Raw genomic sequence first — 57,322 nt, forward strand, 5'->3', positions numbered from 1 at the left:
TCTAGGGAGCACGCGAGCGTGCGCTCATGATCGACGTTGCGCCAGATGTCGCGGTGGTTGGTGATCTCGAGCCCCGGCTCGGTGAGTATCGCGTAGCCGATGTGCGAGCTGCCGTTGCCGTAGGCCAGCAGGGGGAGCTCCTGCCGCGCGGCGCGATCGTTCACCTCCGTCAGGATGCGTCGAGCACCCGAATTGAGACGCTCGAACGCTGCCTCGTCCATCTGGGTCATGCACGCGTACCCCGCGGCGATCGAGAGCGGATGCGCGTGATGCGTCCCAGAGATGCTGACGGTGCCATCAGACAGCAGAGCCATGACGTCGGCGCGTCCGCCCACGGCACCCAGGGGCAGGCCGCCGCCGATCATCTTCCCCATGACGGTGAGGTCGGGAGTGACGGCGTACCGGCCCTGTACACCGGCGATGCCCCGCGCGCAGACTGATGGTCTCGTCGGCGATCAGAAGGATGCCGAGATCGCTCGTGATCTGCCGCAGGGCTGCAACGAAGTCCCGGTCGAGCGCGACAAGCCGACCGGAGCCGGACTGGAACTCGGAGATCAGGCACGCGATGTCGTCGGCGGACTCGGTGAGGAGTCGGCGCGTTGCGGACAGATCGTTCTGCGGCAGCAGGACCACATTGTCGACGTCGGACGCGGGGATTCCTGCGGAGTCGGCGACCGCTGAAGCTGCGGAGTCGCTGCCGACCGCATGCTCGGGCTCCGAGTGCGACGACACCATCAGTTGGTCGCTGAAGCCGTGATATCCCCCCTCGAACTTGGCGATCTTCGTACGCCCGGTGAACGCGCGCGCGAGCCGCACGGCGCTCATGCACGATTCGGTCGATGAACACGAGAACTGCACCTGCTCGATCGACGGGATGCGTTCGATGAGCAGCTCGGCCAGCGCTGCCTCACCGGCCCTGGGATTGCCGTGTGAGCTCGTGGAGCGTGCGCACCCGATCATGCTCAACACAGGGAGGCTCGCCGATCTGGGCGCGCATGAGGTGATGACCGCTGTTCCCGCGGAGCGTGGTTCTGCGCGCATTCGGGTCACGGTGGGGGTCGACATGTAGCCCCGGGGAGCTTACATGTCGAACAGGGAATATATGCGAGCCTTCACTTGAACCGGATGCAACCCATCCTCTGTGTGACAAATGTGACCGCTGGACATCGACGCGAATCGCGTGGTTGAGTGTGCCTCCGTGCGGCCGCTCGGCCGTCGATCCGCGACGAGTTCATTGGAGGGACATCGTGCGCAAGTTCATATTTCTCATCGCCAGAATCCTGGATGCGACAGAGAGGAGTGCCGGATGAGCGGCTCCGCACCTTCGTCATCCCCGCGTGCGCTCGCCGGCCGCGTCGTGGTTGTGACGGGCGGTGGGCAGGGTCTCGGCCGCGCATATGCGCGCGCCATCGCCGATGACGGCGGAGTTGCGGTGATCGCCGATGTCAACGAGCAGACGGGGCGGTCTGTCGAGCGAGAGATACATGAAGCAGGCGGGCAGGCGGTCTTCCACCCCCTCGACGTCGGTTCGCAGGAGAGCTGCCGGGCGTTGGGGTCGTTCGTGCTCGATCGGTTCGGTCGAGCGGACGGCCTCGTCAACAACGCCGCGGTCTTCTCGACCATCCGAATGAAGCCGTTCTGGGAGATATCGATCGAGGAATGGGATCGTCTCATGGCTATCAACCTGCGCGGACCCTGGCTGTTGACTGGCGCTATGCGGGACGCTCTTCGCGCCTCACCGTCGGCCTCGATCGTCAACGTTGCCTCCGATGCGGCCTGGCTCGGTCGGCCGGGGTATCTGCACTATGTCGCGAGTAAGGGCGGCGTCGCTGCGCTGAGCTATGCGATGTCGCACGAGCTCGGTTCGGACGGCATCCGAGTGAACACGATCTCGCCCGGTCCGACCTATACCGAAGTCGAGCGCGAGACGGTTTCTCCCGCGCAGAAGGAGGCGATGCTCGCTCGCCAGGCGCTGCCGCGCGAGGCGCACGCCGAGGACATGGTGGGCTCCGTGCTTTTCCTCCTTAGCGAGTCGAGTTCCTTTGTCACAGGCCAGACGCTGCACGTCAATGGAGGGATGCTCCATGTTTAGCGGTTGACAAAATCTGCCTAACAGAATTAGCCTCTTCGAATCAGCTACGCGCGTAGATATTGCAGCTACGCGCGTAGCCTCACCCCCACAGAGGATTTGTCGATGAGGATGTCCCCGCCCCCCAGCCCGTGCGCAGAGGTGCAGCGATGAGCTACGTCACTCGGGCGGACGTGGCGGCGCGGGCGGGGACATCCGTCGCAGTCGTGAGCTACGTCGTAAACGATGGGCCGAGAGCCGTCGCGCCCGCGACGCGACAGCGCGTGCTCCGTGCGATCGAGGAACTGGGCTATGTGCCCAATCGCAGCGCACAGGCCCTCGCAGGGTCTCGACCGTTTTCGTGCGGGCTTCTGCTGCCCGACATCTCGAACCCCTTCTTCGCCGCGCTTGCCCACGCGCTGCAGGACGAGGCGTTGGGACACGGCATCGCGCTGCTGCTCGGCGACTCCGCGGGTGACAAGGGCCGTGAGGAACGACTCCTCACCGCCTTTCTCGAGCAGCGAGTGCACGCTCTGATCGTGGCGGGCGTGGACGACGCGCCCCATCTCGAAGCCGCCGGCCGCTACGGTGTTCCGGTCGTGATGCTCGACCGCGTCACCGAAGCGCCGGGATTCTCGTCGGTCTGCATTGACAACGTCGCAGCCGCGCGGACCGGAACTGAGGTACTGATCGCCGCTGGATATGAGCGCATCGGCCACGTCGGCGGGCCTCATGATCTCGGGATCGCTGATCAGCGCCGTGCGGGATTCGTCGAAGCACTCGACGCCGGAGGTGGGCAGACCCGCCCCGAGTGGGACTTCGCGGCGGATTTCACCAAGGCCGGAGGCTACGGCGTCGGCCGCCGTATCGCGGCATCGACCAATCGCCCGGATGCGCTCTTCGTCGCGAGCGATCAGCAGGCCATCGGTCTTCTCGCGGCCTTCGCCGAGGAAGGCATACGGGTACCTGAGCACATCTCGGTCGTTTCGATGGACGGGACCGATGATGGCCGCTACACGGTTCCTCCGCTCACCTCCGTCGAACAGCCCGTTGACGAGATCGCTCGACAGACCCTCGAGATGCTCACGCACGGCCCGCGCGGTCAACCTCACCGCATCACGGTTGCTCACCGGGTCATAGAGGGCCGCTCGGTCAGGCCCGTGAGCGATGGCCCCGGCGGGGTCAGCTGACCGAGTATCACCATCCGAAACACCACTGCAAAGGAAACTGACATGAGAAGAACTGCGCGCTGGAGCGCCGTTGTCGTCGTCGCAGCCGTCGCGGCGCTGGTGACGTCCTGCTCCTCCGGGGTAGATGGCGGCTCCGGAGATGACGAGAACGTCACGATCACCTTCGTCCACATCTTCGGTGAGGGCTTCGACGACGCCATCGCCGCCTTCGAGGAGGCGAATCCGGGCATCACCGTCGAATCGGAATCCGTCCCGTTCGATCAGCTGATCTCTCAGACGCAGGCCCGCCTGGGCTCTGGCGACAGCTCGATCGACGTCATCGCGGTCGATCCCCCCCGGCTGCCGTCCATGGTCGACAACGGCTACCTCCTCGACGTCAGCGAGGACTTCGCCGACGCAGCCGTCACTCTCTCGGGACCCGGCATCCAGTCAGCCACCTGGGAGGGGGCACAGTACTCGTACCCGTTGTGGTCCTCGGACGGCTTCCTCCTCTACAACAAGGCGCTTCTGGAGTCTGCCGGCATCGCAGCCCCGTCGGGTGAGAACGATGCGCGGATGACGTGGGAGGAGGTGCTCGTAGATGCGCAGACGGCTCAGGACGCCGGTGCAGCGTACGGGCTCGGATTCGAACAGGTCGACCGGTATTACCAGCTGCAGCCGCTCATCGAATCGTTCGGCGCATCCAGTGGCCTGACCGGTGAAGGCAACCTCACTCCCGACGTGAATTCCGACGAGTGGAAGCAGTGGGGTCAGTGGTATCAAGACCTCCACACCACCGGCCTCGCACCCGTCGGTGTGGATGCAACGCAGATGCCAGAGATGTTCACCGGCGGTCAGGTCGCCTACTTCGTGGCATCCTCCACCCGGGTCCGGCAGTTCCAGGACTCACCAATCGCGGATGGGTGGGGTGTCGCACCGCTGCCGTACTTCGCAGGCGGAGAGGTCTACACCCCGACCGACAGCTGGGCGGTCGGCGTGAGCGCGTACAGCGAGCACCAGGACGCAGCCCGCGAGTTCGGTCGATTCCTCGCCATGTCGGTGGACGGTGGAAACCAGATCAGCCAGATCTACACCCTTCCCCCGGTCAACGAGGACGTCTATCCGGACTTCGTCGCGACCCTCGAAGGTGTAGCCCCGGAGCAGGCGCCGGTCATGGATGCCCTGTTCGTCGTGGACTCGCAGGATCACGCGCTGCACCGCCCATCGAGCATCGGATATGTCGAGTTCGAGACGATCATGAACAAGGCGTTCTCCGATATCCGCAACGGCGGTGACGTGAGCGGCATTCTCGACTCTGCGCAGCAGCAGCTCGAGTCCCAGCTCGCGCAGTACCGCTGAACCCGCGGGGCCAGCTCTTGACGAGCTGGCCCCGCTCACTTCAAGGAGCCTGGAATGTCCGCCGCACTCGACACTCACACACGTCACCGTGCGCGCCTACGCGCGCGCAGATCCGCCGCGACCGCCCTCGCGTTCCTGGCACCGGCAATCGTCGGCGTCGTGGTGCTCCGACTCTGGCCGGCGGCAGAGGCACTCCTCACCTCGTTCACCGACAGGCACGGCGACTTCACGTTCGGCACGTTCGAGAGACTATTCACCGATCCGACGTTCCTCGGCTCGCTGCGGGTCACTCTGCTGTTCTCGTTGATCATCAATCCGCTGCAGATCGCGCTCGCACTGTTCCTTGCAGTGCTCTTGACGCAGCGGGTTCCACTCGTCGGTCTCTGGCGCACACTCATCCTGTTGCCGGTGGCGATACCGCAGATCGTCTCTGCCATCATCTGGGGAGTGCTGTTCCGACCTGACGGTCCGTTCAACAGTGTCCTGGTGGCTCTGGGCCTTCCTGCGATTCCGTGGCTGACGAGCCCTGACATGGCGCTGTGGTCGATCATGATCATCTGCAGCTGGGTCGGGGTGGGCTACTGGATGACCTTCCTGGTCGCGGGCATCAAGGACATCCCGGAGTCTCTCTATGAAGCGGCGCAACTAGACGGCGCCGGCCCCTGGCAGCGGTTCACGAACATCACCCTGCCGGGGCTGCGTCGTCCACTGCTGTTCGTGCTCGTCGCCGACACCGTCGCCAACTTCCTCGTCTTCGCCCCGGTTCGCCAGCTCACGCGCGGCGGCCCGGAAGGATCCACGAACCTCATCATGAACACGATCTTCGAGCGCGCCTATCAGCTGGGAGACATGCCGGCAGCATCGGCCGGGACGATCGTCCTCGTGCTGATCGTCGTCGTGGTCGTCGGGATCCAGTTCCGCCTCCTGCCCGGAAAGGACTGACCATGTCCCTCGACGCATCCACGGCACGCGAGCGCCGCTACGGACGGTGGCTGCTCATCGCGGTGCTGCCCATCGTGCTGGTCTCACTCCTGCCGCTGTTCTACACGATCATCTCCTCGTTCCGTCCCGGCAGCGAGATCTTCCAGTTCCTGAGCCCGCTGTCGATAAACACGTTCTGGCCGCAGGAGATCACCCTCGACAATTACACGACCCTGCTCTCGGGTGACTTTCTGCGTGCGCTGCTGAACAGTGTGATCGTCACCAGCCTCACAGTGGTCCTTGGTCTGGCGGTCGCCTCGCTCGCTGCGTTCGGTCTGGCCGTCTTTGACTTCCCGTTCAAGAACACCCTGTTCGTCGTGCTCGTGCTGAGCTTCCTCATCCCCTTCGAGGCCGTCGCCATCCCGCTCTCGTCGATGTTCCGCGATTGGGGCCTCGCAAATACGTACGTCGGGCTGATCCTCCCTGGACTGGGGAACGGTCTCGCGATCTTCCTGCTCCGGCAGTTCTTCCTGGGTATCCCACCCTCTCTGGCGGAGGCCGCACGCATCGACGGTGCGTCATGGCTCCGCGTGTTCTGGACGATCTACCTGCCGCTGTCGCGGCCGTCGCTCGTGGGCGCGGGACTCATCCTCTTCGTGTTCCAGTGGCAGTCGTTCCTCTGGCCGCTCGTGATCGCGCCCAGTCCCGACATGAAGGTGTCGCCGATCGCGATCGCCGACCTCGCCGGCGAAGCGGAGATAGACTTCGGGGCCATGTTCGCCGGAGCGATTCTGACCGCTCTTCTCCCGCTCCTGATCCTGCTGGTGTTCCAGCGACAGTTCACGGCATCCCTCGCGTCCAGCGGGACGAAGGAGTGAGCGCCTCGATGAGACTGGTGATCGATGCGGACCCCGGGAACGGCGTTCCCTTCTCGGACGTCGATGACGGACTCGCCATCGCGCTCGCGCTCGCGCATCCTGCCATCACGCTAGAGGCGATCACGATCGTCGCGGGCAATACGGCGCGCGATGTGGGGTTCGCCGCCGCGGAGGCGCTCGTGGCGCGTGCGGGCACGGGAACTCCCGTCATCCCCGGTGCGTGCGGTCCCGGGGGGACCGCGGTCGACGCAGCGATCTGGCGCGATCGGCTGGATGCTCGACGGGATGCGCCTACGTGGCGTGAGCGGTACGGGGGTGACGAGCAGTTGCCGGACGCACATCCCGCCGGTGACGATACCGCGGCGGAGTACCTGTGCGACCTCGTATTCTCGGCGCCTGGAGAGATCACCATCGCGGCGATTGGTCCGCTCACGAACATCGCCGCGGCGATCCGTCGCGATCCGGGGTTCGCTCGCGGCGTCGCCCACATCGCGGTGATGGGAGGAGCGTTTCAGCACGACCGGATGCCGCAGGAGCTGAACTTCGGCTACGACCCAGACGCAGCGCATACCGTGCTCACGTCCGGCGCGAATGTGAGTCTCATCCCGTTCGACGTCACGGCGCGGACCCTGTTGACACACGAGCGGCTGTCTACCCTTGACGATCGGGATCCGTTCCAGGCTTATCTGAAGGCGACGACCGAACCGTGGCTGCGGTTCTCCGACGAACGCTTCGCGCTGGGCGGTTGCTTCCTCCACGATCCTCTGGTGGTGGCGGCGCTGATCGACCCGACGCTCGTACGCTGGTCGTCGGTCGTCGCGGACGTGGTGCTCGCCGACCCGATCGCGCGCGGACGCCCCGTGCGATGGGACCCGGACGGAGTCATCCTGGGCGGTGGTTCACTCGTGCTTCCGGATGTGCCAGCGATCAGGGTCGCCGAAGACGTGGATGCCGAGCGGTTCGCGACGATGCTGGTGGACGGCATCCGTGCGTTCAGGGTCGCATGAGGCCCGGGACGATGGACGCCGCGAGCCCCGATAGTCAGGAGCACACAATCGAGACCTCCCGGAGATCCGAGGTCGTCGTCGTCGGCTCGGCGAACACCGACTACGTCGTGTACGCCCATCGCCTACCTCGCCCCGGCGAAACCGTCCTCGGAGACGGGTTCGAGCGGCATGCGGGCGGCAAGGGACTGAATCAGGCGGTGGCCGCAGCGGGCATCGCTCGCACGGCTTTCGTAGGGACGATCGGGGACGACGCCGCCGGGGAGGAGTTGCGTTCGGCGCTGCGCGATGTCGGAGTGGACACGTCGCACCTGCGTGTCGGCACCGCTGCGACGGGGATCGCGGTGGTGCACGTGTCGGCAGACGCCGAGAACTCCATCACCGTGATCGCGGGCGCGAACGACGATGTCGACGGCGACCAGGTCTTCGCTGCGCTGGACGCGCTCACGCCTCGCGTCGTCGTCACGCAGCTCGAAACCCCCCTCGAGGTGGCGGTCGCCACGGCGAGGTGGGCCGAGAGCCGCGGGGCGCGATGGATGCTCAACCCCAGCCCGATCGACCGGCTCACCCGAGCTGCGCCCGATCATCCCCTCCGTGCGCTCGTGACGCGTGCGGACCCCCTCATCGTCAACGCAGGGGAGGCTCGAGCGATCTTGGACGCGGATGACCGGATGACCGCGGCGGACGCTGCGGTCGCGCTCTCCCGAACGGTCGCCTCGGTCGTCGTCACGGACGGCTCGCGCGGCTGCCACGCAGGGACCGTCGCCGAGATGACCGCAGTTGCTGCGGAGCGTGTCGCCGCCGTCGACACGACCGGTGCCGGCGACGCGTTCGCGGGAGTGCTCGCCGCGCGGCTGGCGACCGGTGCGACGCTCGCCGCCGCCGCCCGGGAGGCTTCTCACGCGGCAGCGCTGGTTGTTTCGGCGTCTCGCGGGGCGCGTCGCTGATCCTCGCAGGACGATACCGCTCCGGGAAGGCGTGAGGGGGCCGATTCGGCGGGCCGCACGGGGAATAGCGAAAAGAGGCACGATCCTCGCCCGCCGGCACGGTCAGCGCGGGTCAGCGTCAATCGCTGTCGGTGGCATGTGCGCGATGGGTCGCGCCGCGGCGCTGCTCCGCCTCGAGGCGCTCTGCCTCGTCACCTCCCACGGCTTCGCCACGCGCGACCAGACCCGCGACATCCGACAGGGGGATCTCTTTGAGGAAGAGGGAAAGGATGAACGCGAGCGCGATGAAGGGGATCAGGTACCAGAAGACCGGGGCGAGCGCGTCGGCGTAGGCCGTCACGACTCCCTCGCGGAGGGCATCGGGGAGAGTGTTGAGCACAGTCGGGTCGATCGTCGCGGTGGCCTGGCCGGCCTGGTCGGCAGTCGCTCCGGCGTCGGTGAACACAGTGGTGAGGTTCTCGGTGAGTCGAGTGGTGAACACGGTGCCGAAGATGGCGATGCCCAGCGCAGCGCCGACCTCTCGGAAGTAGTTGTTCGTGCTGGTGGCCGTCCCGATGTCGGATGCGGGCACCGCGTTCTGCACGACGAGTACGATGACCTGCATGATCAGTCCGAGCCCGGCGCCGAAGACGAACAGGTAGACGCCGATGAGCCAGATCGGTGTCGTGGCCGCGAGGGTCGTCATCGCGAGCATCGCGGCGCCCGTGATGAGGGTGCCGAGGATCGGGAAGATCTTGTAGCGACCGGTGCGCGTGATGAGCAATCCGGAGGCGATGGAGGTTCCCATGAGCCCGATCATCATGGGCAACATCAGCAGGCCGGATGCGGCAGCCGAGGTGCCGGAAGACATCTGCAGAAATGTCGGTACGAATCCGATCGCCGCGAACATCCCCAGACCCAGCGTCAGTCCGATCGCGGTCGCGTTGATGAAGATCGGTTTGCGGAACATCCCGAGAGGCATGATCGGGTCCTCGGCGCGCGACTCGGTGAACACGAACAGTGCGGCAGCCAGGAGGAAACCTGCACCCCACGCCCAGGTCGACCAGGAGTCCCAGCCGAACTCTGCCGAGCCGCCGAAGTCGGTGAAGAAGATGAGGCACGTCGTGGCAGCCGACAGGAACAGGACACCCGCCACGTCGATCCGTTTCGTGGCCTTCTTGTCGGGCAGGCGCAGCGCGACGATGGCGATGATCAGTGCGGCGATGCCGATCGGGATATTGATGTAGAACGCCCATTGCCAGCTGAGGTGATCGACGAAGAACCCGCCCAACAGGGGGCCGCCGACTGCCGCGAGACCGAAGATCGCGCCGAGCGGGCCGAGATACTTGCCGCGCTCGGATGCGGGCACGATATCGGCGATGATCGCCTGCGAGAGGATCATCAGCCCGCCGCCACCGAGTCCGTGGGCGGCCCGAAAGACGACGAAGGTCCAGAAGTCGCCGGCGAAAGCGCAGCCGATCGATGCGAGTGTGAAGATGGCGATGGCGACGATGAACAGCCGGCGCCGCCCCAGCACATCGCCGAACTTGCCGTAGATGGGCATGACGATCGTCGTCGCCAACAGGTACGCCGTCGTGATCCATACCTGGTGTGAGACACCGCCGAGCTCGCCCACGATCGTGGGCATGGCAGTGGACACGATGGTCTGGTCGAGTGAGGCGAGGAGCATTCCGGCGATGAGGGCGCCGAAGATGATCCAGATCCGCCGTTTGGTCAGCAGGAAGGGCCGGTCTCCCGCGGAGACGGTCTCGATGGGGGAGGTCATAGGTGTGTTCTTTCGGGGAGAGCCTGGGAAGAGACGAGGGTGTTTACGGCCGCCACCCGTCGCTCGAAGTGGTCGCGGAACGTGCTCTCGACGGGATCGGCGAGGAAGTCCGCGGCGGCGTCGCGGGAGAGTACACCGACAAGGGCAGCGGCGACCTGTGCCCGCAGATCGCCATCGGGGAGGCCCTCGCGTTGTTCGATCAGGCGAGCGTCGAACTCCTCCCCCCGTTTCATGAGATCGAGCATGCGGGCGAGCAGTCGTGGTTCGCGTTCGACGGCCGCCGACATGTCCTCGAAGGTGTCGGGAGCCAGGTCGAGCGCGCGCCACCGATGTTCGGCGAGTTCGGCGAGGTCCGCGAGCAGGGTGGGCGAGAGCTCGCCACCGCCGTGGCCGGAGGCGAGGAATCGAGCGATCGCCTCGGCATCCGAGCGCTCGATCGGGATGCCGAGGACCGCGTCGTCCTTCGACGCGAAGTAGTTGAAGAAGGTGCGGCGGGAGACGGCCGCTTCGCTGCACAGCTCTTCGAGGGTGAATCCCGCCAGTCCGCGTTCGGCGGTGAAGTGCCGTGCGACGCGGACGAGTCGCCGCGTCGTCTCGTCACGGCGACGTGTCCGCGACGAATCTGCACTATCGACCATGAGGTGCAGTTTTGCACGATTCATGGCTTAGTGCAATCGCGGCATGTCGCCCGCCGCCGAGGACCGGCGCCGGACGGTCAGCCGTCGATGGGAACGGGGACCGCTCCTGATCCGACGGGGACGAGGCGTGCGAGTTGCGTCACGTGCTTCGGCTCGAGCTCGGCCATGCTCGAGACGCCGAGCAGGCGCATCGTCCGTTCGATCTCGACCCGCAGGATCTCGATCGCCCGGTCCACGCCCTGTTGACCGCCGGCCATCAGCCCGTACAGGTAAGCGCGACCGATGAGGGTGAACTTCGCGCCGAGCGCGACGGATGCCACGATGTCCGCGCCGTTCATGATGCCCGTGTCGATCATGATCGTGGCATCCTTACCGACCTCACGCACCACGCTGGGTAGCAGGTGGAAGGGGATCGGTGCCCGGTCGAGCTGCCTGCCGCCGTGGTTGGACAGGATGATCCCGTCGACGCCGAGGTCGACCAGCCGCACGGAATCCTCGACGTTCTGCACCCCCTTGATGACGATCTTCCCGGGCCACAGGTCGCGGATGACGGCGAGATCGTCGTAGCCGATCGTCGGGTCCATCGCGGCATCCAGCAGCTCACCCACCGTGCCGCCGGTGGTCGAGAGCGAGGCGAACTCCAGCTTGGGTGTGGTGAGGAAGTCGTACCACCACCACGGCCGCGGAATGGCGTTGACGATCGTGCCGAGCGTGAGCTGCGGCGGGATCGAGAAGCCGTTGCGCTTGTCGCGCAGGCGTGCACCGGCGACGGGGGTGTCGACCGTGAACATGAGGGTGTCGAACCCGGCGGCGGCGGCCCGGCGGGCCAGGCCGTACGAGATTTCGCGATCGCGCATGACGTAGAGCTGGAACCAGTTGCGCCCGTGCGGGTTCGCGGCCTTCACGTCTTCGATCGAGGTCGTCCCCAGCGTCGAGAGCGTGAACGGGATGCCCGCGGTTCCCGCCGCCGAGGCCCCCGCGATCTCGCCCTCGGTCTGCATGAGCCGGGTGAATCCGGTCGGGGCGATGCCGAAGGGGAGTGCCGAGGGGCCGCCGAGGATCTCGACGGAGGTGTCGAGATCGGGCGCGGGGGTCAGGATGCCGGGGTGGAACTCGATGTCTTCGAACGCCTGCCGGGCCCGGGCCAGCGACAGCTCGCCCTCGGCCGCGCCGTCGGTGTAGTCGAACGCGGCCTTCGGGGTGCGGCGCTTGGCGATCGTGCGCAGGTCGGCGATCGTCAGCGCGGACTGGAGGCGCCGTTTGCGCCCGTCGAGCTCGGGGGCTTTGAACTTCATCAACTCGAAGATCTCGGCGGGGCGGGGAAGCTGACGCTGCACCATCATGGGGTCCTTCCGGTCATGGGGTCCGGCGGGTCGGAACCGGGTCGTAGCGCCGCGGCGGATGTGACCTGACCACACGGTAGCGCAGATCTTCGAGCTCTCCCGAGACCAGCCCGACGGCCCGGGCCTGGACGAGCACGTTCCCGAGCGCCGTCGCCTCCACGGGACCGGCCAGCACCGGGATGGCGGCACGGTCGGCGGTCCGCTGGCACAGCAGGCGGTTGAGGGAGCCGCCGCCGACGAGGTGAAGGGTCAGGATCCGGCGGCCCGTGAGCGCGGATGCCGTGTGGACGGCATCCGCGAAGGCGTGCGCGAGACTCTCGACGATGGCTCGCGTGAACGCGGCGCGCGTGGTCGGTACCGGCAGCGCGCGCTCCCGGTACCACTGCGCGATCCGCGCCGGCAGGTCACCGGGAGCGAGGAACCGGGGATCGTTCGCGTCGAAGACCTGGGCGGGCTCCGAGACCTCCGCTGCGTCGCCGAGAAGTGTCGCGAGGTCGATCGCCTCGCCGGTCTCCTTCTCCCACTGCCGCACGGATTCGCTCAGCAGCCACAGCCCCATGACGTTGTGGAGGAACCTGATGCGTCCGTCGACGCCGCGCTCGTTCGTGAAGTTCGCCTCGCGCGCGGCATCCGTCACGACCGGGCTCTCGAGCTCCAGACCGACGAGGCCCCACGTGCCGCACGAGATGTACGCCGACGTGTCCGGATCGCTCATGGGGACCGCGACGACGGCTGACGCGGTGTCGTGGGAGCCGACCGCGACGACCTCGGCCGTGACGCCGAGGTCCTCCGTCAGCATCGGGCGCAGCGGCCCGATGCGCTCACCGGGGTCGATCAGGGGCGAAAGGATCGCGGACGGGATGCCGAGATCGTCGCACAGGGCGCGATCCCACTGCCCGTCGTCGATGCGCACGAGGCCCGTCGTCGAGGCGTTCGTGTGCTCCGCGACGCGGCGGCCCGTGAGCTCGAATGCGAGCGCGTCGGGGATGAGCAGCGCGGCGTCGGCCAGGTCCAGCATCCCGGATGCCTGCTCGGCGGCGAGCTGATACAGGGTCGTGAACGGCAGGAACTGCAGCCCGTTGCGCCGGTAGAGGTCCGCGAACGTATGCCGCGCGTGCACAGCCTCGACACCCGCCACGGTGCGCTCGTCGCGGTAGTGGAACGGCTCGCTCAGCATCCGGTCGCCGCGCAGCAGGACATAGTCGACGGCCCACGAGTCGATCCCGATGCTCGCGAGCGCCGGCTCCCGGTGCGCGGCCTTCCGCAGGCCCTCGAGCGCATGGCGGTACAGGCCCGTGAGATCCCAGTGCAAGCCCGAGGCGAGGGGGACGGGGCCGTTCGGGAAGCGCGCGACCGGCTCGAGCGCGAGCGTGTCGGGACCGATCCGGCCGATCATGACCCGACCGCTCGTCGCCCCCAGATCGATCGCCGCGACGCTACCTGTCTCACTCATCGGCATTCCGTTTCGTCTCGCTTCGCTCGCTCAACGATCCGGGGCCCTCAGCTCGCTCAACGACCATCGGGCCTTCGCTCGTTGAGCGAGGAGCGAAGCGACGAGTCGAAACGGCGCCCGCGGCGCCGGGGTCGACGCTCATCGCAGGAACGCCGCAGCCACCCCGGAGTCCACGGGGATGTGCAGGCCCGTCGTGCGCGACAGCTCGGGGCCCGTCAACACGAACACGGCGTCGGCGACGTTCTCGGGGACCACCTCGCGCCTCAGGATCGTGCGGTTCGCGTAGAACTGCCCGAGGTCCTCCTCCTTGACGCCGTAGGTCGCGGCGCGGTTCGCGCCCCAGCCCGACGCGAAGATGCCCGAGCCGCGCACGACGCCGTCGGGGTTGATGCCGTTGACCCGGATGCCGAACTCGCCGAGCTCGACAGCCAGCAGCCGCACCTGGTGGGCCTGGTCTGCCTTCGTCGCCGAGTAGGCGATGTTGTTGGGGCCGGCGAACACGGAGTTCTTCGACGAGATGTAGACGACGTCGCCGCCCATGCCCTGTGCGATCATCGCCGCCGCGGCCGCCTTCGAGACGAAGAACGAGCCCTTGGCCATGACGTCGTGCTGCAGGTCCCAGTCCTTCTCGGTGGTCTCGAGCAGGGGCTTGGACAGCGACAGTCCCGCGTTGTTGACGACGAGGTCGATGCCGCCGAACGCGAGCACGGTCGCATCGATCGCGGCCTGCACTGCTGCCTCATCGGCGACGTTCACGGCCACGCCGATGGCGACATCCGTGCCGCCGAGCTCGGCAGCGACGGCCTGCGCCTTCTCGAGATCCAGGTCGGCGACGACGACGCAGGCGCCCTCGGCGGCCAGGCGGGTCGCGATCGCCTTGCCGATGCCGGATGCCGCGCCGGTCACGAACGCGATGCGGCCCTGATGGGACTTCGGCTTCGGCATCCGCCTCAGCTTGGCCTCTTCGAGCGCCCAGTACTCGATGCGGAACTTCTCGGCATCCGAGATCGGGGTGTACGTGGAGACGGACTCGGCACCGCGCATGACGTTGATCGCGTTGACGTAGAACTCGCCGGCGACCCGTGCGGTCTGCGTGTTCGCGCCGAAGCTGAACATCCCGACACCCGGAACGAGCACGATGAGGGGGTCCGCGCCGCGGATGGCGGGACTGTTCTCGTCGGCGTGAGCGTCGTAGTAGGCCTGGTAGTCGGCGCGGTAGGCGGCGTGCAGTTCCTTCAGGCGCGCGAGTTGCTCGTCGACGGATGCTGTGGCCGGAAGGTCGAGCAGCATCGGCTTGACCTTCGTGCGCAGGAAGTGGTCGGGGCAGCTCGTACCGAGCGCCGCGAGGGCCGGAGCCTTCTCGGAGGCGAGGAACTCGAGCACGGCATCCGTGTCGGTGTAGTGGCCGACCATCGGCTTGTCGGTCGAGGCGAGCCCGCGGATCGTGGGCGCGAGCGCGGCGGCGCGTGCCCGGCGCTCGGTGTCGGGGAGCGCCTCGAAGCCGTCGCGAACCCCACCGAACGGGTCGGATTTCCCGTTCTTGTCGATGTAGTCGGTCGCCGTTTCGATGATCCATGTGGAGTTGGCTTCGGCCTCGGCCGAGGTATCGCCCCACGCCGTGATGCCGTGGCCGCCGAGGATGCAGCCGATGGCCGCCGGGTTCTGCGCCTTGATGGCGGCGATGTCCAGGCCCAGCTGGAACCCCGGCCGGCGCCACGGCACCCACACGACCTTCTCACCGAAGATCTCCCGGGTGAGGCGCTCGCCGTCGGCGGCCGTGGCGATCGCGATGCCGGCATCCGGATGCAGGTGGTCGACGTGCGCGGCATCCACGAGCGCGTGCATCGCGGTGTCGATCGACGGGGCAGCTCCCCCCTTGCCGTGCAGGCAAAAGTCGAACGCGGCGACCATCTCGTCCTCGCGCTCGACTCCCGGGTAGACGTCCACGAGCGCGCGCAGCCGGTCGAGGCGCAGGACCGCGAGGCCGTTCTCGGTGAGGGTGCCGAGGTCGCCCCCGGACCCCTTGACCCACAGCAGCTCGACGGGCTCGCCGGTGACCGGATCGGCATCCGTGCCCTTGGCCGACGTGTTCCCGCCCGCGTAGTTGGTCACTGTGGGGTCGGCGCCGAGGCGGTTGCTGCGCGCGAGGAGGTCGGCAACGGTCGGATTGGTCATTGGTGTGTCTTTCGTCAGAGGCGCGGGGTTCGGTCGTGGGTGCTTCGTTTGCCGCAGATGTCGCTGGCTGGGGGTCGGTTGCGGCGTGTTGCGGCAAGCGAACGGGGGAGCCGGGGCGGGCGGGCGTCGGTCGGTGGTCAGGCGCCCCAGCCGGCCTGGGTGCCGCCGACGCGGTCGGCGGCGATGCGGGCCTGGTAGCCGGATGCCGCGTACGCGGCCATCGGGTCGGCGGGAAGTCCCCGCGACTCGCGCCACTGCGCGAGCGCCGGGCGCACGTCGGTGTAGAAGGCGTCCATGAACACGGCGTTGGCGGCGAGCACGTCGTTGGCCTCCTGCGCGGCCGCGAGCGCCTCGCGGTCGACGAGCAGGGCGCGCGCCGTCATCTCCTGGACGTTGAGTACCGACCGGATCTGGCCGGGGATCTTGTCCTCGATGTTGTGGCACTGGTCGAGCATGAACGCGACGTCCGGGTTGTTCAGCCCGCCGCCGCGGATGACCTCGAACAGGATGCGGAACAGCTGGAACGGGTCGGCCGCGCCGACGATGAGATCGTCATCCGCATAGAAGCGCGAGTTGAAGTCGAACGAACCGAGCTTGCCGAGCCGCAACAGCTGCATGACGATGAACTCGATGTTGGTGCCGGGGGCGTGGTGACCGGTGTCGAGGCACACCATCGCCTTCTCGCCGAGCGCGGCGACCTGGGCGTAGGAGGTGCCCCAGTCGGGCACGTCGGTGTGGTAGAACGCCGGCTCGAAGAACTTGTACTCCAGGACCAGGCGCTGCTCGTCGCCCAGCCGCGCGTAGATCTGCTGCAGCGAATCCTGCAGGCGGTCCTGCCGCGCGCGCATGTCGTTCTGCCCGGGGTAATTCGAGCCCTCGGCCAGCCAGATCTTCAGATCGCGAGAGCCCGTCTCGTGCATGATGTCGATGCACTCGAGGTGGTGGTCGATGGCCTTCTGGCGGATGCGCTGGTCGTGGTGGGTCAGCGCCCCGAACTTGTAGTCCTCGTCCTGGAACGTGTTCGAGTTGACGGTTCCCAGTCGCACGCCGAGGTCCTCGGCGTGCCGACGCAGGGCGGCGTAGTCATCCACCCTGTCCCAGGGGATGTGCAGCGCCACGCTCGGCGCCAGGCCGGTGTACCGGTGCACCTGGGCGGCGTCGACGATCTTCTCGAACGGGTCGCGCGGCGTCCCGGGCGTACCGAACACCCGGAAGCGGGTCCCGGAGTTGCCGAACGCCCACGAGGGCAGCTCGATCGCCTGAGCCTCGAGGATCGAAAGGATGCGGGGGGCGAGCGCTGTCATCGCGGGGTGCTCCGAACTCGAGGCGAATGAATCGTTTCAAGAGTAGGACGGATGTATCGTTTCAGCAATGGGGAGGAGGCCACGAGCGTGGGTGCGAGCGTGAAGGATGTCGCGGCCGCCGCAGGAGTCTCGATCGGGACGGTCTCGAATGTCCTCAATCAGCCGGATCGGGTCTCCGCTGCGACGCTGACCCGCGTGCGCGCCGCGATCGAGGAGCTCGGGTACGTGCGCAACGATGCCGCTCGCCAGCTTCGCGCCGGCCGGAGCCTCAGTATCGGGTTCATCGCGCTGGACCTTGCGAACCCCTTCTTCGCCGCCGTGGCGAAGGGCGCGCAGGAGCGCGCCGCAGAGGAGGGGCTGTTCGTTCTCGCCGCGGCGAGCAATGACACCCCCGAGCGGGAGGTCGCGTACCTCGACCACTTCCGCGAGCAGCGCGTGGTCGGCGTGCTCGTCACACCGGCATCCGGTGACCCGGGCGCGCTGGCCAGGCTCGAAGCCGTCGGCGCGCCGATCGTGCTCGTCGACCGGGATGCGGGCGACGCCCGGCTGAGCTCGGTCTCGGTCGATGATGTGCACGGTGGGTATCTGGCGGTGTCCCATCTGCTCGGCACCGGGCGCAGGCGGGTGGTCTTCGTCGGGGGGCCGCCCACCCTTCCTCAGGTGATCGACCGGCTCGCGGGCGCGAGGCGGGCATCCGCCGAAGTGAACGGATCCGACCTCGAGTACATGGCGACCACGGAGCTCACGGTGATGGCGGGCCGCGAGGCCGCAGCGCGGATCCTCGAACGGGATCCCATCGAGCGACCGGATGCCGTGTTCTGTGCGAACGACCTCGTCGCCATCGGGATGCTTCAGGGGCTCTCGATCAGCGGTGGCGTTCGCGTCCCCGCCGATATCGCGCTGATCGGCTATGACGATATCGACTTCGCGGCCACGGCGATCGTGCCGCTGAGTTCCGTGCGACAGCCTGCCGTGCAGATCGGACGCGCCGCCGTCGAACTCCTGCGTGAGCAGGATGATGATCCCGCGCAGCCCAGGCGAGTGCGCTTCATGCCCGAGCTCGTCATCCGGGAGTCGAGTCGGCCGAGCCCGGCGGTGGTGACCTCCGGCGCTCACGAGCATCCTCGATCTGACCATCCTGATCCGGTTCACGATCGGGAAGGTGCGCGATGATCGACTCGCCGCACGGGTCACGGCGCCGGTCGGGGCGACGATCCACGCCTGGCAGACGGTGACCGTTCGGACACGGAATCGCCACGCCGGTCGGCGTGCCGCGTTTTCGGAGAATTCTCGGCATCAGCGCGCATTCTGTTGGCATGAGCGCGACCAACCCCAGAGACGAATATGAGGCGCTCGCTCACGCCGTCGATCGCCTCGTGCGCCGCATCCCCTGGGCCGACGAGGACACCGTGCGGTTGATGGTGGCCGAAGAGGTTGCGGCGCTTGCCAACGCGAGGCTGCGCACGTTCATCCCGGCGATGGTGGAGGCGCGGGTTCTGCGGAGGCTGCGGGCGCCGGGCCCTCTTCTCATCTCGGGGTGAGCCGCCACAGTTCGATCGCGCCGTGTGGCGGGGCGCGGCATCCGGAACCCGCACGGCGGCGCGACTGAACCCGACCTCATCCGCCGACAGGCGTGCCTGACGTCGGATGCGTCGCGGGGACGGCTCTGCCGCCGGAGCTCAGGAGATCGTGACGGCCGTGCCGTAGGCGCAGACCTCGACGCCGCCGCTGTCGCCGTAGTCGTTCGTCTCGAACCGGAAGGCGACCACGGCGTTGGCTCCCTTGGCCTCGGCTTCGGCCGACAGTCGGGACAGGGCCTCGATGCGGGTCTCGTGGAGCAGCTCGGTGATGCCCTTGAGCTCCCCACCGGCTAGCGCCTTGAAGGACGCGCCGATGTTCGCGCCGATGTGGCGTGAACGAACGGTGAGTCCGAAGACCTCGCCGTGGACGGCGGTGATGGTGTGACCGGGGACGTCGTTCGTGGTGACGATCAGCATGTCGTCAGTCTGCCAGGGCGAGTGTCGGCGAGGAAGAGGTCGCCGGGTCAGTGCTCGTCTCTGTCTGCCAGACGCAGCCGGAGGAACCGGTCCACCTCGTCGGCGGGAAGATCGATCCCGGCCTGGCACAGACGTTCCTGGAACACCTCGCGAAGCCGCCGCCGATCGGCGCGGGGCATGTCCGTGCGCGTCTGCACGAGAAGCCCCCACATCTCCTGTTCCACCGTCGCAACGTGCTGGGCCATCTTCGGGCGGCTCTGGGTGTGGGGGTCGGCCGCGTCGCGTGCGGCGGCATCCGGTCCGACGTCCCGGCGCAGCCGGCGATGAAGCGAGCGCTCAACGCGAGAGTCCTCGCGCTCGTCGTGCAGGTCGGGCAGCGGTGCATCGTCGGCGCGCTCTGCGTACGAGTCCTCGGACGGGGTCTCGACCTCGCCCGAGTCGCCGGGGCCACGCGTCCCGACTCCGGGGGCGTCGTTGCCCCAGGAACGGTCGGGGATCTCTTCCGTGTCGCCCGGTTCGATCTCCACCGCGTCCGCAGAGCCGGAATCGGCGCCGCGCCCGCCCGCCGGTACGGTCGCGGGGGCGGTAGAACGGGAGCCCCGGCGGCTGGGCGCAGTGTCCGCCGCGGCCGCATCGAGCGCGGCATCCGTCTCGTCGGTGCTGCGGCGGGACTCCACGGTCCTGTGCGTGGGGTTCGTCATGGCGAGCTCCTTCCGTGCGATCGGATGCTCAGCCTCTCTCTCCGCACGGTTTCCCGACACCCCGTTGACAGATCGCCGATTGCACGATCCTCCGGCTCCCTCAGCCGGCCGTGGAGAGCTCGGGTGCGGGCTGGTGCTGCGCGGTGGGCGCCGGCAGGGAGCGGGTCGACGTCACGCGGCGGTCGGTGAGTGCCACTTCGTGGGGATCGCCGACCAGCGTCGCCGCACCGGACGCCGCCCGGTCGGATGCCGTCCCCACCCACAGCTCGATCTCGCCCGGCTCGACGCGGCGAACCAGATCCGCTCCTGCGGCAGCGAACCGCCCGCTCGGCACGTCGAACGCGACGACCGCGCTCTGGCCGGGCTCAAGAGCCACCCGATGGAAACCGATCAGCTGTGCAACGGGCCGCGTCGTGGATCGGAACGGCGTCCGCGCGTAGAGCTGCACGACATCGGTCGCCGCGCGTGAGCCCGTATTGGTGACCGTCACGGTCGCATCGAGATGTCCGTCCGTGGTCACCGTGTCGGTGACCGTCAGGTCGGTGTAGCGGAAGCTCGTGTAGCTCAAGCCGAAGCCGAACGGGCGCAGCGGCGTACTGTCGGCCGTCGTGATCTCCGACGGTCCGCCCAGCAGCGGATGCAGATAGCTGTATGGCTGAGCTCCTGCCGAACGGGGCAGCGACACCGGGAGCCGGCCCGACGGCGAGACGTCTCCCGCGAGGATGCGCGCGAGTGCCCGGCCGCCTTCCTCCCCGGGGAAGAACGACTGAACGACGGCGCCGACGGCATCGGGACCGTCCAGCGCCCAGTCCAGGGCGTACGGCCTGCCGCTCAGCACGACGAGCACGACCGGAGTGCCGGTGGCCGCGATCGCCGCCACGAGCTCTCGCTGGACGCCGGGCAGGTCCAGACTCGATACGTCGTTGCCCTCACCGACGGTGCCGCGCCCGAACAGGCCGGCGCTGTCGCCGACCACGACGACGGCGACGTCGGCCTGGGCCGCCTCGTCGACCGCCGCCGCGAAACCGGAGCGGTCCTCGCCCTCCACGGCACACCCGGGGGAGAAGGTCACTTCGGCATCCGTGAATCGCTCGCGGATGGCGTCGAGGACGCTCGGCGCCTCGAATCCGAGGGGGGTGGCGGGGTGGTGGGCCAGGACGTGGTTCGCAAAGGAGTAGCACCCCATCAGCGCGGCATGGCTGTCGGCGTTGGGGCCGCTGACGGCCAGCCGCAGCCCGGGAGCAGCACCCAGCGGGAGCAGTGCATCGTTTCGCAGCAGGACCGCGGACTCCTCGGCGAGGCGCCGCGCCAGATCGCGGTGGGCCGGGGAATCGAGATCCACGGTCGTCGGCGGGGCGTCGAAGGTCTCATCGAGCAGACCGAGCTCCTCCTTCTGCGAGAGGACGCGCAGGACGGCCCGATCAACGAGCGCGGCGAGTTCCGGGTGCTCGGCGATGACCTCCCGCAGCGGGTCCGTGAACGCGTCCCCGGTCGGAAGCTCGACATCCACGCCGGCGCGCAGCGCGAGGACCGCGGCCTGGCCGCGGTCGGCGGCAACCTGATGCATCGTGTGCAGGAAGGCCACCGAGAAGTAGTCCGCGACGGTCACGCCGTCAAAGCCCCACCGCCGGCGCAGCACGTCCGTGAGGTACTCGGGCGTCGCGGCGGCCGGAATCCCGTCGATCTCGGCATAGGAGTTCATCACCGATCGGGCGCCGCCTTCGATGACGGCCATTTCGAAGGGGGGCAGGTACACATCCGCGATCTCTCGCGGGCCGGCGTGCACGGGGGCGTGATTGCGCCCGGCTTGCGACCCCGAGTAGCCGACGAAGTGCTTCAAGGTCGCGTGAACGCCCTGCGACTGAAGGCCACGCACATACGCCGTGCCCACGACGCCGACGACGTACGGGTCCTCCGAGATGCACTCGTCCACGCGACCCCACCGCGGATCCCGCACGACATCGAGCACCGGCGCCAGACCCTGGTGGATGCCGAGCTCGCGCATCGACTGGCCGATCAGCTGCGCCATCTCGCCCACCAGGTCGGGATCGAACGCGGCCCCCCAGGCCAGCGGCGTGGGAAACGTCGCCGCCTGCCACGCCGCCAACCCGGTCAAGCACTCTTCGTGGACGATCGCCGGGATACCCAGCCGCGAGCGCTCACGAAGGCGCTTCTGCTCGCTCCACAGCCACTGCGCCCGCTCGACCGGATCCACCGGACGTGTGCCGTATACGCGTGTGAGATGGCCGAGGCCATGGGCCGAGGCATCCGCGTAGACGGTTGACGTGGCCATCTCGCCCTGGAGCGGGGCCACGATGTCGTCGCCCTGGTCGACCCAGAATCCGACGAGTTGCGCGAGCTTCTCGTCGAGGGTCATCTCGGCGTGCAGCGATCGCACTCGATCGCTGACGGCGGGAGTCGGTTCATCGAACACGAGCAGAGTTTCCTTCGGTACGGGGGACACCGCGGGGGCATCCCGGGTGCGGTCAGCCCTTGACAGCTCCGGTGAGTCCGCCGACGATGCGGCGTTCGAAGAGGCTGAAGAACACGAGGGCCGGGATCATCGACAGCGACGTGAAGGCGAGCACCTTCGCCGTGTCCACCGAGTACTGCGACGCGAACGCCTGCACACCCAGCGGCAGTGTGAAGCTCGCCTCGTTGTTGAGGATGAACAGCGGCAGCATGTAGCTGTTCCAGCTGGCGATGAACGCGAGGATGCCGACAGTGATGACTCCGGGCATCGAGAGCGGGATCACCATGCGCCAGAAGAAGCCGAGTCTGCTGCATCCGTCGATGAACGCCGCTTCTTCGATCTCGCGCGGGAGCGCCTGCAGGAACGGCACCAGGATGATGATCGTTATCGGCAGTGCGAACGCGACCTGCGGGATGATGACGCCCACAAGCGAGTTCATCAGGCCGAGGTTGCGCACCAGGATGTAGAGCGGGGTGATCGCGACCGTCATGGGGAACATGAGTCCCGCCGCGAAGACGGCGTAGAGGACCCCGCGCATCCGGAACTGGTAGCGGGCGAGAACATACGCCGCCATGAGTCCGAGGGTGACGACGAACAGCGTGGTCGCGATCGCCGCGATCGACGAGTTGAGGACCTCGCGCCAGAACACCTCGCTCACGAGGACATCGACGTAGTTCTCGACGCGCCAGGTGGCAGGCAGGCCCGCCGGATCCTGCGTGATCTCGGAGTTGGTGCGGAAACCACCGATGATGATGTAGGCGACGGGAACCAGGATCACCACGACCAGCGCCCACGCGAGGAAGTAGATGAAGAAGTTCCCGGTGCGCTGACCTACCGTGCGGTGCGGTCGGCGCCTGCCGGTCTTTCCGCGAGGCACCGTGAGGGTTGCGGTAGCCATCAGTTCTTACCTCCCGTAACGGCGCCTTCGGTGTCGCGTCGCAGCACGAACCGCTGGTAGAGCAGGGCGACGGCCAGCGAAATGAGGAAGATGACCACGGCGACCGCGCTGCCGTAGCCGAAGCTTCCGGCGTTGCGCCCGGTGACGACCATGTATGTCGCCATCGTCGAGGTGCCGGCGGTGGACGCGACGTACTGTCCCCAGATGATGTAGACGAGGTCGAACAGCTGGAGCGATCCGATGATCGACAGGAACGCCCAGATGCGCAGCGTCGGCCCCAGCAGGGGCAACGTGATGCGCCGCTGGATCTGCCAGTACGAGGCGCCGTCGATCGCCGCTGCCTCGTAGAGTTCCTCGGGAATGCCCTGGAGTCCCGCGAGGAAGAGGATGACGGCGAACCCGATGTACTTCCAGGTGATGATCCCCATCAGCGTCCAGATCGCCAGGTCGGGGTTGGAGAGCCAGTCCTGGGCGAGCGCGCCGAGCCCGATCTTCTCGAGGAAGTCGTTGAGCGCACCGTTGGTGGCGAGCATCAGGCTCCAGCCGGTGCCCACGACGACCTCGGCGATGACGTACGGGACGAAGATGAGCACGCGGATGAGGGACTGACCCCGCATCCGGCGATTGAGCAGGAGCGCGAGCCCGATCGCAATCGGACCCTGGATCACCAGGGAGAGCACCACGATGATCGCGTTGTGCCACAGCGCGGCCTGGAAGGCCGGGTCGCTGAGGATGACGATGTAGTTGTTGAGGCCGACGAAATCGGTGGCGGGGCCGTAGCCGCTCCAGCTGAAGAAGCCGTAGTACGCGGCCATCACGACCGGGAAGATCACGAAGGCCAGGAAGACGATCAGGGCAGGGCCGACGAGGATGCCGATCTCGGCGCGGCTGCGCCACGACCCTCGCCGGCGTGGGCGCGGGGAGGGGGACGACGCCGAGGCGCCGTCCCCCTCTTCCGTGACGCTCACGACCGCATCCGTGACCGGATAGGTTCGTTCGCTAACGGACATGGTGGCCTATCAGCCTCGGGCTGCTGCGTCGTTGACGGCCTGGACGATGGCCTCGGGCGAACCGTTGCCAGCGAGAAGGTCGACGACCGCGACGTTGAGCGCGTTTCCGACGTTCTGGCCGTAGAGCGTGTCCAGCCACAGCACGACATACGGAGCCTCGCTGTAGGCCTCGAGCACGGACTGCAGCGCGGGCGTCGTGACCACGCCCTGTGCCTCGTTGCTGGCGGGCAGCGTCTGGAACGCCTCCGCGTACGCCTCCTGCTGGTCCTTGGTCGCCAGGAAGTTCAGGAAGTCGACACACTCCTCAGGGGCGTTCACCCAGCAGGAGTACCCGTCTGCGCCGCCCATCATGGCGCCGGGCGTGCCGTCGCCACCCTCGATCTCAGGGAAGGGGAACCAGCCGAGGTCGGGCAGGGGCTGCTCGTCCGGCGTGAGCGATGCGATGACGCCGGGGTTCTAGGCGCCCATGAGCTCCATGGCAGCCTGACGGTTCGCGAGCAGACCCGCGGACGATCCCGCGCCCTGCTGCGCGGGCGTCGTCAGGAAGCCGTCGTTGAAGGGCTCCGTGGCGATGAACTCCGCGAGGTCTTCACCCGCGCGCAGCCAGCACTCGTCGTCGAACGAGCGCGTCTGTGCTGCCTGTTCCATGGCCTCCTGCGAGCACTCGCGCAGAGCGAAGTTGTAGTACCAGTGGGCGGCGGGCCAGGCATCCTTCGCGCCGACGGCGATCGGCGTGATGCCGGCGGCCTTCAGGGTGTCGTTCACCTCGACGAGTTCGTCGATCGTGCCGGCGGGTTCGACCCCGGCCTCTTCGAAGAGGTTCTCGCTGTAGAAGATGCCCTCGGGCAGCACCGCCAGCGGCATGCCGAAGACCTTGCCGTCGATCGTGAAGGCGCTCAGCGACGAGGCCATCGCGGCCTCGGCCTCGGGGGAGATCTTTCCCGTCAGGTCCATCACCTGGCCGGCGTCGACGACATCGGCCAGCTTGCCGCCGCCGCGCGCCATGAAGACGTCAGGTGCGTCTCCGGCGTTCAGGGCGGTCTGCAGTTTGCCGTCCATGTCTTCGTTCTGAATGGACTGCACCTCGACGGTGACGTCGGGGTTCTCCGCCATGAAGGCAGCTGCCGCGTCCTCCCAGTACTGCATGCCGTCGCCGGTCGTCGAGTTCTGCCAGACGGTCAGTGTGACCGGTCCGTCTCCAGACTCGCCGCCGGAGCCGCTGCATCCGCTGAGCGCGAGAGCGCCGACGGCCAGAGCGGCCGACGCCGTGAGGACTTTGCTGTATCTCATGTGATTCTCACCTGTTCTCTTCGTTGAGGAGCGGCTCGCTCGTCGAGCCGCTGCTGCGTGGTCACGGACGTTCGCCGGGTGAGCTTCCCGGATCCCGCATCCCGTGGGGCGACGTGGGAACAGTGTCGCCACGCCACCGGAACCATGTCAAACGTTTTCGAAAACCTTTTCCAGATCCGGTAGGGTGACGATCCATGGCGAGACGTCCCACCATCACCGACATCGCTGCGGCAGCGGGGGTGTCGGTCGCGACCGTCTCCAAGGCGGTCAACGGCCGCTACGGCGTGGCCCCCGAGACGGTCGACAAGGTCATGCGTGTCGTCGCCCAGATGGGGTACGAGTCCAGCCTCGTGGCCAGCCGCATGCGGGGTGTGCGCACGGGCGTGGTCGGGGTGCTCGTCGCGGAGTTCGAGCCGTTCAGCGCCGAGGTGCTCAAGGGCGTGGGCGCTGCCGCGGAGTCTCTCGAACTGGATGTCCTCGCCTACAGCACGCCGCGGCGTGTGCACGGGGCGGGCTGGGAGAACACGTCGCTGGCACGCCTGGCCGGAAGCCTCATCGACGGCGCGATCATCGTCACCCCGACCGTGGAGGCGATCGTCGCGGACATCCCGGTCGTCGCGATCGACCCCCATGTCGGCCCCGGCGACGGAGTGCCCACGGTCGAAGCCGACAGCTTCGGGGGAGCGGTCTCGGCGGTCAAGTACCTGATCGAACTCGGCCATCGACGCATCGGGTTCGTGGCGGGCAGACCCGACCTGCGGTCATCTCGTGCCCGTGACGCCGGGTACCGGCGGGCGCTCGCCGACGCGGGCATCCCCTACAACCCCGAGGTCGTGCGGGTCGGGTTCTACGAACAGGATGCCGCGCGTACCGCGGCGCTGTCGCTCCTGGACTCGCCCCGGCGGCCGACGGCGGTCTTCGCAGCCAACGACCTCTCGGCGATCGGCATCATCGAGGTCGCGCGCGAGATCGGACTCGAGGTTCCTCGGGACCTGTCCGTGATCGGGTTCGACGACGTGCTCGAGGCCTCTCGGATGTCCCCGCCGTTGACGACGGTGCGTCAACCCATGCGGCGCCTGGGGGCCGCCGCGATGTCGCTGCTGACGACCTTCATGAACGGCGAGGAGCCGCCGGAGCGGCACGTCCGGCTGGCCACGCAGCTCATTCCGCGTGCAACGACCGCCCCACCCCGGTAGTCAGCGCAGCGGGAGCGCCACCAGGACGGTGATCCCGAGTGCCCCGACGAGGGTCACGAACATCGCCAGCGCGAGCAGGAGTGCGCCGTCGGGAACGAGGGTGTGATCGCGCACCGTGACCGTCGCGAACGAGACCTTCTCGTAGCGGCGGCGCGACCACTGCCACAGGACCGCGGAGAAGATGACCCCGAGGATGCCGGGGACGATCCACCAGCCGTTTCCGAGTGCCTCCGGCAGCAACCGCATCGCCACGACCGACCCGACCGCGATGCTCAGTCCGGTTCGTCGCCAGGCCAGCTCCGTCCGTTCTGGCTGAAGCCCTGGATCGAACAGTTCGCCGCTCACGAGATGATCGACTCAGACGAAGACGATGGCCAGCAGGATGAGGGCAGCCGAGACCGTCACCGCGATGCCCGCGACAGCCCCCAGGAGCGAGCCGGGGAGCGGGCTGTTCAGCCGCAGCGCGCGTTCGCTGCGCTCCCAGCCGAGCCACGCGAGCCCGGGGGTGAGCATCCCCGTGACGATCAGAACGAGGCTCGCCGCCAGTCGCAAACCCGGGTGCAGCGCCAACCCCAGGACTTCGAGGGCGACGCCGCCCGCGATCAGTGCCAGCGCCGTGCGAATCCATGCAAGGAACGTTCGCTCGTTGGCCAGTGTGAAGCGGACGTCCGGTTCCGTGCCGTGCCGGTATACGGACTGCGGGAACCGCGGACTCATCGTTCCTCCAGATCAGTGACGGATGACAACCCTAGCGCGCAGCCGCTCGCCGTGCCCGCCCGTCTGGTGGGCGACGCTATGCCGTCAGCGCGGCGCGCAGCTCGTCCATCGCCTCGACCCAGCCCGTGTCCCCGGCGTCCGCCCACTCCGCCGCGAGCTCGCTCCCTGCGCCGCCGGCTGCCGCGAGCGCTGCCAGGGCCAACGCGACAGTCTCTTCGCTCGGCCTGCCGGCTCGGCCGATGAAGGCTTCCACTTCTTCTGTGTACGCATCGCACTGAGTCGCGTGGCCCAGGCCGTGCGCAACGACCTCGGCCGCCGCAACGGCGATGATCGCCGTCTCCTGATCGATCTCCTCGAGATCCTCGAGGGCGTCGGTCAGTGCGTCGTCGATGAACGCCCAGTCCGATTCCTCTTCGAGTTCCCACGCCCAGTCGGCCGCGACGTCGTTGCCGAACGGCTCAACACTCCATGCACCCATGCCGATCACCGTATGTCCCGCGTGTGAACGGTTTCCCCTTGCCAGGTGGACCCGGCGTGACTCTCGCGGGAAGGCTCACCATGCGCACGGGCGCGTGTCTCCGGCGCTCGGCGCATTCCCTCGGGCGATCAGGCCCCTCCGGTCACGCGGACGCGTCCACGTCCGCGACCGGCAGCGTGATCTGCGCGCACGTTCCGATGGGGTCCGCGCGCGCCAGCTCGATCCTCCCATCCATCCCCGAGAGGAGTTCCTTGACGATCGCCAGCCCCAGGCCCGTCCCCGGAACGCCGCGGCGCGTGCTCGAGGGACTGCGGTAGAAGCGGTCGAAGATGTGGGCGAGGTCCTCCTCCGAAATACCCTCGCCCTGATCGGTGATCGTGACGACCACCTGGTGATCCGTGCGGTACGCGACGACGGCGATCGTGCCGCGATCGGGAGAGAACTTGATCGCGTTGGTCAGGATGTTGGTGAAGACGCGCGTGAGGTCGATTTCGCGACCGTGGACGGGAAGGTCGTCCTCGATCTCGGTGACCACCGTGAGTTCGCGGTGCCGGATGCTGTGCTTGGCGTCCTCGATGCTGCGCTGCAGGGCGAGGCCGGCATCCGTGACCGGGAGCGCATCGGTTGTCGCAGGGCCCCGGCTGAGCTTGGAGACGAGGAGGACGTCGTCGATGACCCCGCGCAGCCTGCTCGCGTTGCGGAGGATCACGTCGACCTGCTCGCGCACGGCCGGGTCCGCCGTCGTCTCGCTGAGTTCTTCCGCGAACCCGAGGATCGAGGTGATCGGGGTTCGAAGCTCGTGCGTGACGCTGGCCACGAAGTCGACCTTCTGCTGCGTGAGCGCTTGGAAGGTCCGACTCACCTGCCGCTCGCGCTCGAGCCGCCACTCCATCTCTCGCTCGGCCTCGCGGAGGGGCCGGAGGTCCTGGACCGACACGAGCAGTACCCGATTGAGCCCTGACCGGTTGACCGCGTCGATCGTGATCGTCGCCGGGGTGTTCCCGGGTGCGACATCCTCCCAGTCGACAGTCACCGACACGTCGTATGTCGCCTGCGCGAGCCAGGGGCGCAGGAGCGCGTCCGCGCGAAGCTGCCACCGGCCCGCATCCGTGCGCTCGAACTCGCTGCGCAGCATCACGACGGCTGCGGCATTGACTTCGAGCACGCTGTACTTGTCGGCTCCCTCCTCCTGGAGGATGACGAACCCGCTCTTGGACTGGCGGAACGCGTCATGGAGCAGATGTGAGATCGCCATCTGTTTGCTCTCCAGAGCGCGGCGATCGTTCTGCGAGGCCGAGATCGCGAGCGTCGTCGCCCCCAGGCAGATCGTGAAGAGCTGAAGCGCCGTCGCCGTCGGGATCTGCGACGCCAGCATCGGGTACACGCCGCCGCCCATGACGGTGAGCCCGGCAGCGGTGCCCACGACCGCCAGCAGTTGCACGGCGACGAAGAACATGGGTTCCGCCACGGCGGCCCAGGCGATGAGCGGCATCGCCAGAATCGGCACCGGGACCGGCGTGCCGGGAAAGAACGCGAGAGCCGTCGCGCCGAGCATCGCCACGGTCAGCATCGCACTGCGCCACCAGTGTGGAGACGGTGACCTCGGAATCGCGATGAGACCGAGGGGAGCGATGAGGACCATCGCTGAGAGGTGCGATGCGCCGATGGTCCAGAAGGCGTCCAGGAACGCACCGCCGGTGAACTCGCGCCCGATCCCGATGAGGGCAGCGACAAGTGCCGCCCCGCTGATCACCGCGACCGCGAAGCGCCCGACATCCATGAGGGTCGTCAGACGCGGGCGATCGGACTCACCCGAGACGGCGGTGCCGACAAGCCATGCTTCGGCAGCTGTGCCGATCCCGCCCAAGACCACGACCAGCAGGGGTCGGTCGGCGACCGCGGAGCCGAGGGCCGAGGCGAGCCCGACACCGATCGCCGTCATCCATCGCCACCGCACCGGGGATGCTGCCGCGGCGACCGCCCCCACAGCTGCCGAGGGCCACCACCAGGCAAGTCCCGTCGGCCCCGCCTGCTCGAGGGCGAAGACCACCGCGAGCAGACCGCTCAGGACGACGAGGCCTGCGACGGCGACTGTCCTCCATGCCGGTCGCGCCATGCGAATCGTTGCCGCAACGCTCGGCCGCGTCATCCCGATCCTTTCTGACGTCCCCACCCCTTCGCACTAGCATGGCTCAGGAGGCGCGCCTTTGGCAGATAACAGGCGGGCTTTCGTGGATCGGGAGGGTTGCGTGGCGAGGATCATCGTCATCGATGACGACGCGGACATCGTCCGTCTCGTTGCGATCCGACTCTCTCGCGTCGGACATGACGTGGCGGAGTACTACGACGGAACCGCGGGTCTGGATGCGATCCGATCCTCGCGCCCGGATCTTGCCGTGGTCGACTGGATGATGCCGGGTCTGGATGGAATCGGTGTTGCACAGGCGGTGCGCGCGGACCCGACCCTCGCTGACATGCCGTTACTGCTGCTCACCGCCCGGTCGGATCCTGCCGAACACGACTACGCCTGTGCCCAGGGTTTCTCGGCAGTTGTGACCAAGCCGTTCACCAAGACGGAACTGCTGAGCGCTGTGAACGCGCTCATCCCTCCGAACGAGCAGGACTCGACAGCTGAGTGAGCGGGTCTGCGAGCAGGCCCGCGAAAGCAGCCTCGGCGGCCCCGATCAGCAGCCGGTCATCGGCGAGCACGGCGGCGCGGATGTCGACGTCTTCGGCGTTCGCGGGCATCGACTGCGCGCGGACGAGGTCGGTGAGCTGGTCGGTCGCGCCCTCCATGAGCATCGCGAGGAACCCGCCGAGGACGATCGCCCGGGGGTTCAGGACGTTCACCGCGTTGGCCAGTGCTGTTGCGAGGATCCGTCGCTGCCTGTCGGTCTCGGCGGCGACGGCGGGGACGTCGGATGCCCTGAGCGCCGCCTCGAGTGTGGGGTCGTCCGCACTGCCGAGGCGGAGCGCCTGCAACAGCCGGGCGCGGCTCACCTCGTCTTCGAGGACGCCATCCGGAGCCTGCTGATCAGTCGTCGCCGCGATACCGGGCCGGTTCTGTCCGAACTCGCCGGCGTAGCCCGACACGCCACGGACCGGCATCCCATGGACGATGAGCCCACCACCGATGCCGCTGGCCCCGCCGTTGAGGTAGACGACGTGATCGAGCCCGCGCGCTGCGCCGTAGAGGTGTTCGGCGACCGCGCCGAGCGTCGCATCGTTGTCGACGGCGGTGGGCAGTCCCGTCGACTCGGCGATGAGCTCCCGGATCGGCGCGTCTTGCCATTGGAGGTGCGGGGCGGTGCGCACCAGTCCATCGCGGGCGCGCACGAGGCCCGGAACGGCGACGCCGACGCCGACAATGCGATTGTCGGCGAGCGCGGAGGTGCGCCATCGCTCGACGGTCTCGGCGACGAGGTGAGCGGTCTGGTCGGGAGAGACGAGTTCGGTGCGCTCGAGACGAACCCGGGCGGCGATCGACTGGTCGAGTCCTACGGCCCCGATCGTGACGGCATCCACCTCGGGGTTGACGGCGATCGCGACGATCCGCGGGTCGGCCGCGACGATCGGCGAGGGGCGACCGACGCGCCGGGAGGGATCGGGCGCTGTCTCGGTCACGAGCCCGGCCGTTGACAGTTCGGTGACCAGATCGGCGATGGTGGACCGGTTCAGCCCCGTCGCCAAGGTCAGCGCCGCGCGCGACCGAGGACCCTCGAGATGAACCAGTCCCAGGATGCGGGCTAGGTTTCGGGTCCTGACGTTGTCGTTTCCCGGCTCGATCATGCGTTCACTGTAGGGGATGGCGGCGGCATCCGTCGTGGTATAGGTTGTTGCTGACAACATTTCCATCCGCGTGCTGTGCAAAGGAGCGGTCATGCCCACGCCCACCCCCGCCGACAAGTTCTCATTCGGCCTCTGGACCATCGGCTACAACGGGGCTGACCCGTTCGGTGGCCCGACCCGGCCCGCACTCGACGTCGTCCACGCCGTCGAGAAACTCGCCGAACTCGGCGCCTACGGACTCACGTTCCACGACGACGACCTGTTCGCGTTCGGATCGACGGATGCCGAGCGCCAGACCCAGATCGACCGCCTCAAGAGCGCTCTGGCCGACACCGGTCTGATCGTGCCGATGGTGACCACGAACCTCTTCTCGGCTCCCGTCTTCAAGGACGGCGGTTTCACCTCCAACGACCGGCAGGTGCGCCGATTCGCGTTGCGCAAGGTTCTGCGCAACATCGACCTCGCCGCGGATCTCGGCGCGAAGACGTTCGTCATGTGGGGCGGACGCGAAGGCGCCGAATACGACGCCGCGAAAGACATCCGTGCCGCCCTCGAGCGCTACCGCGAGGCAGTCAACCTGCTCGGCGACTACGTCACCGACAAGGGCTACGACATCCGATTTGCGATCGAGCCCAAGCCCAACGAGCCCCGCGGCGACATCCTGCTGCCGACGGTCGGACACGCGCTCGCGTTCATCGAGTCCCTCGAACGGCCCGAACTCGTGGGTCTGAACCCCGAGGTCGGACACGAGCAGATGGCGGGCCTGAACTTCGCCGCAGGCATCGCGCAGGCGCTGTACCACGGCAAGCTCTACCATATCGATCTCAACGGCCAGCGCGGGATCAAGTACGACCAGGACCTCGTGTTCGGGCACGGCGACCTGCACAACGCCTTCGCCCTTGTCGACCTGCTCGAAAACGGTGGCCCGAACGGCGGACCGTCCTATGAGGGGCCGCGCCACTTCGACTACAAGCCCAGCCGGACCGAGGATGAGACCGGGGTCTGGGACTCGGCTGCCGCCAACATGCGCACGTACCTGCTGCTCAAGGAGCGGGCGCAGGCGTTCCGCGCCGACCCCGAGGTGCAGGAGGCGCTCGCGGCCGCCCGCGTGCCGGAGCTCTCGGTTCCGACGCTCGGCGAGGGCGAGTCGTACGACGACCTGCTCGCCGACCGCTCGGCCTTCGAGGACTTCGACCCGGCGCAGTACTTCGGCGCCAAGGGCTTCGGGTTCGTCCGCCTCCAGCAGCTGGCCACCGAGCACCTGATGGGCGCCCGGGGCTGACCACCGCCGCGGCGCGAACCCCGAACCGCAGCCGGCAGGGAGGTCCTCACGAGCGGAAGGACCCGGACGGCGGCCCTCGCCGTCCGGGTCCTTCGGTTCCGTTGTTGAGGAGGCGCCCGCACGGGGGAGGAACAGGCCGGCGTGAGCCGGGCGACGCGAGCCGCCGAGGATGTGATGCCCTTCGGGGCAGAAGGAGAGGCAGGCATGACGCTGGTCATGGGAGTCGACTCGTCGACCCAGTCATGCAAGGTCGTGATCACGGATGCCGACACCGGCGCGATCGTCCGAGAGGGCCGCTCGCGGCATCCGGGCGGAACGGAAGTCGACCCGGAGGCATGGTGGACAGCGCTCCAGCAGGCGATCGGTGCCGCCGGCGGCATCGATGACGTCGCAGCGTGGTCGATCGGCGGACAACAGCACGGGATGGTCGCTCTGGATGCCCAAGGCCGCGTCATCCGTCCCGCTCTGCTGTGGAACGACACGCGCTCGGCGGGCGCTGCGACGGAGCTCATCGCGGAGTTCACTGCGGACGCGCTGGCCCGACGTACGGGACTGGTCCCGGTCGCGTCGTTCACGATCACCAAGGTGCGGTGGCTCCGCGACCATGAGCCCGAGAATGCGGCACGTGTGGCGGCAGTCGCGCTGCCCCACGACTGGCTGACGTGGCGCCTGCGGGGCTTCGGGCCTGTCGATGAGTCGCCCCGAGGTCCTGTCCTGGATGAGCTCATCACCGATCGCTCCGACGCATCGGGAACGGGATACTGGGCGCCGGATGCCTGGCGCGCGGCCCCGGAAGGCCGTGCGACCGCGGACGGCTACGACCGCGAGCTGCTGGTCGCCGCGCTCGGTCACGACGCCGTGCTGCCCCGCGTGCTCGGACCGCGGGAGTCGGTCACGGATGCCGACGGCCGCCGCGTCGGCGCGGGAGCCGGTGACAACGCCGGGGCGGCGCTCGGTGTGGGCGCGGTTCCCGGGGACGTCGTCGTTTCGATCGGCACGAGCGGGACGGTCTTCGCCGTCAGCGAGCAGCGGACGATCGATCCGTCGGGGACGGTCGCGGGGTTCGCGGATGCCGACCGGCACTACCTTCCGCTGGTGGCGACCCTCAATGCGGCGCGGGTGCTCGACGCCATCGCCGGGCTGCTCGGTGTCGATCACGCCGGCCTGAGCGCGCTGGCGCTCGCTGCCCAGCCCGGCGCTGCAGGTCTCACGCTTGTTCCGTACTTCGAGGGCGAACGCACGCCGAACCTTCCCGACGCGACCGCGTCGCTCACGGGGATGACGCTGGCCTCGACAACTCGCGAGAACCTCGCGCGTGCGGCTGTCGAGGGGATGCTGTCGGGCCTCGGCGCGGGCGTGGAGGCACTGCGGGCTCTCGGAGTCCCTCTGCGGCGGGCGCTGCTGATCGGCGGCGGCGCCCAGTCCGACGCCGTCCGCCAGATCGCGCCGGCCGTGTTCGGGATGCCGGTGGAGGTCCCCCCGCCGGGCGAGTACGTCGCCCTGGGCGCCGCCCGTCAGGCGGCATCCGTGCTGGCCTGACCTGCGCCGCGGCGCCCTCTCCCGCCGTCCCGCGGGGCGGAGCGCGACTGCGGAACGCGGACATGAGGACGCGTGCGGTTCACAGCGATCTCGTACGCGGGGTTCCTAGGTTGGAGACATGAGCCACGCTGCGGCCCCGCTCCGCCCGTCAGAGCCTCCGATCGACGACGAGGTGACGGTGTCGCTCTCGCAGCTTCGCGCCGCCCGCGACGAGGTGCAGCGGTTTCTGCTGCCCTACCAGTTCGGGCTCAAAGAGATCGAGACGAAGGTGCAGATCCTTCGCGACGAGTTCCGCCAGCTTCACGACTACAACCCGATCGAGCACATCACCAGCCGGGTGAAGTCAGCCGACAGTCTCGTGGCGAAGGTCGGCCGCAAGGGCATCGACGGGGACTTCGAGTCGATCCGCGCGCACATCACCGACATCGCCGGCGTCCGGGTCACGTGCAGTTTCGTCGCCGACACGTATCGCCTCTTCGACCTGCTCACGCAGCAGGACGACATCGAGGTGCACTCGGTGAAGGACTACATCGCCTCCCCGAAGCCCAACGGCTACAAGAGTCTGCACGCGATCGTCCGCGTTCCCGTGTTCCTCTCGACCGGCCGCGTGGACGTGCCGGTCGAGGTCCAGTTCCGCACCATCGCGATGGATTTCTGGGCGAGTCTCGAGCACAAGATCTACTACAAGTTCGACCGCCAGGTTCCCGAGTCCCTCCTCGCGGAGCTGCGCGATGCGGCAGCCAGCGCGGCGGAGCTCGACGAACGGATGCAGCGCCTGCACCGCCAGGTGCACAGCATCCACCCCTCCCCGACCGCTCGCACCCTCGAGGTGTGAGCGCCCTTCTCCCGCGTCCCCCGAGGCTGCACGCGCTCGCGATCCTGTGCCGTGCGCGGGCAGCGGTTGCAGATCGGCAGGACGGGCGCAACCCGGGGCAGCGCGTCATCGCGCTCGACTAGTGTGGAAGCCCCACCAGGAAGGGGTGCCGTGCAGACATGGCCAGGGTCGGCGTATCCGCTGGGTGCGACTTTCGACGGGAACGGAACGAACTTCGCTGTCTTCAGCGAGGGCGCCGAGCGGGTTGAGCTGTGCCTGTTCGGTGAGCGGGGGCGCGAGACGCGCGTCGACCTGATCGAGGTGGATGCCTACGTCTGGCACGCCTACCTCCCGAACATCGCCCCGGGGCAGCGGTACGGCTACCGGGTCCATGGCGAATACGACCCCGCATCCGGCAAGCGCTTCAACCCCAACAAGCTGCTCCTGGACCCGTACGCGAAGGCGGTCGACGGCCAGGTGACATGGGGCCAGTCGGTCTTCGGCTACACCTTCGGCGACCCCGACTCCCGCAACGACGACGACTCCGGCGCGGACATGATGAAGGGCGTCGTCATCAACCCCTTCTTCGATTGGGGAGGTGACAGGCCCCCGCGCACGCCCTACTCGGAGTCCTTCATCTACGAGGCCCACGTCAAGGGCCTGACGATGCGTCACCCGGACATTCCCGATGAGATCCGCGGGACCTACAGCGCGATCGCGCACCCGTTGATCATCGAGCACCTCAAGCGTCTGGGCGTCACGGCGATCGAACTGCTTCCGGTTCACCAGTTCATCAACGACTCGATGCTGCAGGAGAAGGGCCTGTCGAACTACTGGGGCTACAACACCATCGCGTTCCTCGCGCCACAGAACACCTACTCCTCCTCGGGCCAACGGGGCCAGCAGGTGCAGGAGTTCAAGGGGATGGTCAGGGCCCTGCACGAGGCGGGCATCGAAGTGATCCTGGATGTCGTGTACAACCACACCGCCGAGGGGAACCACCTCGGTCCGACGCTCTCGTTCCGCGGGATCGACAACGAGGCGTACTACCGGCTCGAGAACGACGACAAGCGGTACTACACCGACTACACCGGCACGGGGAACAGCCTGAACGTCGGGAACCCGCACGCGCTGCAGCTGATCATGGATTCCCTGCGGTACTGGGTGCTCGAGATGCACGTCGACGGTTTCCGTTTCGATCTCGCCGCAACGCTGGCCCGCGAGTTCTACGACGTCGATCGCCTCGCGACCTTCTTCGAGCTCGTGCAGCAGGATCCGGTGGTCAGCCAGGTCAAGCTCATCGCCGAGCCCTGGGACGTCGGGCCCGGCGGCTATCAGGTCGGAAACTTCCCCCCGCAGTGGACGGAGTGGAACGGCAAGTACCGCGACACCGTCCGCGACTTCTGGCGCGGCGAGCCGCAGGCGCTGGGCGAGTTCGCCTCGCGACTGACCGGCTCGAGCGATCTCTACGCGCACTCGGGGCGCTGGCCGGTGGCATCCATCAACTTCGTGACCGCCCACGATGGCTTCACCCTGCGCGATCTCGTCTCGTACGAGAACAAGCACAACGAGGCCAACGGCGAGGACGGCCGCGACGGCGCTGATGACAACCGGTCGATGAATTTCGGCGTCGAAGGCCCGACGGATGACCCGGCCATCAATGAACTGCGGGAGCGGATGCAGCGCAACTTCATCGCCACGCTGCTGCTGTCGCAGGGTGTGCCGATGCTCCTGCACGGTGACGAGCTCGGGCGCACGCAGCGCGGCAACAACAACGGGTACGCGCAGGACAATGAGATCACCTGGATCGACTGGGAGAACGTCGATGCGAGTCTGATCGACTTCACGTCCGCGCTTGCCCGCCTGCGCCGCGACCACCCCACGTTCCGCAGGCGTCGTTTCTTCGATGGCCGTCCTGTGCGACGCGAAGAGGTCGAGCGGATCCCTGACATCGTGTGGCTTCGTCCTGACGGGACGCAGATGCAGCCCGAGGACTGGGACTCCGGATTCGGCCGGTCGATCGGCGTCTTCCTCAACGGCAACGGCATCCGTGAGCGGGACCGGCGAGGCGAGCCCATCACCGACGCCCACTTCCTCGTCCTGTTCAACGCCGGCGACGAGCCCGTCGAGTTCACCCTCCCGGATGTCGAGTTCAGCCCGAACTGGGACGTGCTGGTCGATACCGCCGGGGTGCTCGGGCACACCGAGCCGGTCCATCCCGGAACCGTCGTCGAGCTGGCGACGAAGTCCGTCGTCGTGCTGTGCGAGCACGTGGACGAGGAGATCGAGGTCGACCGGTTCGTCGCCGCGTCGCTGGCCGCGGGGACCGTCCCGATCGACGAGGTCCCCGGCGCCGCCCCGAAGGAAGAGCTGCCGAGGTAGTGATGCATCCCACGTCGACGTACCGCCTACAGATCCGCGCCACGTTCGACCTGGATGCCGCAGCGGCCGTCACCGGATACCTGCGCGAGCTCGGCGTCGGATGGGCGTACCTCTCGCCGCTGCTGCAGTCCACGGCGGGATCGGACCACGGCTACGACGTGGTCGACCCCTCCCGCGTGGACCCGGCACGCGGCGGCGAGGAGGGGCTGACGCGCTTCGCCGCCGCAGCCCGCGCCGAGGGCCTCGGCATCCTGATCGACACGGTTCCCAACCACATGGGCATCTCGGATCCCCCGCAGAATCCGTGGTGGTGGGATGTCCTGCTGCGCGGGCGCGACTCGCCCCACGCGCCAGCGTTCGACATCGACTGGGAGTTCGGCGGCGGAAAGGTGCGCGTTCCCGTCCTGGGCGCCGACGCCGACGAGGTCATCGACCAGATGCAGATCCGCGTCGATCCCTCCCCGACCCGGCTCGCACCGCACGGCACCGTGCGGTACTTCGACCACGTCTTCCCCCTGGCGGCGGGGACGGCGCCGGCTGAGGCGACGTCGTATCCGGATGCCGTCCGCCAGGTTCTTGCCCGGCAGCACTTCGAGCTGATGTTCTGGCAGCGGGAGGCATCCGAGCTGAACTACCGGCGATTCTTCGCCGTCTCCAGCCTGGCCGGTCTGCGGATCGAAGACCCGACGGTGTTCGACCAGGCGCACGTCGAGGTCGCCCGGTGGTTCCGGGAGGGCCTCGCCGACGGACTGCGAATCGACCATCCCGATGGCCTCGTCGATCCCGGCGGCTACCTCGAGCGGCTCGCGACGCTCACCGGCCGCCGCTACACGCTCGTCGAGAAGATCCTCGAGCACAGCGCGACCGACCATCCCGAACTGCTCCCGGCATGGTGGGATGCCGACGGGACGACCGGCTATGACGCGATGGCCGAGATCGACCGAGTCTTCATCGATCCGGCGGGCGAGGGAGCTCTCGACGCGCTCGATGACCGCCTTCGGGAAGCGACCGGCCTACCGCCTGCGCCCTCCTGGGCGGAGCTCATCCACGGGACGAAGCGAATGATCGCCGACACGATCCAGGGCAGCGAGATCCGCCGGCTCGTGCGGTGCCTGCCGGACCCGATCGAGGATGCCGAAGACGCGCTCGCCGAGATCCTCGCGTGCTTCCCGGTCTACCGGTCCTATCTCCCCGCGGGCCGTGACGCGCTCGAGGACGCGCTTGCCGCGGCATCCGTTCACCGCCCCGATCTCGCGCCCGCCATCGAGTCCCTCGGCGCGGTCCTCGCCGACCCGGCTCTCGAGGTTGCGCGCCGCTTCCAGCAGACCACGGGGCCGGTCACGGCCAAGGGCGTCGAGGACACCGCGTTCTATCGCGCGACGAGGCTGGGCACCCTCACCGAGGTCGGCGGCGACCCGTCGGTGTTCTCGCTCAGCGTCGAGGACTTCCACGCCGCGTTCGCGCGGCGCCAGGCGCAGCGGCCGAACGCGATGACGGCGCTGTCGACCCACGACACCAAGCGCGGCGAGGACGTGCGCGCTCGACTGTCGGTGCTCGCCGAGATCCCGCACCGGTGGGCGGCGACGTTGGAAGACCTGCGCCGTGTCGCCTCCACCGGCCATGGCCCGTTCGACAGCCTGCTGTGGCAGGCGATCATCGGCTCCTGGCCCGCGACCCCCGAGCGACTCCACGCCTACGCCGAGAAGGCGGCGCGCGAAGCTGCCGAGGTGACGACGTGGTGGAATCCGGATGCCGACTTCGAGGCCCGCATGCACGCCGTGGTGGACGCCGCATTCGGGTCCGCGCGCGAGATCGTCACGGCGTTCGTCGACGAGATCGCCGACCCCGGCTGGAGCAACGCACTGTCGGCCAAGCTCGTGCAACTGGCCGGCCCCGGCGTTCCCGACGTCTACCAGGGTTCGGAGCTGTGGGAGACCTCGCTGGTCGACCCCGACAACCGTCGCCCCGTCGACATCGAGCAGCGCGCCGCCATGCTGGCAGAGCTCGACCGCGATGCGCGTGACGGGCGCACGCCCGCGATCGACGCATCCGGCGCGGCGAAGCTCCTGGTCACCTCGCGTGTGCTCCGGATGCGGCGGGACCGGCCCGAGCTGTTCACGCGCTATCTTCCCGTCGAGGTGCTCGGCACAGCATCCGGGCACGCGATCGCGTTCGATCGCGGTGGTGCCGTTGCCGTGGCGACCCGCCTTCCGGTCGGTCTCGCGTCGCGGGGAGGGTGGGGCGACACGCGGATCCTGATCCCCGGCGGAGTGTGGATCGACGCGCTCACCAACCGGGTCTATCCGGGCGGCGAGCTACCGCTCGCGGATCTGCTGGAGCGCTATCCCGTCGCCCTGCTGACCCGCGAGACACCGTATGAGCACCGAGACGCGCCATGAGCACCGAGGCGCCGCGGCGCGCAGGGCGCCTCGTTCGCATGAGCGTGTCTCGCCCGTGATGGAGGAGAAGCAATGATCGAGGTGTGGGCTCCCCGAGCGGAGCGCGTGAGGGTGCGGCGCGCTGGTGGCGGGGACATCGACATGTCGGCCCGGCCCCGCGGGTGGTGGTCGGCAGAGGTCGATCTCGCCGATGGCGAGGAGTACGGATTCGTCCTCGGTGACGGAGATGCCCTGCGCCCCGACCCGCGGTCGCGCCGCCAGCCCCGCGGGGTCCACGACGCATCCGCCTTCTTCGACCCGGGCGCTTTCGCGTGGACCGACGCGGCCTGGACCGGCCGCCAGCTCGCCGGCGGGCTCATCTATGAGATGCACGTCGGTACCTTCACGCCCGAAGGCACCCTGGATGCCGCCATCGATCGCTTCGGCCACCTCATCTCCCTCGGCGTCACACACGTGGAGCTGTTGCCGGTCAACGGGTTCAACGGCACCTGGAACTGGGGCTACGACGGCGTGCTCTGGTACACCGTCCACGAGGCCTACGGTGGCCCCGCCGCATACCAGCGCTTCGTGGATGCCGCGCACGCCGCCGGGCTCGCCGTCATCCAGGACGTCGTCTACAACCACCTCGGCCCGAGCGGGAACTACCTGCCCGAGTTCGGGCCGTACTTGAGGGACGCCGCGCGCAACACGTGGGGGCTGTCGGTGAACCTCGACGCCCGAGAGGTGCGCGATTACATCGTCGAGAACGCCCTCATGTGGCTGCGCGACTACCACGTTGACGGGCTGCGGTTGGATGCCGTCCACGCCCTCCACGACGAGAGTCCGACGCACATCCTGCAGGAGCTGGCCGAGGCCGCCGATGCGCTCTCGGCACACCAGGGGCGGCCGCTGACCCTCATCGCCGAGTCCGACCTCAACGACCCGACGCTGATCCTGCCGCGGGAGGCAGGGGGCTACGGGCTGACAGCGCAGTGGAGCGACGACTACCACCACGCCCTCCATGTCGCCGTGAGCGGCGAGACCGTTGGTTACTACGAGGACTTCGGAGCTCTCGGCGCGCTGCCCAAGGTCTGGACAGAGGGCTTCTTCCACAACGGCACGTACTCGTCATTCCGGGGGCGCGACCACGGCTTCCCGATCCCGCCCGCCGTGCCGACCTGGCGCCTGGTGACGTTCGGTCAGGACCACGACCAGATCGGCAACCGCGCTGCTGGCGACAGGCTCAGCCAGACCCTGTCCACCGATCGGCTCGCCGTCGCGGCAGTCCTGACCCTCACCACTCCCGGCACGCCGATGCTGTTCATGGGCGAGGAGTGGGGCGCCTCCACGCCCTGGCAGTTCTTCACGTCGCATCCCGAGCCGGAGCTCGGCGAGGCCACCGCGAAGGGCAGGATCGAGGAGTTCGCGCAGATGGGCTGGGACCCGGCGATCGTTCCCGACCCGCAGGATCCCGAGACGTTCCGCCGCTCGAGGCTGAACTGGGACGAGGCATCGACATCCCCCGACGTGGGCGTCGATCATGCCCGGCTGCTGCAGCTCTACCGCGATCTTGCCGCGCTGCGCCGGGCGCGGCCGGAGCTGGCCGACCCGTCGTTCGCGCACTGCGAGGCGCTCTCCGGAGGCGGCGCCGAGGGCGAGGACCCCCGCGCGCGGTGGTTCGTGCTGCAGCGTGGCGAGCTGTCGGTGTTGGTGAATCTCACGGGCGCTTCCCACACCTTCGCTGTGGCCCCGGATGCCGGCATCCTGCTGCACACCGGTGCGCCCGACGGGTCGGGCCCCGCCGAACTCGCGGCGGCCGCGTTGCGGCACGAGTCGAGGGATGCGGGATCCTTCCTCACGCTCGCGCCCGACTCCGCGGCCATCGTCGGTCCACCGACCCGCTGAGCCCCGATCGTGAGACAGCTCTCGCTATCGTGAAGGAATGTCCGCGAACCTCCTGATCGTCCCGCTGCTGGCGGCGCTCGCACCGCTGCTGACGCGGGTGATCGGACGGTGGTTCGCCGTGCCGATCGTCGTCTTCGAGCTCGTGCTCGGCATCCTGGTCGGGCCCTCCGTCCTCGCGTGGGTCGAGCCGATCGAGTTCCTCGCGACGCTCGCGCAGTTCGGACTGGCGATGCTCTTCTTCGTCGCGGGCTCAGAATTGGACTTCGCTGCCTTCCGAGGCCGCACCGGCCGCAACGCCGCGGTCGGGTGGCTGCTGTCGCTGGGCATCGGCATCCTCATCGGGCTGCTCGTCGGTCCGCTGGGGGCGGCGATCATCATCGGCATCGCGCTGTCCTCGACGGCGCTCGGTACGATCCTTCCGATCCTGCGCGACGCGGGGGAGTTGAAGACCCCGTTCGGCAAGGCAGTCGCCGCGGTGGGAGCCGTCGGCGAATTCGGTCCCCTCGTCGCGATCTCCGTCTTCCTCGGTGGACGCGACCCGGGCGTCGCCTCGATCGTGCTCGCGGCGTTCCTGCTGATTGCCGGGCTCGCGATCTGGCTCGCCTTCCGCATCCCGCACGGCATGATGCACCGGGTCGTGAGCGCGACACTGCACACGTCGGGGCAGTACGCGATCCGCGTGGTCTTTCTGATTCTCGGGGCGCTGTTGGCGCTGAGTATCACTCTCGATCTCGACATCCTGCTCGGCGCCTTCACGGCAGGGATCGTTTGGCAACTGATGATGCGCGATGCGTCGGAAGAGAACCGCGAGGCCGTGGAGAGCAAGATCGAGGGCATCGCGTTCGGCTTCCTCGTGCCCATCTTCTTCATCTACACGGGCGTGACGTTCGACCTGGCGGCGCTGCTGGCCGACCCGATGCTGCTCCTGTTCGTGCCCGTGGTGCTGATCGCCCTGCTCGTGGTGCGCGGGATCCCGTCGATGTTCGTGGCGCCGCCCGGCGCGACGGTGCGCGACCGGCTCGCGCTCGGCCTCCTCGGCGCGACAGGCCTGCCCATCATCGTCGCCGTCACCGCGATCGGCGTCGACGAGAACCTCCTCACGTCTGCGCAGGCCGCGCTCTTTGTCACCGGCGGGATGCTGTCGGTGCTGCTCTACCCCCTCATCGGCATGATGCTGCGCGGCGAACGCGTCAGCCGCGTGCCCGCCGAGCTCGATGATGCGGTCTGACGCCGTGCGACCCGCCGAATTCCGCGACCTCCTGGGCTGGGCCCGCACCGAGCTCGCGGGCGCACCCCAGGACCTCCTCGGCGAGGTCGTCACGCCACGGATGCTCGGCATCCCTCGCGCGCCGCGCGTCGCGCTGCGAGCCCAGGCGTGGCACCTCGGGGTGCTGCTCCTCGGAGAGGACGAGGTGTACGCGACCGGCGAGATCGTGCGGTCGCGGGAGCCGGCGCGGCGCGGGTACACGGCGGAGTCTCAACGGGCGCGGGCGAGCCTGGCGGAGGCAGCCTTTCGTGGGGGCATCCTCCCCGGAACCGCTGTCCATCTGGGCTGGCGAAGGATCGACCTCGAGACCCTCGCCGGCGCGGCATCCGTCGACAGCTCGCCACTCGCGGTGATCGACGGGCAGGTCCGGGTGCGCTGGAGCGCGTCGGGCGGTTTCGCGGACGCCGACAGGTACGTGCGTGAGCGGGTCGAGCTGCTTCGGCACCCGCCGCAGGGAGCTACCTGATGGGCAGGTCAGCTGCGGGAGGAACGGATGCTGCGACCGCGCACGATCCCCACGAACGCCTCCACCTCGGGCGTCGTCCGTTCCGCGACCCACGCCAGACCGACGCTGGAGAGGGGCCCGTCCCCGAGCGGACGATAGGTCACATCCTTACGATGATGCAGGCGGGCGAGCGACATCGGGACGATCAGGATGCCGACGCCCGTCGCGACCAGCTCGGTCGCTGACGCCGTGTCCGCCGGCGCGGCGAACGCGGGAGGGCTCGTGCCGGGCGCGGCAGCATGCAGGACGTCGTCGTCAGGGACGATCAGCACCTCCCCGGCGAGGTCGTCGAGGGTCAGTTCCTCCGCCACGGTCAGCGCCGAATCCGTCGACATGACCACGACGGGGACTTCGTCGTAGAGGGCGATGACGTGCAGATCGGCCCTGTCGATCGGGAGTCGGACCAGTGCTGCATCGACGTGCCCCGCGACGAGCTCCTGCCGTTGCGAGGCGGGATCGAGCTCGACCAGTTCGATGGTCGTCTGCCGCATCCGTTGCCGCCAGATCGAGATCCACTTCCCCGGGGTGGCGCCGGGAACCGCGCCCAACCGGAACACGGCGGCGGGAGCCGGGGAGGGCGCAGTGCGCGAACTGTCGGGTCGGTCACGCCTTGCCATTCCGTCAGGCTACCCGCACCGCTGCGCGAACCCCTCGCCCCGGCTCAATGCGCCGGCAGGTTCGGTGTTGCGCAGCTGGACCGTCGCCCTTCGGGCGGCGGCGGGGTAGGGTGCGGTGCATGGTCGTCGGGATAATCGCATCCGTTCTCGCCGCGCTCGCCGCCGTGCTCCACGTCTGGATCTTCGCGATGGAGAGCATCTCCTGGCGGTCCCCACGGGTGTGGCGCCGCTTCGGCGTCCGAGACCAGCAGTCGGCCGAGACACTGCGTCCGATGGCATACAACCAGGGTTTCTACAACCTGTTCCTGGCCATCGGTGCTCTGCTCGGCGTCACCCTGTTCTGGGCAGCGTCACCGGTTGCCGGACTCGCGCTCGCGCTGTTCTCGCTCGGGTCGATGGTGGCCGCTGCGATCGTCCTGGCCACCGGAGGCGCACGCTACCTACGGCCGGCGGCTGTGCAGGGCACACTGCCGCTTCTGGCCGGGATTGCGTTTCTGTTCGCCTGAGCCCACAGAACGCGCCTCACGCAGCGGACACGCAGGTGCCCCGCCCGCGCGCCTCAGGCGGCGAGCCGGAGCCCTCGGCGGTCGGTGGCGACCCGCTCGTTCTCGCTGACGGTCTCGTCGTCGCCGAGGAGTGAACCCACGGCGACGCGAGCGTGGGCGCCGATCACGGTGCGAACGCCGATACGCGAGCCGGCGCCGATGGCCGCGCCGGGGCCGATGTGCGCGTGAGGCGCGACGACGACCTCCGGTCCGATGAGCGCGTCAGCTTCAATCCACACGCCACGGCCGATCCGTGCGCCCGCGGCGATCTGAACTCCCGGTTCGACATAGGCTCCCGCCTCGACGACCGCCGTGGGGTGCACTTTGGCCCCGTGCGCGATCAATCCCCGCCCGTTGGCGTGCTTGCGATACCGCAGCGTCTCGCCGTGGTCGTTCTCGATGTCGACGTAGTTCTTGCCCACGATCTCCTCCACGGGGCCGTTCGGCCCCAGTACGATCCCCAACGCCGTGATGCGGAGATTCATTCCCCTGCATCCGTTTGCCGATAGTGGTTGCGTAGCGGCCATGGTGGCGGATGTCGGGTCGGTCGTCTCCCGGCTTGACAACTGTTCGGAACCGATGCGATATCGGATTGGCACAGAATGGGATACATGCCAGCCGACGATCTCGGTGCCGCGCGCGACACCGATCCGGTGACCCCGGATCCGTCCCCCACTCCCCCTGCGGAGGCGAGTCGAACGCTCGTCTTCGATGAACGCGCCACCGCGCATTCGCCCGCCGAGGACCTCCTGGGCATCCTGACCGGCACGTTCACGGCATCCCTGGGGCTCTACCTGCTGCAAACGTCGGAAGCGGTCACCGGCGGGACGGCGGGGCTGTCCCTGCTCATCCAATACGCATCCGGCCTGCCGTTCTGGCTGCTTTTCCTGCTGATCAATCTCCCGTTCGCGGGGTTGGCGGTGTGGCAGAAGGGGTGGAGCTTCACGATCCGGACGGTTGTCGCGATCGCGATGGTCTCGGGCTGGTCCGTCGTGCATCACGCCCTCTTCCGGATCGATTCGCTCGACCCGATCTACGGCACTCTCGGCGGCAACCTGCTCGCCGGGGTCGGTCTGCTCATCCTGTTCCGCCACCGGGCGAGCCTCGGCGGCATCAACATCGTGGCCCTCATCGTGCAGGACCGGTGGGGACTGCGCGCGGGGTGGACGCAGATGATCTTCGACGTCATCATCGTCGCCACGGCACTGCTGGTGGTCCCGTGGCCGAACGTGGTGCTCAGTGCCGTGGGTGCGGTCGTGCTCAACCTCGTCCTGGCGATGAACCACCGGCCGGGCAGATACATCGGCCACTGACGGTCTCCGCTGCCCCGTGCCTGCGGACCTCATCTCTGGCAGCGCGGGCACCAGAAGACGTTGCGCTCCCGCGTGGGGTCTGCCCCGAGCGCGCCCACCCGGATAGGCGTTCCGCACCGGCGGCAGGGCTGCCCTTCGCGTCCGTAGACCCAGGTTCGCCGGCCGCGCCGATCGTCGCCCGTGAAGGTGCGCTCGACCCGGTCGCGGTTGGCTCGGATCATCCGCGTGCCGACACCCAGCAGCGCTGGCGCGTCGACATCGTTTGCCGGTGTGTCGGGGCGGATGCCGCGGACGAACAGCATTTCGTTCGCGTACACGTTGCCGAAGCCGGCGACGTTGCGCTGGTCGAGCACCGCGACGTGGACCGCGCGCGGGTCAGCGCCCACGCGGCGGGATGCCTCGTCGAGATCCCACGCCTCGCTCAGGGGGTCGGGTCCGAGGTATCCGACCGTCTCGTTCTCGCGCGCGGTGGGGATGAGCGAGATATCGGCGAGGTCGAACCCGACGGCCTCGGCGTGTGTCGTGGCCACGATCGCCCGCGCGCGAAACCCCGCAACCCTCCACCGTTCTCCCGGCCGGTAGAGGTGCCATTCCCCTTCCATCTTCAGGTGCGAATGCAGGGTCCAGGGCCCGATGCGGGCGAGGAGGTGCTTTCCTCGCGGCACCACGGCGTGCACCGGGTCGCCCGTGAGATCGGCGGTCGCTAGCTGCGGCACCCGCAGCTCGAAACGGGTCACCGTGTGGCCGGCCAGCGCGGCGTTGAGCATCCGTGCCACGCGGAAGACGGTGTCTCCCTCAGGCACGAGGTGGGCCCGATGCCTTGCGCAGAGTGAGACCCCGCGGCGTCTCGACGAAGCCCGCCTCCCGAAGTGCCCGTGCCAGAGCCGTGCCGAACACCGGTTCACCGCCCACCTGCTCGACGGTGAGCGTATCGAGGTGTCGGGTGCGCGCGGTCGCCGCGAGGTGTGCGGTCGCGGCCGCCAACGCGTGCTCGTCGGTGGTGAAGACGAGAGCTGACTTGCCGCCGCGTTCGAGGTAGAGGACGAGCTCGCCATCGACGAGGGTCACGAGGGCGCCGGCCTTGCGGCCGGGGCGGTGTCCGACACCGTCGAGGGTCGGCCACGGCAGGGCGGCGCCATACGCGTTCGCGGGGTCCGTGGCGGCGAGGGTGATCGCTGTGAGGGGCGCGGGGTCGGGAACGGCAGCGAACTCGCGCAGTCGGTCGACCGTCGCGGATGCGGCGAACTGTGCGCCGCCGAGCTTTTCGACCAGATAGCCCCGTCGACAGTGGCCCGCACGCTCGGCATCCGCGAGAGTGCGATACACCTGCGCGAAGCCACCGGGCACTCCCTCGCTCTGGACCGGGCCGCGAGTCACGACACCGTACCGGTCGAGCAGGATGCCGGCGGTGGCGGCTGCGCGCACGGTGACATCGGGCTCGGGCTCGGGAAGAAGCGACCAGCGTCCACCCGCGGCGGCGCTGGTGCGAGGGGCGGCGCCGGGAGTGGGCGACATCACGGCGCGCGTCGCGGCAAGCGACGATCCGCGGAACATTCGAGCGCGGGGAGCGCGCCGCACGCTGCGATGAGCCTGGGACCCGCCCGACAGAAGTCCGCGGACGGGCGCGAAGGTGTCGTTCGTGACCCGTCCCGCCCAGGTCAGCACCCACAGCGCGTCGATGACCGACTGCTCGTTGGGAGCCTCGGTCAGGGCACGAAGCTGCGCCGCGAAGTACGCACCGCCCCCGGCCAGCGCGTCCAGGATGCGGGACTCCAGCGATTCGGCCGGGATGTCATCGGCTGATCTCGCGGGCAGGCTCAGCGACACCGTCTCGGCGGGGTGCAGCGCGATCCATCCGTCGCGGCCAGGAAGCGTGCCGTGCCCGGACCAGACAACCTCACCCGTCGCGGTCAACTCATCGAGCAGGCTCGGACGGTAGTCGCGCACTCTGGACGGCAGGATGAGCGCCTCCCACGCGCTCGCCGGGATGGGTACCCCCGCGAGCTGCTCGATCGCCGCGAGCACCCCATCGACACCCTCGAGAGGGCGAGTCAGGTGCTGCCAGGCGGGCAGGAACCTCGCCAACGCCGCCTGCGGCACCGGCTCGATGCTGCCGCGGATCGCGGCGAGTGACCGCATCCGCAACCGGCGCAGCACTTCGGAATCGCACCACTCGTTCTCGCCGCCATCGAGCGCTGACGAGGCGGGTAGGAAATACCCGCTTGTGAGGCGGCCCTGTGCTTCGAGCCGTTGCAGTGCCAGGCGGGCGACAGCGGCGCCGATCCCGAGGCGGCCGGCGACGGCATCCGTCGTGAAGGGAGCATGCGTGCGGGCATAGCGGGCGACCAGGTCGCCGAGCGGGTCGGCCACGGGCTCGAGGAAGGCCACCGGGATGCCGACCGGGAGCGGCAGTCCGAGGGCATCGCGGAGACGGCCCGCGTCTTCGATCGCGGCGACCCTGTCGATTCCCGCGATCGTGACCGGAATCGCGCGGCGACTCGCAACGAGAGTGTCGAGGTGCGCGGCTGCCTCGGCGACGGTGGCGATGGCTGCGTCCGCCCCCTGCGTACCGGCGGTGTCCGACGGTGAGGATTCTGCATGCGGGACGGATGTCGGGGTCAGTCGCTCAGCGACCTCGGCGACGGACAGGGGTCCCAGGAGCCGGAGCAGGTCGGCGACGCCCTCGAGCCCCCGAACGCGTCGATCCGGCGCGAGGTGCTGCGCCTCGGTCTCGAACTGCGCGATGACCTCCGGGTCGAGGAGTTCACGCATCTCGACGGTGCCGAGCAGCTCCGACAGCAAAGCCGGGTCGACAGCGAGAGCGGCGGCGCGACGCTCTGCCAACGGGGAGTCGCCCTCGTACATGAACGCCCCGACATACCCGAACAGCAGGTCGCGCGCGAACGGCGACGGTTGCGCGGTCTCGACCTCGATCAGGCGGATGCGACGGTCGGCGATCGACCGGATGATCCGCAGCAGGGCGGGCACGTCGTAGACATCCTGAAGCACCTCGCGCAGCGTCTCGAGGATGACGGGGAAGGTCGGATGGCGGCGGGCGACCTCCAGCAGTTGCGCCGATCGCTGGCGCTGCTGCCAGAGCGGGCTGCGCCGGTTCGGGTTGGTGCGGGGCATCAGGAGCGCGCGGGCAGCGCACTCCCGGAACCGCGACGCGAACAGAGCGGAGCCTCCGACCTCCTGGGTGATGAGCGGCTCCAGCTCGTCGTCGTCGAAGACGAACAGGTCGGCGCCCGGTGGTTCGCTCGTCGTGTCGGGAACGCGAGCGATGATGCCGTCGTCGCTGGCCACCGCGGAGCCCTCGACGCCGAGACGCTCCCGAATCCGGGCATTGACGGCAAGGGCCCAGGGTGCATGCACTTGCATTCCGTACGGAGAATGCAGGATGACGCGCCAGTCGCCGACCTCGTCGCGGCCGCGCTCCACCGTCAGGCTCCGGTCGGTGGGGAGCGTTCCCGTCGCCTCGCGCTGGTCGGCGAGGTAGGAGAGCAGGTTGGCCTTCGCGTTGGGGTCGAGCCCGGCATCCGTCAGCCGGGCGTCGGCGGCGGGCGGCGCCGCGGCGGCGATCTCGCGCGTGAAGGCGCCGAGGGCCTCGCCGAGCTCTGCCGGCCGGCCGATGCCGTCGCCGTGCCAGAACGGAACGCGGCCGGGCTGACCGAACGCGGGCACGACGTTGACCCGGTCGTGTGTGATCTCCACGATGCGCCAACTCGTCGTACCCAGCGTGAACACGTCGTTCACACGCGACTCGTACACCATCTCTTCGTCGAGCTCGCCGACCCGCGCGTTCTGGGTTTCGCCTGCGACGAAGACCCCGAACATCCCGCGATCGGGGATCGTGCCGCCGCTGGTCACCGCGATTCGCTGCGCACCGGGGCGGCCGGTCAACGTCCCCGCATCCCGATCCCACACGACCCGCGGACGGAGCTCGGCGAACTCGTCCGACGGGAACCTCCCCGCGAGCAGGTCGAGCGTGGCTTCGAACGCGGATCGGGGGAGCGCGCGAAACGGCGCACTGCGCTTGACCGTCTCGTACCACTCTTCGACAGGGAGCGGCGCCAGAGCCGCGGCTGCCACGGTCTGCTGGGCCAGGATGTCGAGCGGATTCTGCGGCACCTGGATCGCCTCGATCTGGCCCGCCAGCATCCGCTCGGTCACGATCGCCGTGTGCAGCACGTCGGAACGGTGCTTGGGGAACAACGACGCCCGGCTGATCTCCCCGACCTGGTGACCCGCGCGGCCGATGCGTTGCAGGCCGGAAGCCGCGCTCGGCGGCGCCTCGACCTGGATGACGAGGTCGACCGCGCCCATGTCGATGCCCAGCTCCAGGCTGCTGGTCGCAACGACGCACCGCAGGATGCCGGCCTTGAGTTCCTCCTCCACGAGTGCCCGCTGCTCCTTGGAGACGGAGCCGTGGTGCGCTTTTGCGAGGACGGGCTCGGCCCCGGCAGTCTGTCCGCTCTGCGCCGGCATCGCCGCCGCGATGGTCGGCTCGGGCAGATCGATGCCGAGGCGTTCGGCGTAGATCTCGTTCAGGCGTGCCGTGAGGCGCTCGGCCAGCCGCCTCGAGTTCGCGAACACGATGGTGGAGCGGTGCTCCAGCACTCGATCGACGATCGCTTCTTCGACGTGCGGCCACACCGAGCCGGTCATCTCGGTGTTCTCAGGGCGCGCGGATGCTCCGCCGGGCGGAGCGAACCAGTCTCCGCTCTCGGGGGCGGATGCCGATGATGTGGCATCCGTCGATCTCACCCCCGGGCCGCCGGTGGCCGCGGGTGCCGCGGGAGGGGGGTTGAGCATGTCCTCCACCGGCACGGTGACCCTCATCTCGAACGTCTTCGAGGCCGGCGGAGCCACGATCTCGACGGGAGCCGCACCCCCGAGGAATCGCGCGACCTCGTCGATCGGTCGCACCGTCGCCGACAGCCCGATGCGCTGCACGGATGCCGCATCCGGGTTCTCGGCGCGGATCATGGCGTCGAGCCGCTCGAGACTGACGGCCAGGTGCGCGCCGCGTTTGGTCGCGGCCACGGCATGGACCTCGTCGACGATCACCGTGTGGACGCCCGTGAGCGTGCGACCTGCCTGGCTCGTGAGCATGAGGTACAGCGACTCGGGCGTCGTGATCAGGATGTCGGGCGGTGAGGCAACGAGCTTCCGCCGATCGGCGGAGGGCGTGTCGCCCGATCGGACGCCGACCGACACCGCAGGCAGGGTGAGCCCACGACGTCTCGCCGCCTGGTCGATGCCGACCAGCGGCGAGCGGAGGTTGCGTTCGACGTCGACCCCGAGCGCCTTCAGGGGCGAGATGTACAGGATGCGGGTACCCGCGGCATCCTGCGGTGCTTCGGCCTTTTCGCGGAAGACGCGGTCGATGGCCCACAGGAACGCCGAGAGCGTCTTGCCGGATCCGGTCGGTGCGACCACGAGAGCGTGTCGACCGGCGGAGATCGCCTCCCACGCCCCCGCCTGGGCGGGAGTCGGTGCGGCGAAGGCGCCCCGGAACCAGTCCTGCGTGGCAGGACCGAACCTCTCGAGCACATCCGCCATCCCCCTATCTTCGCCCGCCCCGCCGACATCCGGGACGAGGCCGGGGAGCCGCCGTCGCGCCGACGTCCCGCCGCTAACTCCTCAAAACCGGCGCAGGGTGTTGCGTGGGGCGCATGGGACCGGGCTATGCGGGCCGATCTTGAGGAGTTCGCGACGCCCGAACCGCCCCGACCCAGGATCCCGCGGCTAGCGCAGCCGGGGGATGAGGTCCTCGGCGGCGAAGCGGATGAAGCCGCGGACGTCGCCGCCGGTGCAGTTGAGCACGAGGTTGTCGAACCCGGCATCGAGATAGGCGCGGGCTGCTTCGACGTGCGGCTCCAGGTCAGGGCCGACGGGCATCTGGGCGCGGATGTCGTCTTCGCCCAGGTGCGCGACAGCAGCGTCGAAGTTGACCGGGTTGGGAAGCTCCGCCATCACCTTCCACCCGAGCAGCCCGAACGTCGCGGTCTTCGCTGCAGCAGCTGCGGCAGCATCCGCATCCGGTCCCCACGCCATCGAGACCTCGCCGTAGATCGGCCCGGTGCCACCTGCGGAGCGGAAGCCCGAGACGAGATCGGCATCGGGTTCGACCGCGAACAGTCCGTCACCGAGGTCGGTCGCGACAGCCAGGGACTGGCCCCCGCTGGCTGCCACGCAGATCGGGGGGAGGGTCTCGGGCAGATCAAAGACGCGAGCATCCTCGAGCTGCAGGTACCGCCCGTCGAACGACTGGTAGCCGCCCTTCCACAGCATCCGGATGATCTGCAGGGCCTCGCGCAGCGCCTCGTGCCGCTTGTCGACAGCGGGGAACGGTTCGCCGGTGATGTGTTCGTTGAGCCGCTCGCCGGAGCCGACTCCGAGGGTGAAGCGCCCGTCCGAGATCAGCTGCAGCGTCGCTGCCATGTGCGCGACGATCGCCGGGTGGTAGCGGAAGGACGGACAGGTCACCCCCGTCACGAGGCCGAGGTGCGTCGTCCGCGCGGCGATCGCGCCGAGTGTCACCCACGTGTTGGGGCTGTGGTGCTGCGTGCTCAGCCACGGGTGGAAGTGATCGCTGAGCTCGACGAAATCCAGTCCCGCGTCCTCGGCGAGCACGGCCAGCTCGACGACCTCGGCGGGGCCGAGGTCTTCCGTGGCGAGCTTGAGTCCGATGCGGGGAGCGGATGCAGCGGTCATGCGGTCTCCTTCGTCGTGGGGTCACCCGCGGGCGACGGCGGTTCGGGGGAGTCGGATGCCGGGGGCACAGGCGCGAGCGGTCGCGTCGCGGGACCTTCAATGACTGTTCCGTCGGGCGCGAAACGCGAACCGTGCAAGGGGCAGTCCCACGACCGCTCAGCCTCGTTCCACGTAACGACCCCGCCGAGATGCGTGCACACTCCGGATACGCGGCACGTGACCCCGTCGACCGTCGCCTCGGCCACGGGACGGATGCCGCGCCGTCGCTCGCCCGCGAGCGCTCCGCCCCACCCCTTGACGTACCAGCCGCCGACAGCCGCGTTGGCGCTCGCGTAACTGCCGATGTCGGGCAGGCTCAGCGCGTGCGCGCGGAGCTCTCGTGCCCACTCCGGAACGTCACCGGTGAGCTGCCCCGTCAGCGCGAGTGCGGCGGAGACGGCGTTGCTCATGCCCCACTTGTTGTATCCGGATGCTGCGAAGAGCCGGCCGCGGCCGCCGGGCACGGGTCCCGCGACCGGAAGCCGGCTGACGGGTCGGTAGTCCTGCGCGCCCCACCACGTCACGCGGGAGGAGACGCCGAAGGTGCCGCGCGCCCATCGATCCAGCTTTGCGAGTCGCTCAGCGGTGTCCTGGTCACGGCCAGGGGTGTAGGAATTGCCGCCGACGAGAAGGACCTCGGCGCCGTCGGTGTCTCGCGCTGTGCGCAGCGAGCGCGAGGTGGGGTCGACCGAGAGGTACATCCCCTCCGGCATCCTCCCGTCCACGCGGTACGCGCCGACGAACTCACGCGTCGGCTCGAGGGTTGCGAAGAACAGGCCCCGGTCCAGCACGGGTGTTCCGGTGGCGAGGATGACACGACGCGCCGTCATCCGGCCTGCGGAGGTCGTGACCCGCACGGCCTCGCTCCCGACGTCCGCGGTCACGAGTCGGCATCCTTCGAGGATGCGGCCCCCGGCATCGCGCACGCGCGCCGCCAGCACCGCGAGCACCTCCATCGGATGCAGTTGGTCCTGATCGGCCAGCCAGAGGGCGCCGCGTACGGGGAACGGCAGTCCGCTCTCATCGCGACCATCGACGGCGGATCGGACGTCGACGCCGGCGATCCTGCTGGCCTCCGCCTCGCTGTCCAGGGTGTGCAGGCCGGTATCGGTTGTCGCGTAGGTGTAGGCAGTGCGACTCTCGATCGCTCGCGGATGCTCAGAGAGAGCCGACCGCAGCCAAGCGATGCCGGCGCGGTTCGCCTCTGCATAGGCACGCACGGCGTCGTCGCCCGCATGGCTGCGCACCTGCGAGAGCGTGCTCCCCTGCAGCATGCTGAGCTTGCCCGTCGTCGCGCCCGTCGTCAGGGCGCCCACGCGGTGGGCGTCGATGACGACGGGCGCGAGGCCCGCCTCCGCGAGCATCGTCGCGGCGGACAGGCCGGTGAGGCCTGCTCCCACCACCAGGACTTCGGTGCTGCCCGGGACCTCGTCGTCGGTCGGAATGGGAGGAGCCGTCCGATGCCAGAGGGACTCGGGAGGGGGGAACGATCGCGTCACCCTGTGGACGCTAGGCGCCGCATCCGTCCTTTCCGAGGGCCTTGACAGTGTGGCGATCCCGCACCTCGGGCAGTAGCTGTGCCTGACGTTTCCCTGAGATGTCAAGGCCCCCCGTGCTGCCGGCGTCGCTTCCGTAGGGTCGATCACTCCAGGTCGCACCGCGGCCACGACCAAGGAGGAGCTATGTCCGCATCCGCGCCCGCCGCCACTCGCCGATACGGCGGCTCGCTCATCCAGATCGTCGCCCTCGTCTTCGGCGTCGTCTTCCTGCTCGTCGGGATCGCCGGCTTCATCCCCGGCCTCACGCAGAACTTCGACACCATGATGTTCGCCGGGCACCACTCGGAGGCGATGCTGCTCGGGGTCTTCCAGGTTTCCGTGCTGCACAACGCCGTTCATCTGCTCTTCGGAATCGTGGGACTCGCGGTGGCAGCCAGTGCGGTCGCAAGCCGCCAGTACCTCATCTGGGGAGGCGTCATCTATGCCGTGCTCTGGATCTACGGTCTGTTCACGGCGGGCATGGCGGATGCCTGGAACTTCGTGCCGCTGAACACCGCCGACAACTGGCTGCACCTCGGATTGACTGTGGCGATGATCCTGCTCGGCATCTTCGTCCCCCGGGGCAGCGCCGTGCGGGCCGACCCCGCAACGCAATAGAACGCAGACTGCATGGCGCCGCGCGAGGGCTTTCCTCGCGCGGCGCCACGCAGGATGCTCGGGCCGCAGCAAGGGGGAGATGCCGTGACCGACCGAGTCCTCATCGCCCTCGTCGTCGTCGGTATCCTGGCGTGCGCCCTTGCGGCGTTCTCCCTGTCGGCCGAGCGGCGCGGCATCCCGCGGCTGCTCGTCGCCCTCTGCCTGGGGCTGCTCATCGGACCCGAGATCCTCGCCGTCGTCGATCCGACAGTGCTCGGATACGGCTCGGCGGCGGCGACCGCCGAGATCAGTCGGGTCGTGCTCGTCGTGACACTCTGCGGCGTGGCGCTCCGACTCCCGGGGCGCGCGTGGCGGTCACGGCGGCGCTGGATCGTGCTCAGCATCGCGCTCGGGATGCCCCTGATGTTCGTCATCGCAACGGGGGCTGTCGCTCTGCTCGGGCTCCCCCTGCTGGTGGCCGCGGCCGTCGGTGCGGCGATCACCCCGACCGATCCGGTGGTCATCACACCGATCGTGACCGGGCCCGAAGCCGAGCGGCGGATCCCGACGTCCGTGCGCTGGGACCTCTCGGCCGAAAGCGGCCTGAACGACGGCCTGGGCTACCTCCTGCTGATGCTCCCGGTGCTCCTGCTGACCCGTCCTGCTGACCTCGCCTGGCAGGAGTGGGGCTCGACAGTGCTTCTCATCGACGTTCTCGTCCCGATCGTCGGGGGGCTCGCGATCGGCGCCGTCGGGGGACTGCTGTACACCCACACGGCGGAGCACGCAGAGGCGGAGCCGACATCGCGAGTGCCCTTCGCGCTGTCCCTGGTCATCGTCACATTCGCCGTGCTGCGCCTGGCAGATCTGGATGCCGTGCTCGGAGCCTTCGTCGCCGCTGTGGCTTTCGCCGTCATCGTCCCAGAGCCCATCCGCGCCTCACTGTCCGAACACGTCGAAGGGATCTCGCAGTTCCTCATCGTCCCCGTCTTTGCCCTCATCGGCACGCTGATTCCGGTCTCGTGGCTGCTCGGTCAGAGCCCGTGGCTGGTGCCGGTCCTGCTGCTGGCACTTCTGGGCCGGCGCCTTGCCGCCGTCTGGATGCTACGACCCCTGCTAGGCCGCGTTCAGTCGCTGCCCGAGACCGCGTTCATCTCATGGTTCGCGCCGGTCGGGGTGTCGGCACTGCTCTACGCGTCACTGGCAGCGCAAGAGACCGGCACCGACGACATCCGTCGCATCGTGCTCGTCGCGATCGCGCTGTCGGTGCTGGTGCACGGACTCTCGACGCTGCCGGCGAGTCTGCTACTGGATCGTGCGCGCGCCCGGGCTGCGCGCCGAGGGTGACAGAAGACCCTCCGGTGCCGCCCACGAGCGAGTACCGTGGCGGTGAGCGAAGGAGCGGTCATGGCATTCGATCAGGTGGTGCACGGGCGGCAGGACGATTTCGAGGCGCGGCGCACTGACCGCGGTCGGTTCACATTCGCCAAGCACGTCGTTGTTCCCAAAGAGGGCACTCAGCTGCATGTCTCCTTCATGGAGATCCCGCCGGGCCAGTCGGCGTACCCCTACCACTGGCACGCAGGGATCACCGAGGCGTACGTCATCCTGTCGGGCACCGGTCGGGTGCGTACCCCGGATGCCGAGTTCGACGTCGGCCCCGGGGAGGTCGTCGTCTTCCCGCCCGGGCCGGCGGGTGCGCACCGGATGACGGCCACCGGCGGTGAGCCGCTGCGGTACGTCGACCTCGACACGACCTCCGATCCGGACGTGATCGGCTACCCGGACTCGGACAAGACGATGGCGTACACGACCGTCCGCCCCACGATGCTCTTCCGTGACGACGACGCCGTCGACTACTACGACAGCGAGCCCGACGCCGGATGACGCGGAGCCGCCCCGCTGCCCTCGCCGCCGTCCTGATCGCCGCAGTTCTCGTCGGCACAGCCGCCGCACCCGCGCTCGCCGAACCGGGCACTGGTCCGGGCGTCACAGACCCGCCGCAGGTCTCGACCGAAGCAACCGTCGTCGCGATGCGGCATCAGAGCGGTCTGTTCGGATCGCAAGAGACCACCATCACCGACCCGCAGACGCCGTATCCCACGACGATCACCGGAACCGGCGGGACGTTCTCGACAGCGCAGATCGTGCTGAACGATCCGCGTTCGAGCAGTCCCGGCGACATCCTGACCTACTGCATCGATCTGGCCACGGAGACCGAGATCGGCGTGCACTACGAACTCGGCGACTGGACCTCGGCCAACGTCCCGAACCTCGACTACGTCACCTACATCCTCAACAACTACTA

49 protein-coding genes and 2 pseudogenes (1 of these 51 cut by a window edge) are annotated in these 57,322 nt (G+C 68.6%); 26 read left to right on the top strand and 25 right to left on the bottom strand.

Annotated elements, in window-relative coordinates:
• A pseudogene (locus AC3ENO_RS13740) lies at positions 1-374 on the bottom strand (hypothetical protein); the annotation flags it as partial.
• Complete coding sequence (locus AC3ENO_RS13745; protein WP_434971167.1) at positions 298-1,065, bottom strand: aminotransferase class III-fold pyridoxal phosphate-dependent enzyme; 768 nt, start codon at positions 1,063-1,065, stop codon at positions 298-300. The gene AC3ENO_RS13745 and the pseudogene AC3ENO_RS13740, both read right to left, overlap by 77 nt.
• A gap of 241 nt (positions 1,066-1,306) precedes the next feature.
• Between AC3ENO_RS13745 and AC3ENO_RS13750 the strand changes: the two genes are divergently transcribed.
• The 7 genes from AC3ENO_RS13750 to AC3ENO_RS13780 all read left to right on the top strand — a co-directional run bounded on the left by AC3ENO_RS13750 (position 1,307) and on the right by AC3ENO_RS13780 (position 8,346).
• A complete protein-coding gene (locus tag AC3ENO_RS13750) occupies positions 1,307-2,092 on the top strand; it encodes an SDR family NAD(P)-dependent oxidoreductase (RefSeq protein ID WP_434971168.1) in 786 nt (261 codons plus the stop codon).
• A 146-nt stretch (positions 2,093-2,238) separates the two neighbouring features.
• Positions 2,239-3,258, top strand: coding sequence for a LacI family DNA-binding transcriptional regulator (locus tag AC3ENO_RS13755; protein WP_434971169.1), 1,020 nt, complete (start codon positions 2,239-2,241; stop codon positions 3,256-3,258).
• A gap of 42 nt (positions 3,259-3,300) precedes the next feature.
• Positions 3,301-4,596 carry an ABC transporter substrate-binding protein gene (locus tag AC3ENO_RS13760; protein ID WP_434971170.1) on the top strand — a complete coding sequence of 432 codons (1,296 nt, stop codon included), beginning with the start codon at positions 3,301-3,303 and terminating at the stop codon, positions 4,594-4,596.
• A 54-nt stretch (positions 4,597-4,650) separates the two neighbouring features.
• Positions 4,651-5,538, top strand: coding sequence for a carbohydrate ABC transporter permease (locus AC3ENO_RS13765; protein ID WP_434971171.1), 888 nt, complete (start codon positions 4,651-4,653; stop codon positions 5,536-5,538).
• Between the two features lie 2 nt (positions 5,539-5,540).
• Positions 5,541-6,395 carry a carbohydrate ABC transporter permease gene (locus AC3ENO_RS13770; RefSeq protein WP_434971172.1) on the top strand — a complete coding sequence of 285 codons (855 nt, stop codon included), beginning with the start codon at positions 5,541-5,543 and terminating at the stop codon, positions 6,393-6,395.
• A gap of 8 nt (positions 6,396-6,403) precedes the next feature.
• The gene (locus AC3ENO_RS13775) at positions 6,404-7,402 is read left to right on the top strand and encodes a nucleoside hydrolase (RefSeq protein WP_434971173.1); all 999 of its coding nucleotides are present in this window, start codon (positions 6,404-6,406) and stop codon (positions 7,400-7,402) included.
• A complete protein-coding gene (locus tag AC3ENO_RS13780) occupies positions 7,399-8,346 on the top strand; it encodes a ribokinase (protein ID WP_488185786.1) in 948 nt (315 codons plus the stop codon). The genes AC3ENO_RS13775 and AC3ENO_RS13780 overlap by 4 nt, the downstream gene beginning before the upstream one ends.
• 118 nt (positions 8,347-8,464) lie before the next feature.
• Here AC3ENO_RS13780 and AC3ENO_RS13785 read toward each other — a convergent pair whose 3' ends face one another.
• The 6 genes from AC3ENO_RS13785 to rhaI all read right to left on the bottom strand — a co-directional run bounded on the left by AC3ENO_RS13785 (position 8,465) and on the right by rhaI (position 17,024).
• On the bottom strand, positions 8,465-10,111 hold the full coding sequence (locus AC3ENO_RS13785; protein ID WP_434971175.1) for an MDR family MFS transporter: 1,647 nt from the start codon (positions 10,109-10,111) through the stop codon (positions 8,465-8,467).
• On the bottom strand, positions 10,108-10,749 hold the full coding sequence (locus AC3ENO_RS13790) for a TetR/AcrR family transcriptional regulator (protein ID WP_434971176.1): 642 nt from the start codon (positions 10,747-10,749) through the stop codon (positions 10,108-10,110). The genes AC3ENO_RS13785 and AC3ENO_RS13790 overlap by 4 nt, the downstream gene beginning before the upstream one ends.
• Before the next feature lie 77 nt (positions 10,750-10,826).
• Complete coding sequence (locus AC3ENO_RS13795; RefSeq protein WP_434971211.1) at positions 10,827-12,089, bottom strand: alpha-hydroxy acid oxidase; 1,263 nt, start codon at positions 12,087-12,089, stop codon at positions 10,827-10,829.
• Between the two features lie 16 nt (positions 12,090-12,105).
• Positions 12,106-13,545, bottom strand: a complete 1,440-nt coding sequence (locus AC3ENO_RS13800; RefSeq protein ID WP_434971177.1) for a rhamnulokinase — start codon at positions 13,543-13,545, stop codon at positions 12,106-12,108.
• Between the two features lie 138 nt (positions 13,546-13,683).
• On the bottom strand, positions 13,684-15,720 hold the full coding sequence (locus AC3ENO_RS13805; protein ID WP_434971178.1) for a bifunctional aldolase/short-chain dehydrogenase: 2,037 nt from the start codon (positions 15,718-15,720) through the stop codon (positions 13,684-13,686).
• Between the two features lie 137 nt (positions 15,721-15,857).
• Positions 15,858-17,024: an L-rhamnose isomerase gene (rhaI, locus tag AC3ENO_RS13810; RefSeq protein ID WP_434971179.1), complete on the bottom strand. Its 1,167-nt coding sequence runs from the start codon at positions 17,022-17,024 to the stop codon at positions 15,858-15,860.
• A gap of 51 nt (positions 17,025-17,075) precedes the next feature.
• On the opposite strand from rhaI, the gene AC3ENO_RS13815 reads away from it, so the two are divergent.
• A complete protein-coding gene (locus AC3ENO_RS13815) occupies positions 17,076-18,197 on the top strand; it encodes a LacI family DNA-binding transcriptional regulator (RefSeq protein WP_434971180.1) in 1,122 nt (373 codons plus the stop codon).
• Between the two features lie 143 nt (positions 18,198-18,340).
• Positions 18,341-18,565 (top strand): three-helix bundle dimerization domain-containing protein, encoded by a 225-nt coding sequence (locus tag AC3ENO_RS13820; protein ID WP_434971181.1) that lies wholly within the window; start codon positions 18,341-18,343, stop codon positions 18,563-18,565.
• A gap of 138 nt (positions 18,566-18,703) precedes the next feature.
• Here AC3ENO_RS13820 and AC3ENO_RS13825 read toward each other — a convergent pair whose 3' ends face one another.
• The 6 genes and pseudogenes from AC3ENO_RS13825 to AC3ENO_RS13850 form a co-directional block, all read right to left on the bottom strand.
• The gene (locus tag AC3ENO_RS13825) at positions 18,704-19,021 is read right to left on the bottom strand and encodes a YbjQ family protein (protein ID WP_292709477.1); all 318 of its coding nucleotides are present in this window, start codon (positions 19,019-19,021) and stop codon (positions 18,704-18,706) included.
• 47 nt (positions 19,022-19,068) lie between these two features.
• Complete coding sequence (locus tag AC3ENO_RS13830; RefSeq protein ID WP_434971182.1) at positions 19,069-19,722, bottom strand: hypothetical protein; 654 nt, start codon at positions 19,720-19,722, stop codon at positions 19,069-19,071.
• A gap of 100 nt (positions 19,723-19,822) precedes the next feature.
• Positions 19,823-22,099 carry a beta-xylosidase/alpha-l-arabinosidase gene (locus tag AC3ENO_RS13835; protein WP_434971212.1) on the bottom strand — a complete coding sequence of 759 codons (2,277 nt, stop codon included), beginning with the start codon at positions 22,097-22,099 and terminating at the stop codon, positions 19,823-19,825.
• A 109-nt stretch (positions 22,100-22,208) separates the two neighbouring features.
• Positions 22,209-23,093 carry a carbohydrate ABC transporter permease gene (locus AC3ENO_RS13840; RefSeq protein WP_434971183.1) on the bottom strand — a complete coding sequence of 295 codons (885 nt, stop codon included), beginning with the start codon at positions 23,091-23,093 and terminating at the stop codon, positions 22,209-22,211.
• A complete protein-coding gene (locus tag AC3ENO_RS13845; protein WP_363497488.1) occupies positions 23,093-24,103 on the bottom strand; it encodes a carbohydrate ABC transporter permease in 1,011 nt (336 codons plus the stop codon). Before AC3ENO_RS13845 ends, AC3ENO_RS13840 begins: the two co-directional genes overlap by 1 nt.
• Before the next feature lie 9 nt (positions 24,104-24,112).
• Positions 24,113-25,393 (bottom strand): annotated as a pseudogene (locus tag AC3ENO_RS13850) (extracellular solute-binding protein).
• A 194-nt stretch (positions 25,394-25,587) separates the two neighbouring features.
• Between AC3ENO_RS13850 and AC3ENO_RS13855 the strand changes: the two are divergent.
• Positions 25,588-26,589 carry a LacI family DNA-binding transcriptional regulator gene (locus AC3ENO_RS13855; protein ID WP_434971184.1) on the top strand — a complete coding sequence of 334 codons (1,002 nt, stop codon included), beginning with the start codon at positions 25,588-25,590 and terminating at the stop codon, positions 26,587-26,589.
• Here AC3ENO_RS13855 and AC3ENO_RS13860 read toward each other — a convergent pair whose 3' ends face one another.
• The 4 genes from AC3ENO_RS13860 to AC3ENO_RS13875 form a co-directional block, all read right to left on the bottom strand.
• Positions 26,590-26,934 carry a DUF202 domain-containing protein gene (locus tag AC3ENO_RS13860; RefSeq protein ID WP_434971185.1) on the bottom strand — a complete coding sequence of 115 codons (345 nt, stop codon included), beginning with the start codon at positions 26,932-26,934 and terminating at the stop codon, positions 26,590-26,592. It abuts the gene before it with no gap.
• A 12-nt stretch (positions 26,935-26,946) separates the two neighbouring features.
• Positions 26,947-27,306 carry a YidH family protein gene (locus AC3ENO_RS13865; protein ID WP_434971186.1) on the bottom strand — a complete coding sequence of 120 codons (360 nt, stop codon included), beginning with the start codon at positions 27,304-27,306 and terminating at the stop codon, positions 26,947-26,949.
• Between the two features lie 76 nt (positions 27,307-27,382).
• Positions 27,383-27,784, bottom strand: coding sequence for a DUF4259 domain-containing protein (locus AC3ENO_RS13870; protein WP_434971187.1), 402 nt, complete (start codon positions 27,782-27,784; stop codon positions 27,383-27,385).
• A 142-nt stretch (positions 27,785-27,926) separates the two neighbouring features.
• A complete protein-coding gene (locus AC3ENO_RS13875; protein WP_434971188.1) occupies positions 27,927-29,933 on the bottom strand; it encodes a sensor histidine kinase in 2,007 nt (668 codons plus the stop codon).
• 100 nt (positions 29,934-30,033) lie between these two features.
• Here AC3ENO_RS13875 and AC3ENO_RS13880 point away from each other — a divergent pair, with 100 nt between their 5' ends.
• Positions 30,034-30,423 (top strand): response regulator transcription factor, encoded by a 390-nt coding sequence (locus tag AC3ENO_RS13880; RefSeq protein WP_434971189.1) that lies wholly within the window; start codon positions 30,034-30,036, stop codon positions 30,421-30,423.
• Here AC3ENO_RS13880 and AC3ENO_RS13885 read toward each other — a convergent pair.
• On the bottom strand, positions 30,386-31,573 hold the full coding sequence (locus AC3ENO_RS13885) for an ROK family protein (protein WP_434971190.1): 1,188 nt from the start codon (positions 31,571-31,573) through the stop codon (positions 30,386-30,388). The genes AC3ENO_RS13880 and AC3ENO_RS13885 overlap by 38 nt on opposite strands.
• 91 nt (positions 31,574-31,664) lie before the next feature.
• Between AC3ENO_RS13885 and xylA the strand changes: the two genes are divergently transcribed.
• From xylA to AC3ENO_RS13930, 9 genes are all read left to right on the top strand, one after another.
• On the top strand, positions 31,665-32,855 hold the full coding sequence (gene xylA, locus AC3ENO_RS13890; RefSeq protein WP_434971191.1) for a xylose isomerase: 1,191 nt from the start codon (positions 31,665-31,667) through the stop codon (positions 32,853-32,855).
• A gap of 204 nt (positions 32,856-33,059) precedes the next feature.
• The gene (locus AC3ENO_RS13895) at positions 33,060-34,394 is read left to right on the top strand and encodes a xylulokinase (RefSeq protein WP_434971192.1); all 1,335 of its coding nucleotides are present in this window, start codon (positions 33,060-33,062) and stop codon (positions 34,392-34,394) included.
• Between the two features lie 118 nt (positions 34,395-34,512).
• Positions 34,513-35,229, top strand: coding sequence for a GTP pyrophosphokinase (locus AC3ENO_RS13900; RefSeq protein ID WP_434971193.1), 717 nt, complete (start codon positions 34,513-34,515; stop codon positions 35,227-35,229).
• Positions 35,226-35,351, top strand: coding sequence for a hypothetical protein (locus AC3ENO_RS13905; RefSeq protein ID WP_434971194.1), 126 nt, complete (start codon positions 35,226-35,228; stop codon positions 35,349-35,351). The genes AC3ENO_RS13900 and AC3ENO_RS13905 overlap by 4 nt, the downstream gene beginning before the upstream one ends.
• Before the next feature lie 28 nt (positions 35,352-35,379).
• Positions 35,380-37,590: a glycogen debranching protein GlgX gene (glgX, locus tag AC3ENO_RS13910; RefSeq protein WP_434971195.1), complete on the top strand. Its 2,211-nt coding sequence runs from the start codon at positions 35,380-35,382 to the stop codon at positions 37,588-37,590.
• A gap of 2 nt (positions 37,591-37,592) precedes the next feature.
• Positions 37,593-39,989 (top strand): malto-oligosyltrehalose synthase, encoded by a 2,397-nt coding sequence (gene treY, locus AC3ENO_RS13915; protein ID WP_434971196.1) that lies wholly within the window; start codon positions 37,593-37,595, stop codon positions 39,987-39,989.
• Between the two features lie 72 nt (positions 39,990-40,061).
• Positions 40,062-41,873: a malto-oligosyltrehalose trehalohydrolase gene (treZ, locus tag AC3ENO_RS13920; RefSeq protein ID WP_434971197.1), complete on the top strand. Its 1,812-nt coding sequence runs from the start codon at positions 40,062-40,064 to the stop codon at positions 41,871-41,873.
• A gap of 37 nt (positions 41,874-41,910) precedes the next feature.
• Entirely contained in the window at positions 41,911-43,101 is a 1,191-nt protein-coding gene (locus tag AC3ENO_RS13925; RefSeq protein ID WP_434971198.1) for a cation:proton antiporter, read from the top strand.
• A 4-nt stretch (positions 43,102-43,105) separates the two neighbouring features.
• Positions 43,106-43,606: a glutaminase gene (locus AC3ENO_RS13930; protein ID WP_434971199.1), complete on the top strand. Its 501-nt coding sequence runs from the start codon at positions 43,106-43,108 to the stop codon at positions 43,604-43,606.
• Between the two features lie 8 nt (positions 43,607-43,614).
• Here the strand turns inward: AC3ENO_RS13930 and AC3ENO_RS13935 are convergent, their stop codons facing one another.
• Positions 43,615-44,262, bottom strand: coding sequence for a LysR family substrate-binding domain-containing protein (locus AC3ENO_RS13935; RefSeq protein ID WP_434971200.1), 648 nt, complete (start codon positions 44,260-44,262; stop codon positions 43,615-43,617).
• 119 nt (positions 44,263-44,381) lie between these two features.
• Between AC3ENO_RS13935 and AC3ENO_RS13940 the strand changes: the two genes are divergently transcribed.
• Positions 44,382-44,768: a DUF1304 domain-containing protein gene (locus AC3ENO_RS13940; protein ID WP_434971201.1), complete on the top strand. Its 387-nt coding sequence runs from the start codon at positions 44,382-44,384 to the stop codon at positions 44,766-44,768.
• A 53-nt stretch (positions 44,769-44,821) separates the two neighbouring features.
• Here AC3ENO_RS13940 and AC3ENO_RS13945 read toward each other — a convergent pair whose 3' ends face one another.
• The gene (locus AC3ENO_RS13945; RefSeq protein WP_434971213.1) at positions 44,822-45,229 is read right to left on the bottom strand and encodes a transferase; all 408 of its coding nucleotides are present in this window, start codon (positions 45,227-45,229) and stop codon (positions 44,822-44,824) included.
• 189 nt (positions 45,230-45,418) lie between these two features.
• On the opposite strand from AC3ENO_RS13945, the gene AC3ENO_RS13950 reads away from it, so the two are divergent.
• Positions 45,419-46,120 (top strand): YitT family protein, encoded by a 702-nt coding sequence (locus AC3ENO_RS13950; RefSeq protein WP_434971202.1) that lies wholly within the window; start codon positions 45,419-45,421, stop codon positions 46,118-46,120.
• A 29-nt stretch (positions 46,121-46,149) separates the two neighbouring features.
• On the opposite strand, the gene AC3ENO_RS13955 is transcribed toward AC3ENO_RS13950, so the two are convergent.
• From AC3ENO_RS13955 to AC3ENO_RS13970, 4 genes are all read right to left on the bottom strand, one after another.
• Positions 46,150-46,923 carry a DNA-formamidopyrimidine glycosylase family protein gene (locus tag AC3ENO_RS13955; RefSeq protein ID WP_434971203.1) on the bottom strand — a complete coding sequence of 258 codons (774 nt, stop codon included), beginning with the start codon at positions 46,921-46,923 and terminating at the stop codon, positions 46,150-46,152.
• Positions 46,916-51,685, bottom strand: coding sequence for an Lhr family ATP-dependent helicase (locus AC3ENO_RS13960; RefSeq protein ID WP_434971204.1), 4,770 nt, complete (start codon positions 51,683-51,685; stop codon positions 46,916-46,918). The genes AC3ENO_RS13955 and AC3ENO_RS13960 overlap by 8 nt, the downstream gene beginning before the upstream one ends.
• Before the next feature lie 186 nt (positions 51,686-51,871).
• The gene (locus AC3ENO_RS13965) at positions 51,872-52,840 is read right to left on the bottom strand and encodes a TIGR03557 family F420-dependent LLM class oxidoreductase (protein WP_434971205.1); all 969 of its coding nucleotides are present in this window, start codon (positions 52,838-52,840) and stop codon (positions 51,872-51,874) included.
• Positions 52,837-54,378, bottom strand: a complete 1,542-nt coding sequence (locus AC3ENO_RS13970; RefSeq protein WP_434971206.1) for an FAD-dependent oxidoreductase — start codon at positions 54,376-54,378, stop codon at positions 52,837-52,839. The genes AC3ENO_RS13965 and AC3ENO_RS13970 overlap by 4 nt, the downstream gene beginning before the upstream one ends.
• 183 nt (positions 54,379-54,561) lie before the next feature.
• Here AC3ENO_RS13970 and AC3ENO_RS13975 point away from each other — a divergent pair, with 183 nt between their 5' ends.
• The 4 genes from AC3ENO_RS13975 to AC3ENO_RS13990 all read left to right on the top strand — a co-directional run.
• Positions 54,562-55,035, top strand: coding sequence for a DUF4383 domain-containing protein (locus AC3ENO_RS13975; RefSeq protein ID WP_434971207.1), 474 nt, complete (start codon positions 54,562-54,564; stop codon positions 55,033-55,035).
• A gap of 84 nt (positions 55,036-55,119) precedes the next feature.
• A complete protein-coding gene (locus AC3ENO_RS13980) occupies positions 55,120-56,361 on the top strand; it encodes a cation:proton antiporter domain-containing protein (protein ID WP_434971208.1) in 1,242 nt (413 codons plus the stop codon).
• 60 nt (positions 56,362-56,421) lie between these two features.
• On the top strand, positions 56,422-56,901 hold the full coding sequence (locus tag AC3ENO_RS13985) for a cupin domain-containing protein (protein WP_434971209.1): 480 nt from the start codon (positions 56,422-56,424) through the stop codon (positions 56,899-56,901).
• A protein-coding gene (locus tag AC3ENO_RS13990; RefSeq protein ID WP_434971210.1) for a thioester domain-containing protein crosses the window boundary here: on the top strand, positions 56,898-57,322 show its 5' portion. It continues 1,069 nt past the right edge of the window; 425 of the gene's 1,494 nt are visible here — the first part of the coding sequence; the start codon lies at positions 56,898-56,900; its stop codon lies beyond the right edge, outside the window. The genes AC3ENO_RS13985 and AC3ENO_RS13990 overlap by 4 nt, the downstream gene beginning before the upstream one ends.

This window comes from Microbacterium sp. bgisy207 (genome assembly GCF_057706855.1).

Coding starts and splice junctions, on each gene's coding strand:
- AC3ENO_RS13865 (WP_434971186.1), bottom strand. CDS start 27,306: ATGAGTCCGCGGTTCCCGCAGTCCGTATACCGGCACGGCACGGAACCG.
- AC3ENO_RS13845 (WP_363497488.1), bottom strand. CDS start 24,103: ATGTCCGTTAGCGAACGAACCTATCCGGTCACGGATGCGGTCGTGAGC.
- AC3ENO_RS13830 (WP_434971182.1), bottom strand. CDS start 19,722: ATGACGAACCCCACGCACAGGACCGTGGAGTCCCGCCGCAGCACCGAC.
- AC3ENO_RS13775 (WP_434971173.1), top strand. CDS start 6,404: ATGAGACTGGTGATCGATGCGGACCCCGGGAACGGCGTTCCCTTCTCG.
- AC3ENO_RS13875 (WP_434971188.1), bottom strand. CDS start 29,933: ATGACGCGGCCGAGCGTTGCGGCAACGATTCGCATGGCGCGACCGGCA.
- AC3ENO_RS13760 (WP_434971170.1), top strand. CDS start 3,301: ATGAGAAGAACTGCGCGCTGGAGCGCCGTTGTCGTCGTCGCAGCCGTC.
- AC3ENO_RS13795 (WP_434971211.1), bottom strand. CDS start 12,089: ATGGTGCAGCGTCAGCTTCCCCGCCCCGCCGAGATCTTCGAGTTGATG.
- AC3ENO_RS13800 (WP_434971177.1), bottom strand. CDS start 13,545: ATGAGTGAGACAGGTAGCGTCGCGGCGATCGATCTGGGGGCGACGAGC.
- AC3ENO_RS13820 (WP_434971181.1), top strand. CDS start 18,341: ATGAGCGCGACCAACCCCAGAGACGAATATGAGGCGCTCGCTCACGCC.
- AC3ENO_RS13960 (WP_434971204.1), bottom strand. CDS start 51,685: ATGGCGGATGTGCTCGAGAGGTTCGGTCCTGCCACGCAGGACTGGTTC.
- AC3ENO_RS13975 (WP_434971207.1), top strand. CDS start 54,562: ATGTCCGCATCCGCGCCCGCCGCCACTCGCCGATACGGCGGCTCGCTC.
- treY (WP_434971196.1), top strand. CDS start 37,593: ATGCATCCCACGTCGACGTACCGCCTACAGATCCGCGCCACGTTCGAC.
- AC3ENO_RS13790 (WP_434971176.1), bottom strand. CDS start 10,749: ATGGTCGATAGTGCAGATTCGTCGCGGACACGTCGCCGTGACGAGACG.
- AC3ENO_RS13935 (WP_434971200.1), bottom strand. CDS start 44,262: ATGGCAAGGCGTGACCGACCCGACAGTTCGCGCACTGCGCCCTCCCCG.
- AC3ENO_RS13805 (WP_434971178.1), bottom strand. CDS start 15,720: ATGACCAATCCGACCGTTGCCGACCTCCTCGCGCGCAGCAACCGCCTC.
- AC3ENO_RS13900 (WP_434971193.1), top strand. CDS start 34,513: ATGAGCCACGCTGCGGCCCCGCTCCGCCCGTCAGAGCCTCCGATCGAC.
- AC3ENO_RS13840 (WP_434971183.1), bottom strand. CDS start 23,093: ATGGCTACCGCAACCCTCACGGTGCCTCGCGGAAAGACCGGCAGGCGC.
- xylA (WP_434971191.1), top strand. CDS start 31,665: ATGCCCACGCCCACCCCCGCCGACAAGTTCTCATTCGGCCTCTGGACC.
- AC3ENO_RS13815 (WP_434971180.1), top strand. CDS start 17,076: ATGTATCGTTTCAGCAATGGGGAGGAGGCCACGAGCGTGGGTGCGAGC.
- AC3ENO_RS13870 (WP_434971187.1), bottom strand. CDS start 27,784: ATGGGTGCATGGAGTGTTGAGCCGTTCGGCAACGACGTCGCGGCCGAC.
- rhaI (WP_434971179.1), bottom strand. CDS start 17,024: ATGACAGCGCTCGCCCCCCGCATCCTTTCGATCCTCGAGGCTCAGGCG.
- AC3ENO_RS13825 (WP_292709477.1), bottom strand. CDS start 19,021: ATGCTGATCGTCACCACGAACGACGTCCCCGGTCACACCATCACCGCC.
- treZ (WP_434971197.1), top strand. CDS start 40,062: ATGATCGAGGTGTGGGCTCCCCGAGCGGAGCGCGTGAGGGTGCGGCGC.
- AC3ENO_RS13985 (WP_434971209.1), top strand. CDS start 56,422: ATGGCATTCGATCAGGTGGTGCACGGGCGGCAGGACGATTTCGAGGCG.
- AC3ENO_RS13750 (WP_434971168.1), top strand. CDS start 1,307: ATGAGCGGCTCCGCACCTTCGTCATCCCCGCGTGCGCTCGCCGGCCGC.
- AC3ENO_RS13765 (WP_434971171.1), top strand. CDS start 4,651: ATGTCCGCCGCACTCGACACTCACACACGTCACCGTGCGCGCCTACGC.
- AC3ENO_RS13785 (WP_434971175.1), bottom strand. CDS start 10,111: ATGACCTCCCCCATCGAGACCGTCTCCGCGGGAGACCGGCCCTTCCTG.
- AC3ENO_RS13965 (WP_434971205.1), bottom strand. CDS start 52,840: ATGACCGCTGCATCCGCTCCCCGCATCGGACTCAAGCTCGCCACGGAA.
- AC3ENO_RS13835 (WP_434971212.1), bottom strand. CDS start 22,099: ATGACCCTCGACGAGAAGCTCGCGCAACTCGTCGGATTCTGGGTCGAC.
- AC3ENO_RS13950 (WP_434971202.1), top strand. CDS start 45,419: ATGCCAGCCGACGATCTCGGTGCCGCGCGCGACACCGATCCGGTGACC.
- AC3ENO_RS13925 (WP_434971198.1), top strand. CDS start 41,911: ATGTCCGCGAACCTCCTGATCGTCCCGCTGCTGGCGGCGCTCGCACCG.
- AC3ENO_RS13895 (WP_434971192.1), top strand. CDS start 33,060: ATGACGCTGGTCATGGGAGTCGACTCGTCGACCCAGTCATGCAAGGTC.
- AC3ENO_RS13770 (WP_434971172.1), top strand. CDS start 5,541: ATGTCCCTCGACGCATCCACGGCACGCGAGCGCCGCTACGGACGGTGG.
- AC3ENO_RS13855 (WP_434971184.1), top strand. CDS start 25,588: ATGGCGAGACGTCCCACCATCACCGACATCGCTGCGGCAGCGGGGGTG.
- AC3ENO_RS13745 (WP_434971167.1), bottom strand. CDS start 1,065: ATGTCGACCCCCACCGTGACCCGAATGCGCGCAGAACCACGCTCCGCG.
- AC3ENO_RS13885 (WP_434971190.1), bottom strand. CDS start 31,573: ATGATCGAGCCGGGAAACGACAACGTCAGGACCCGAAACCTAGCCCGC.
- AC3ENO_RS13780 (WP_488185786.1), top strand. CDS start 7,399: ATGAGGCCCGGGACGATGGACGCCGCGAGCCCCGATAGTCAGGAGCAC.
- AC3ENO_RS13940 (WP_434971201.1), top strand. CDS start 44,382: ATGGTCGTCGGGATAATCGCATCCGTTCTCGCCGCGCTCGCCGCCGTG.
- AC3ENO_RS13755 (WP_434971169.1), top strand. CDS start 2,239: ATGAGCTACGTCACTCGGGCGGACGTGGCGGCGCGGGCGGGGACATCC.